This window comes from Altererythrobacter sp., from assembly GCF_050299635.1.
In the GTDB taxonomy this organism is placed as follows: Bacteria; Pseudomonadota; Alphaproteobacteria; order Sphingomonadales; family Sphingomonadaceae; genus Erythrobacter.
The window spans coordinates 1-41,662 of record NZ_JBNKWF010000026.1 but is presented as its reverse complement, the minus strand read 5'-3'; the positions used below and the strand labels follow the sequence as shown (position 1 = coordinate 41,662).

Below are 41,662 nucleotides of genomic sequence, written 5' to 3'. Positions count from 1 at the left end.
GTTGCAGCCCCCGATGCTGGCCATGCCCAGCACATGGTCAGCCATATTTTCTATGCTTTAGCCGATTGGAAAGCGACCGAGGCAGCAAATGTGCGTGCGGCCGGGGTCGTCAATAGCCAGCGAATTGCGAGCGGGCGCGAAGCCACATCATGCGGTCATTACAATGAATGGCTCGCCTATTCACTGTTGCAGCAAGGCAAGGATGCGAGCGATTTGATCAAGAGCTGCCATAGTCAGGCGGCGGCTTCCATTCGCAAGTTCGAAGAAGGAGGGCGTTCGGACACCTCAGTCTTACAAGGGACCTGGAGTGCGACGAGAGTTGCCAATTTCCTGGGAGTGGATGGTGCGGAATGGATTGAGCCGCTCGAGCTGCCTGCGGTGCCTGAAACATTTGCTGCTCGTTTCCAGCAGGAACATGGGCAATTGCTGAAGGACCGACACGATCCGGTGATAGTTCGTGAAAAGCTCAATATGTTGATGCAGCTACGCGATGAGAGGTTGCAGTATGCGAGAGAGCAAGATCCTGACCGCGAGCCCGAATTCCCTGTTTGGGCGCTGCGCGCGATAGAGCAAGGAAATGCGCTATTGCTTTTGGCTGAAGGGAAGCGCGAGCAAGGACTTGCAAAATTGGAAGAGGCGGCTGCCGCCGAACTTGATCTGCCTATTGAGTTCGGCCCTCCACCGATCTTCAAACCGAGCTATGAAATACTGGGTGAGGAACTGTTGGATTACGGCCGAAGGGAAGAGGCTGTCGAGGCATTTGGCAAGTCATTGCAGCTTGCACCTGGCCGGTGGCGCTCTCTTGCCGGGCAAGCGACGACCCTTCGCTAACGCGATGGAATTGGCCCAAATCGATTCGTAATGGTGGGGTCAGGTGTTCGCCTCACGTAAGCGGCACCACCTTCTTGGAGTTACAGAACCCAGGATAGCTTGAAGCTAGTTGGCGAAAGGTCGTTCAGCTGGACCGGAGTCTGGGTCCTGCTTGGGTCGCTTTGGTCAGGAAGGGTCTGCTTTTGAATGCAAAAGCGCGACCCCATCATAACTGATGATGGGTGGAATGCGGAGACAGCCCTCTCCCGCAAGGGGAGGGAGGACGACGGTTGGATATCTCCGCCATGCCTAGCTGGCGGGCACTAATCCCGCCTCACCCATTCCACTCGCGGCGCTCTTCGGCCTGGCGCAGCACTTCATAGGCCAGTTGCAGTGACTGGAACTGCCTGGCCGCCTCTTCGTCGCCCGGCTTCACATCGGGGTGCACTTCCTTGGCGCGAGCGCGATAGGCTTTCTTGATCGCATTGAATTCGGCATCGCTTTCGAGGCCCAGCAATTCGAGCGCGCGCATCTCGTCTGCGCTGCGCGACCCATCCCCCGACCCTGCCCAGCCGTAATGCGATGCTTCGGCATAGCCGGCGCTCTCGGCCCGCTCCGCCTTGGCACGCTCCTCCGCCTCGGCTTTCTCAAGCCCTTCGAAGTAGTCCCATTTGGCATTGTATTCGGCCGCGTGCTGCTGGCAGAAGAACCAGCGCTCCGGGCTGTTGGGTGCCTTGGGAGCGGGGCAATTGCCCGGTTCCTCGCAGCCATGGCGGTCGCACAGACGCACCGTGGTCGCCTCGCGCGAGGAGCCATAACCCCGCCAACGAGGGAAGCCCCAATCGTTGGATCGGCGTGCTCGGCTCATGCCCTGGGGCTCAGAATGCCCGAATATGTCGTTCGTCCGACAAACATGGCGTCCAGTCTAGGGATGCTTGCGCTTCAATGAAAGGGATGGGAACCCGTTGCGGCAATAAATGTTGCAATGCAACAGAGTGTTTACGAAAAGCAGCTAACGAACACCGCAAGTGATTGAATTATGAGCAGGCAACTCACCATCTCGAGCGCATTCGCCGTCCTTGCGATGGCAGCCATGGTGCTGACTTCCACGCCCGACCGTTCAGGTATGGGCGCAAGCGACGAATTTACGCCGTTGCAGGCCGAAATGCCGAGTTTCGACCTGCCCCGGCCTTCGTTCATTCGCTAATCCGAATTCGATCCCCGGGATCTGTAAGGGATTCAGATCAAGTGGAGCCGAGAATGGCGGATTTCGAGAACCGGCGCGCAGCGACCTTTCTGGTCGTGAGCACCGGAAGCGCAGAAAGCTGCCATTCGCAGGCCCGCATGGGCTGAATCCCCGCAGATCCTAATTGATCACCACGCTGACCGCCCGCCGGTTCTGCGCCCAGGCGCTCTCATTCGAGCCGAGCGCAACCGGGCGTTCCTTGCCATAGCTGACCACGCCGATGCGATTGGCCGCCACACCCAGGCCGACGAGATAGTTCTTCGCGGCATTGGCCCGGCGTTCACCCAGGGCGAGGTTGTAGTCGCGCGTACCGCGTTCGTCGCAATGCCCCTCCACCGTGATGGTGACTTGCGGATAGCGTGCGAGATACTGCGCCTGCGTCTGCAATGCGGCAGCATCGGCACTGTCGATATTGTAGCGATCGGTGTCAAAATAGATCACGTTCTGCCCGTTGACCGCATTTTCGAAATGCGCCTGCGAGCCGACGGCGGGCCCGCTCGGTCCCGTTTCGGTGGCAGGTGCAGGAGTCGTCACCGGTTCAGGCGGCGGAGGCAGTTCTTCGGGCGCTTTCTTGGCACAGGCAGCAAGCGCTGCGGTTCCAGCCAGAAGCACCACACTTGCAAAACGAATATTCATCAGGGTGTTCCTTTCCCTTGGGCCCGGATTTGGGGGCGGGCCTGCAATTCCAATAACACAAATCAGGGGAGAAGCGGTCCCCAGGCCGGATCCGACGCGTCAACGGGCGTCGGCAGTCTTCTTTCATTGCGGCCGGTCAGATCGACCTGCCACAGTGCCGACCGGCCCGAATTGCGCTCGGTCCGGAAGAACTGGATAATGCGGCCATTGGGCGCCCAGGTCGGCGCCTCGTCCTGCCAACCTTTGGTCAGGACGCGCATGTTCCGCCCTGCAGGGCTCATGACCGCAATGTTGAAATCGCCCGCTATGCGCGTGAAGGCAATCTGGTCGCCGCGCGGACTCCATTCGGGAGTTGCGCAACGCCCACCGAAGAAGCTCAACCGGCGCTGGCCGGTGCCATCGGCGTTCATCACATAGCATTGCTGGCTGCCCGAACGATCGCTTTCGAACACGATCTGGCTGCCATCGGGCGAATAGGATCCGCCCACGTCGATGCCGGGCGTATCGGTCAGCCGCACGCTGCGCCCGCCGCCCGCCGGAACACGATAGATGTCGGTATTGCCCGCTACTGCCATCGAATAGAGGATGTAGCGTCCGTCCGGGCTCCAGCGCGGCGCGAAGGTAGGATTGCTGCTCTGCGTCACCAGCACCTGCCGCCCGGTGCCGATGTCATAGACATAGATGCGCGGGTTGCCGTCAACATAGGAGAGATAGAGCAGCCGCTTGTAGTCGGGCGAATAGCGCGGCGTGAGCGCGGTGGCGCTGCCCAGCGTCAGGAAGCGATGATTGGCCCCGTCGCTATCCATGATCGCGAGCCGCTTTACTCGGCGATCCTTCGGCCCGGTCTCGGCGATATAGGCGATGCGGCTGTCGAAGAAGGGGCTTTCGCCGGTCAGCCGCGAATAGATAAGATCGGCACATTTATGCGCCGCGCGCCGCCAATCGGCCGGCGGAACAACCCAGCCTTCGCGCAGAAGCTCGTCCTGCAGGGCAACGTCGTAGAGATAGCAACCGACCACCAGCCGCCCGTCACTGCGCCCGCGGACATAGCCGTGCACCAGCATTTCCGCTCCGCGCCCACTCCAGCTACCCCAATTGGGCGAAGTGATCTGCGGGAAACTCGGCTGCGGCAGGCTGTCCGGGCCAACAGGCTTGAACAACCCGTTGTTCCTGAGGTCCGCGGTGATGACGCGCGCCAGCTCGCGCCCGAGCGCGGCGGTGCCTTGCGAATTGGCGGGCGTCGCCTGGTCGCGATCTGTGGCGAAGCCGGGAATGGCGATGCCGAGATCCTGCCAGTCGCTTTCGTCGGTGACGGTGAAGGTAAGTCCGCCCTCGTCCTGCCCATCAGCCTGTGCCTCATCCGAGGCGACAGTCCCGGTCGTTACGACCTCGCCGCCTTCGGGCACGGGTGCGCCCAGGTCCTGCGCAGCAAGCGGCGCCGCGAGGAATGCGAGAGCAAACAGGATAAATCTCATCGTGAAAGGTTCCTATCGAAACGTGCGCCCCGGATCGACTTCCAGGCGTTGTAATATTCGTCAGGCAGGTCGAAGGGAGCGGCGAGTTGAACCGCGCGGATCGCGCGTTCGGCGTGCAGGCTCGCTTGCGGGCGGTTGGAAGCGGTGATGCCCGATTGTCTCAACACGCGCGGACGCCCCTTGAGGCTGCCATCTTCATTGAGGTCGAAGGCCAGTTCGGTCACCAGCAATTCCGCATCGACACCCGAAGGCGCGTTCCAGTGCGGCCGGATCTGCCGCACGATCGCCTGAATGATCGACGCCTTGGCACTCGCGCCGATCTGCGAGGCCGGAATGCGCGTCTCGTCGGTCTGGGTGCTGCTGCCCGCGCCGGTCAGGAAATTGTCGCCTACCCGGCTGCCTCCGCTGGGCTTGGGCGTGGATGCGGCAGTCGGGCGTGGCTCCGGCTTGGGTTTGCGCGGAGCCGCAATCGGCTGTTCGGACTTGACCGGAGCCACCGCCGGTTTCGGCTCCGGCACGGGGAGTTCCGGTGCAGGTTGAGGTTCGTTTGCGAGAGTCGGCGCAATCGCCGCACGGCTTTCGGCGACCGGATCAGGCGCAGTCGCTTCCAGCCCCACATCTTCGGCCAGGCTCACCGTCATGCGTTCGGGAATGTCGAGCACTTCCTTGCGCGAAGGCTGGATCAGGAAAGCGGCAACCAGCAACAGATGCAGGAGGAGCGCGACCAGAAGGCCGACTCTCTCTTCCTGGCGAAACGTGCTCGCGTGCATGGTTTCCATCGCTATCGGGCTATTCCTCACCCGATGAACCGTCGCTGACGGGGGCGCTGCCCTCCGGGGCAGGCTTGGCCGCGCCTTGTGAACTGGTCACCAGCGAAATCGAATTGAAACCGGCGCGATTGAGTTCGCCCATTACCGCCATCACGCGCCCGTAATCGAGCGCCTTGTCGCCGCGCAGCACAATCACCGGGCCACCCTCATCCGCTCCGTGGTCGATCCGCTCGAGCGCATCGGGCAGTCCGCCCACCGGCACGCGCGTATCGTCGATAAAGACATAGCCTTCGCTGTCGATGCTGATCGTCACCTGGTCGGGCGTCTGGTCGATTGGATTGGCGCGGCTCTCGGGCAGTTCGATCGGCACACCCGAGGTGAGCAGCGGCGCGGTGACCATGAAGATGATGAGCAACACCAGCATCACGTCGACGAAGGGCGTGACGTTGATCTCCGCCATGGGCGCGCGGCGAGTTCGGCGTGTGCGCCCTCCGACCGAAGTGAGGCCCATAGCCATTATGAGTCTCCTCTTCCCCACGCCCATCCGGGCGCGCGATATCCTCGCTCACACGCCCACCGGGCGCATCGCTGCAGGCGGGCGGGCGCCCTTGCAGCGGCAAAGCCGCCGATCAGCACGGGCAAGACAGGCCCTTCGATCATACCTTATCCAGTTCGCGGCTGAGACCGGCATGGAAGCGGTCGGCAAAACGCTGCAGCCGCGCTTCATAGCGGTTCACGCGGTGGCTGAAGCGGTTGTAGGCGATCACCGCGGGAATAGCGGCGAACAGGCCGATGGCGGTGGCAAACAGCGCCTCCGAAATACCCGGCGCAACCACGGCGAGCGATGAGCTTTCCTGCGTTCCGATCTGGAAGAAGCTGTTCATGATGCCCCAGACCGTGCCGAACAGGCCGACAAAGGGCGCGACCGAACCCACGGTCGCCAGAAAATTGAGCCGCGTAGCCAGATCGTCAGCCTCCTGCGCGACCCGGCTTTCCATCGCGCCCGTCAGCCGCTGGCGAACCCCGTCGCGGTCGATCGGCTGCGACTTGGTCGAATGTTGCCATTCGTCCATTCCGGCTGCTGCAACCCGTGCGGTGGGCAGTTCCGCGCGCGCGCGCTTGCCCAGCATCCGTTCGCGATCCTCCGTGTCCCAGAAATCTTCCTCATATTTGCGCGATTTGCGTTCCAGAGAACCCATGCGCAGCGAGAAGGAGACGATGATCATCCACACCCAGATGCTGGCGAGGATCAGGCCCAGCATCACCGCCTGGACCACGATGTCCGCCTGCAGGAACAGCGCGAGCGGATTGAGCCGGGCAGAGCCGCCTACAGACAGGATTGAAAGCGTGGTTGTCATGCGGATTGGTCTTCCATGAATCGTGTGAAGGCAGCGCGCCATTCGTCCGGCTGGCGGCGGGGTCGCCCGTCAGGCGAGATAAAGCCGACGCGCAATGTCGCTTCGCTTAACAGCTCGTCTCCTCGCCAACTGCGCTGGTGCATCCGGCAACTCGCCGCGCGCAATTCGGTGCAGGTGGTTTCGATCACAATATCGTCGTCAAGCTTGGCCGGGCGCAGATATTTGATGTGGATCTCGGACACGGCATAGGCGCCTTCGCCCGCTTCGATCGCCTCGCGCTGATCGATCTCCAGCATCCGCAGCAAGTCGCTGCGCGCACGCTCGAACCAGCGCAGGTAATTGGCGTGATAGGTGATGCCCGAAAGATCGGTGTCTTCATAATAGACGCGCACGGCATAGAGATGCCGCGGGCCGTCGAAGCAGCCACCGGGAGGATTGGGTTTGGTCATCGGCAGTGGGGTCTAGCTGAGGGGCGAGTCGCCTAGCAAGCGCCTTCGTTGAAGCGAGTCCCCGACGCGACGAATTGCGCACAATTCATTCCGTCGCCCCTGCGTAGGCAGGGGCCTAGATGCGGCCACTGCGATCGAATCGGTGAAGACAGAAAACAAGATCCGTCAGCATCGACGAACTTCAGAGGAACAGATGTTGTATGGGCCCCTGCCTTCGCAGGGGCGACGATCGATTTCATCTCACGAGCATCGGGCCGAGCGGATGGCCGCCGAAGATATGCACGTGCAGATGCGGCACTTCCTGGTGGCCATGCCCGCCGATATTGGCGAGCAGGCGATAGCCAGGCTCGACCAGCCCCTTGGCCCGCGCCACTTCACCCACCGCACGCACGAAGCCGGCAATTTCCTCTGCCGAGGCCTTGGCGGAAAAGTCGTCCCAGCTGACATAGCGCCCCTTGGGGATCACCAACGTGTGGATTTCGGCCTGCGGATTGATATCCTCGAATGCGAAGGCCCATTCGTCCTCATAGACCTTGCTCGAGGGGATCTCGCCGCGCAGAATCTTGGCGAAGATATTCTCGTCGTCATAGGGCTGCGTCGCGTCGATCGCCATTATTGAGTCCTCGATGCTTTCTCTTCGATCCCCGACACGCCTTCGCGCCGGTCGAGTTCGGCCAGCACGTCGGCCAGCGGGATATCCTTCGCGCCGAGCAGCACCAGCAGGTGGAACAGCAGGTCCGCGCTCTCGCCGACCAATTCCTCGCGACTGCCAGCAAGCGCCGCGATCACCGCTTCGGTCGCTTCCTCGCCCAGTTTCTGCGCAATTTTTGCGATTCCTTTGGAATTGAGCTTGGCGACATAGCTCGTGTCCGGCGACGCACTGCGCCGCTCCGCAATCACATTCTCAAGACGTTTCAGCGTGTCCATGCGGCAACCTTGGTTCAAACGCTGCGCGCGGGCAAGCCCGCTGCCCTCAGCGCCTCATGCGCTTCGTGGATCGAATAGGTGCCGAAATGGAAGATCGAGGCCGCAAGAACAGCGCTGGCATGGCCTTCGGTCACCCCCTCGACCAGATGCTGGAGCGTGCCCACGCCGCCGCTGGCGACCACCGGAACGCTGACCGCATCTGCAATCGCCCGCGTCAGCTTGAGGTCATAGCCGCGCTGCGTGCCATCGCCGTCCATGCTGGTGACAAGCAATTCGCCTGCGCCCAGTTCAGCCAGCTTCACCGCATGTTCCAGCGCGTCGATCCCGGTTTCGCGCCGCCCGCCATGGGTGAAGATTTCCCAGTGATCGCCCACCCGGCGTGCATCGATCGAGGCAACGCAGCACTGGCTGCCCATCTTGTGCGCGATATCCGCCACCACTTCGGGCCGAGATACCGCGGCGGAGTTGACCGCCACCTTGTCCGCGCCTGCCAGCAGCAGAGCGCGCGCATCCTCCACCGTGCGCACGCCGCCGCCGACGGTTACGGGCATGAAGCAAACCTCTGCCGTGCGCCGCACGATGTCGAGCAGAGTGCCGCGCTCTTCATGGCTGGCGGAGATATCGAGGAAGCAGAGCTCGTCCGCCCCCGCAGCATCATAGGCCTGCGCCTGTTCGACCGGATCGCCCGCATCCTTGAGATCGACAAAGTTGACCCCCTTGACCACGCGGCCATCGGCGACGTCGAGACAGGGTATGACGCGGATACGGACGGTCATCCCCGCGCTCCCATCGCGATCGCAGCCGCGAGGTCCAGCCGCCCTTCGTAGAGCGCGCGGCCGGTAATGACGCCTTCGATGCCCTCATGCGCGTGAAGCGAGAGGACGTGGATATCGTCGAGCCCCTTGACCCCGCCGCTGGCGATCACAGGAATATCGACCCGGCGCGCCAGGTCGAGCGTCGCATCGATATTGCAACCCTTGAGCAGCCCGTCGCGCCCTATATCGGTGAACAGCAGGCTGGCGACGCCTGCATCCTCGAACCGGCGCGCGAGATCGACCACGGAAACGTCCGACACTTCAGCCCAGCCTTCGGTCGCGACCATGCCGTCGCGCGCGTCGACCGCGACCACGATCCCGCCTTCATATTCTCGCGCCATGTCCTTGACGAACTCAGGGTCTTTCAGCGCAGCCGAGCCGATCACGATCCGCGCCACGCCCAGATCGAACCAGAACTCGACCGCTTCAGGCGTGCGGATACCTCCGCCAAGCTGCACATAGCCGGGGAACTGCTCGACGATGGATTTCACCGCATCGGCATTGCGGCTTTCGCCCGCAAAGGCGCCGTCGAGGTCGACCACATGCAGGTGCTCTGCGCCCGCATCGGCAAACAGCATGGCCTGCGCGGCAGGGTTGTCGCCATAGACGGTCGCGCGGTCCATATCGCCTTCGGCCAGGCGCACCACTTCGCCATTCTTGAGGTCGATTGCGGGGAATACGATCATCTCGGTTTCCAATCGAGGAAGCGAGCCAGCAGCTCCAGCCCGTAGCGCTGGCTCTTTTCAGGGTGGAACTGGACGCCCAGCAAATTGTCGCGAGCGACCGCCGCGACCAACCCGCCGCCATGATCGGTCATCGCCGCGACATCATGTCCGCTATCCGGCGCGAAGTGGTACGAGTGGAGGAAATAGGCCTCGCCTTCCTCGATCAGTTCCGATCCGTCGCCGTGATGCGCATGCACCACGTCGTTCCAGCCCATATGCGGCACCTTGATCGCGGGATCGGTGCGTTCGATCAACTTCACCTCGCCGGGAATCCAGCCGAGCCCGCGCGTCGTGCCATGTTCGACCCCGCGGGTCGCCAGCAATTGCATACCCACGCAGATGCCCAGGAAGGGCACGCCATCGCCCATGACTCGCTGTTCCATCGCCTCGACCAGGCCCGGCTTGGCCTTGAGCCCGCGTGCGCAGGCGCGGAACGAACCGACGCCCGGCAGCACGATCCGCTTTGCGCCACGCACCAGATTGGGATCGGCGGTCACCGCGATGTGATGCGCGCCCGCCGCCTTCAGCGCGTTATAGACCGAGTGGAGGTTGCCCGCGCCATAATCGATGAGGGCCAAGGCTTCGGACATTCTAACTTTCCGCCCGCCCATCCGGGCGCGCGGCCTCCTCGCTCACGCGATCGAAGATCGCGTTGCTGCGGGCGGCCGGTCGGCCTTGCGGCTGATTTGCAGCCGATGAATGCTTCCTAGCCACCCAATTGCCCCTTCGTCGAAGGGATCGCCCCGCCCTTGCGCGGATCAAGCTCCACCGCCATGCGCATGGCGCGTGCAAAACCCTTGTAGATCGCCTCGCACACATGATGGTTATTGGTGCCATAGAGCAGTTCGACATGCAGCGTGATGCCTGCGGTCTGCGCCACGGAGTGGAACCAGTGCTCGATCAGCTCGGTGTCCCATTCACCCAGCCGCTCCTGCGTGAAACCGGCCTTCCACACCAGATAGGGCCGCCCGGATATATCCAGCGTGACGCGCGCCAGCGTCTCGTCCATCGGCGAATAGGCCGCGCCGTATCGCCCGATTCCCGCCTTGTCGCCCAGCGCTTCGACGATAGCCTGGCCCAGCGCCAGCGCGCTGTCTTCTGTCGTGTGATGCTGATCGACATGCAAATCGCCATCGACCTTCATCGTCACATCGATCAGCGAATGTTTGGAGAACTGCTCCACCATATGGTCGAGAAAGCCGATCCCTGTGGAAATCTCATAAGTACCGCTACCATCGAGATTCACCTCGACTTCGATCGCGGTTTCCGCGGTTTTCCGCTCTATCCGGCCCTTGCGCATGATGGCGCTATATATGCTGCGCCGCCGCGTGCAAGCATTGGTGCAATGCAATATTCTCCCCAACGGGCAAGCGAATGTTGCTTGACCAGCGCCTTACTCAGCGCCACCTATCACTAGCTATGAGTGACGAAACGCCCGATAGCCTGATCCCTTACGATGAAATCGTGCAGGAAGCGCTGCGCGCCGTCGTGGGCCGTGTGCTGGGTGAAATCGAGGTCGGCGGCGGCGAATTGCCGGGCAACCACCACTTCTACATCACCTTCAAGACGGGTGCCCCCGGGGTCGATATCCCGCAGCATCTGCACGAGCGCTTTCCCGACGAAATGACGATCGTGCTCCAGAACAAATTCTGGGAACTCGAAGTCCGCGATGACGGTTTTTCGGTAGGCCTGAGCTTCAATCAGGTGCCGACCAAGCTCTCGATTCCCTTCGCTGCGATCACCGCCTTCGTCGACCCGGCGGTCGATTTCGGCCTGCAATTTCAGGCGACTGTGCCCGATCTTGCCCCCGAAGCGCATGAAGATGCCGAAAACGATCTGCAGGATCGCGCCGGGACGGAAGGCGCCGAGGGCGGCGAAGACGGCTCAAACGTCGTAACGGTCGATTTCGGACGCAAGAAATAGGTTTCGCCTGCGTTCGGAACCGGGCCTGATGCCCCTGCGTTGGATCAAAGGGCTACCTATGACCGATAAAACCGCGCCAGAACCCGTAGCAGCGACCGCAAGCGACGCTGCGCCTCCACAGACCAGCGCCAAGCGCAAACGGGCGTTCCCCGCGCCCAGTACCAACCCTGTTACCAACGTCCTGATTGCTGACGTGGTACTGCGTAGCGTCGACCGCATTGCACGCGGCGCGGTCGAAAAAACCCTGTTGAAACAGGACAGCAGCACGCAGGCCGAAGGCGGCGTTCTGGAGCAACGCTCGATACTGAGCACGGCAGCGCTTTACGGCGCGGCGCGGATCGCTTCACGCTCGGTCCCCGGTGCCTTGCTGGTCGGCGGGGGACTGCTGGCCAAGACGCTCTACGATCGTGGCCGGGCGAGAAATGCGGCCAAGGCGAAGGCTCCGAAAAGCGAAGAGTAAGCGGAGAACTGCACCGCCCCCCTTGATTCGCGGGCCGGCTTTGCGCCAACAGCGCACATGGCCCATTCCGAGCAATCCACCGACACGCTTTCCCGCCGCGGACTGATGTTCATCCTTTCTTCGCCATCTGGCGCAGGAAAGACCACGATTTCGCACATGCTGCTGATGGCCGATGACGAGATCAAGCTCTCGGTTTCGGCCACTACGCGGCCACGCCGCTCTGGCGAGGTCGACGACGTCGACTACCACTTCGTCAGCGACGAACAGTTCGACGCAATGGTTGACGAGGACGATTTCTACGAGTGGGCGCATGTCTTCGGCCATCGCTACGGCACGCCCAAGGGCAGGATCCGCACCGGGCTGAAGGAAGGGCAGGATTTTCTGTTCGATATCGACTGGCAGGGCACGCAGCAGCTCTATCAGAAGGACCAGCAGGACGTGGTTTCGGTCTTCATCCTGCCGCCCAGCCTCACTGAACTGCGCCGCAGGCTCGAAGCGCGCGCACAGGATAGCGCCGAGGTGATCGACAGCCGGATGGAGCGTGCCCGCGGCGAGATCAGCCACTGGGCCGAGTATGACTATGTCGTGATCAACGACGATGTGGATAGATGCTTCGTCAAGGTGCGCGAGATCCTCCATGCAGAGCGCATGAAGCGTACCCGGCAAACCGGCTTGATCCCGTTCGTTCGCGAATTGATGGAATAGAAGGTTGAATGGGGCTGGTCAGCAAATGGCCGCCAGCCCCGGTCCAAATTCTGGTCAGCTAAGGGCTATCCGCGGTTCGCCCCTTGCGAACGCGGTCCCACAGCAGTCCCTTTTCATCTTCTGCATTCAGCTTCGGCTTCCGCTTTATGCGGAGAAGCTTGCTATTGGTCTTCGGTTTTGAATTTCGATCTGACGCCCGATCCAGTTCGAAATGAGTTTGGATGCGTCGTGACAACAGCACCTCCTTCATTCACTGGTCGTGTCGGGATAGCGCATATGCGCTTGCCGCAGCACTAAAATTAGTGCTTTCAACGAACTAAGCAGAAATGCTTACCTGCAAGCTAACTGCGTTTGCAGCGGCAAGGCAACGCAGGTCACTTGCCGCCGGGATCGACAAAATTGCCAGCGCCGGTGTTGGCATTGACCACGCCGCCATCGATCGGGATAGTCGTGCCGACGACATAATCGCCCGCGCGGCTGAGCAGGTAGATCGCACCGGCAGCCATGTCTTCGGTCACACCCACGCGGCGCGACGGGATGCCCTTCTTGACCAGATCCTCATTGTCGCGCGCGGCACGATTCATGGCACTGGGGAATGCACCCGGACCGATCCCGTTGACGACGATATTGTCGCGGATCAGTTCGGCCGCCATCCTGCGAGTCAGATGGATCAGTCCGGCCTTGGAGGCCTGGTAGGGGTAGGTCGGCCAGGGATTCGACTTCATCCCGTCGATCGAAGCGATCATCAGCACCTTGGCCGGGCGCTCCTCGCTCGCAGCCGCCTTGAGCAGTGGGTAGAGCTTCTGCGTCAGGAAGAACGGTGTCTTGACGTTGAGATCCATCGTGCGGTCCCAGCCCGCTTCAGTGAAGTCCTCGAACGGCTCGCCCCAGGCTGCGCCCGCATTGTTGACCAGAAGGTCGAGCTTGTCCTCGCGCGCGGAGAGCTCGTCGGCCAGCGCCTTGATACCGTCCATCTGCGAAAGGTCGCCGACCAGGCCGATCACCTTGTCACCCAGTTCGGCGCTGGTTTCGTCAACCTGCTCCTTCTTGCGGGCAACAATATAGACCCTGGCGCAGCCTGCTTCGAGCAGGCCCTCGACGATCATCTTGCCGATACCGCGGCTGCCGCCGGTAACCAGAGCGACGCGGCCTTCAAGGCCGAAAAGAGAATTGAGGTCCATCATAGCGAGTTCCTTTTTTCGTCATTGCGAGCAAAGCGAAGCAATCCAGCCTTGCGCCGTCTGGATTGCCGCGTCGCCTGCGGCTCCTTGCAATGTTGAGGAGCGAGAGATTCAATATCCAGAAAGCTCGGCCACACGCCCGGCATGGTAGTACTGGTCGCCCAGGAACTCCTGCAGTGCGCGGTCGCGCTTCATGTAGAGGCCGATGTCGTATTCGTCGGTCATGCCGATGCCGCCGTGCATCTGCACGCCTTCGCGCACTGCGAGCCCTGCTGTCTTGGCCACTTTCGCCTTGGCGACCGAAGCCATCAGATCGGATTTCTCGCTACCCGCATCGAGCAATTGCTGCGCCTTGATGACCGCAGCGCGAGCAATCTCGACTTCCGAGTAAAGATGCGCCGCGCGGTGCTGCAACGCCTGGAACTCACCGATCAGCTTGCCGAACTGCTTGCGTTGCTTGAGGTATTCGACGGTCATGTCCATCGCCCCGCGCGCAACGCCAACTCCTTCGGCGGCGGCGCCGACGCGGCCCGCCATCAGCAGCTTGTTGAGTACGGCACGCCCACCATCGACTTCGCCGATCACGGCATCGCCATCCAGCTCTACGCCGTCGAAGGTGGTGTGCGTCGCCATCGAGCTATCGACCAGCCGCACGGCATCATGGCTCATGCCCGCCGCGTCTTTGGGCACGGCAAACAAAGTGAGACCATCTTCATCCGCGTCGCTGCCCGAAGTGCGCGCGGCGACCACGATCATGTCCGCGCTGGCACCCTGGACCACGAAATCCTTCCTGCCGCTCAGCTTGAAGCCATTGCCCGACTTTTCTGCCTTGCAGGCCACACGCTCCGGCCGGTGCTTGGCGCCTTCATCGACCGCCACCGCAAAGACGCTCTCGCCAGAAAGTAGGCCCGGCAAATAGCGCCCGCGCAAATCCTCGCTGCCTTCGCTCAGCGCGGTCGCAGCCAGCACCGCACTGTTGAGGAAAGGCGAAGGCGTAAGATTGCGCCCGATTTCCTCCAGCACGATGCCCGCCTCGACATGGCCCATGCCCAACCCGCCATCATCCTCGCCCACCAGAATGCCGGTGAAGCCGAGCTCGGCGAATTGCTTCCATAGTTCGTGCCCGAATCCGTCCTTGCAATCGCGGTCGCGCCAATGGCGCAACTGCTTTGCGATGGCGCCTTCCTCGGCCATGAACTGGCTGGCGGTATCGGCCAGCATCGCCTGATCTTCGTCGTAGTAAAGTGGCATCGGTCAGGCTCCCGGAAGGTCTAGAATACGTTTGGCGATCACGTTGAGCATCACTTCGCTGGTGCCGCCCTCGATCGAATTGGCCTTGGTCCTGAGCCAGCTGCGTGCAGCCTGGCCTCCGTCGGTCTCTTCGCTGTCCCATTCGAGGCTGCGCGATCCCCCCGCAGCCATCATCAGCTCGTGGCGGCGCTTGTTCAGCTCGGTCCCGGCATATTTCATCGTATTGGGCTGTGCCGGATGCGCCTTGCCGACCTTGATCTCGTCAAGGAACTTCTCGCCCATGCAGGCATAGGCCAGCGCGTCGACATCGAACATTGCAAGCTCTGCGCGCAGCACGGGATCGAGTTCGCCCGCATTGCGCTTCATGGCCGCACCGATCGCCGCGGTGCGATCTCCACCGTCCGCGCCGGAAATCATCTCGCGCTCATGGCCGAGCAGGTATTTCGCAACGTCCCAGCCGCGATTGACGTCGCCCACCTGTGCGGGGATCGAATCGCCATAGGTCTTGGGCACCTTCACATCGTCAAAGAAGGTTTCGCAGAAGGGCGAATTGCCGCTGATGAGCAGGATCGGCTTGGTCGAGACGCCAGGCGTTTCCATGTCGAACAACATGAATGTGATGCCCTGGTACTTGTTCGACTTGTCGGTCCGCACGAGGCAGAAAATCCAGTCCGCCTTGTCCGCATAGGATGTCCAGATCTTCTGGCCATTGACGACCCAGTGGTCGCCCTTGTCCTCACCGAAGGTCTGAAGCGAAACGAGGTCCGATCCGCTGCCCGGCTCCGAATAGCCCTGGCACCAGCGGATTTCACCGCGCGCGATTTCATTGAGATATTTGAGCTTCTGTTCTTCGGTTCCGAACTTGAGCAGCGCCGGGCCGAGCATCCAGATACCGAAGCTGGAGAGCGGAGGCCGCGCACCGATGGCGGCCATTTCCTCGCGCAGCACCTTCGCCTGAGCCGGGTCGAGCCCCGCCCCGCCATATTCCTTGGGCCATGCAGGCACTGTGTAGCCCTTTGCAACGCATGCTTCGAACCACGCCTTTTGCGCGTCGTTCTTGAACGTGGCGTTGCGGCCACCCCAATAGATATCGCGCTCGTCGCGGACAGGTTCGCGCATCTCTGCCGGGCAGTTGGCTTCAAGCCAGGCCCGTGTGTCTTCGCGGAATGCTTCAAGATCGGACATCGCCGACTCTCCTCTCGATCCAAAACTTGACGCTTACGTTAGGGTGATTCGCCCCTTGGCCGCAAGCGTCTCGAACGCATCCCGCCATGCCGTAACGTCAGCGCACACGCCGTTGACGCAGGGCAGCTTGCGCCTAAGCTGGCGAGGTCAAAAACCGGGAGAGACAAGGCATGCGATTCCCCAATCAGGCTCCAGCCTTTGTCTATCTCGCGGCCCATTTCTGCTCCACCAGCTGCGCAGGAGATCGCATGGCGACTCAGTTCCAATGTCCGGTTCGCCGGCAAGCATACTGACGGATCGCCAGCCTGTGAACTACAGCCCCGTCCCGCTCAAGCTGAAGCTCTACAATGCGACCGGCTCGATTGCGTTCGGGATCAAGGATAACGGCTTCTCGGTCTTCTTGCTGACGTTCTACAATCAGGTGCTGGGAATGGAGGCATGGCTCGTCAGCCTGGCGCTGGTGATTGCCCTGGTGGCAGACGCGATGGTGGACCCGCTGCTGGGAAATCTGTCTGACCGGACCTATACGAAATGGGGCCGCCGCCTGCCCTGGCTCTATGCAGCACCGATCCCGTTGGCAGTGGTCTGGTACGTCCTCTGGTCGCCCCCGGTCGACGGTCCACCGAGTTTCTGGACCCTGCTGGGGCTTGCCATCACCGTGCGCCTGTTGCTTTCGGCCTGCGAAGTGCCCTCGATCTCGCTCGTGCCGGAAATCACCCGAGATTATGACGAACGCACGACCTTGTTCCGTTATCGTTTCCTGTTCGCATGGGGGAGCGGACTGGTAGCGCTATACCTCGCCTATCAGGTCTTCCTGCGCGAGGATCTCCTGTCGCTGGAGGGATATCGGAACTTCGGCCTGTTCGGAGCGATCACGATCGCTGCAGCCGTGCTGATATCGGCAGCGCTGCAGCACCGCTACGTCGCGCGCTACCCCGAACAGCGTCCCCCGCCGTTCAGGATCCGCGAGGTCTTCGGCGAGATCGTGGAAGCCTTTTCCGAACGCGCTTTCCTGATCTTCGCGGCCGGGGCGCTGGCGGCCTATGTCAGCCAGGGGATGACCTTCGCGCTCAGCAATTATCTCTACTATTTCGTCTGGCAGCTGAACGAAGGCCAGCTCGCGATCTATCCGCTGATCTTGTTCTTCAGTGTTGTCGCCGTGTTCTTTACGCTAAGCGCGCTCCATTTGCGCTATGGCAAAGCACGGACCGGCGCAGGCGCTACGATCGTATCGATGATCTCCTGGCTGGTTCCCTATGGCTTGTACGCGATCGGGCTGTGGCCTGAACTGGGTACTACGGCATCAGCCGTCGCGCTCTTTTTCTTCATTTTCGTCAGCAATGCCGCCGGTGTAACCGCCGTCATATCCGCCACATCGATGGTCGCGGAGGTGATCGAAGCCTATCAGGAGAAAAGTGGTCGCCGCGCGGAAGCGAGCTTTTATGCCGGCAACTGGCTGGTTCAGAAATGCGCCACGGGCATCGGCATTCTGCTGGCCGGTTCCATGCTCTCGCTGGCGGCTTTCCCGTCTGGAGCGAAGCCCGGCGCCGTTGCTGAGCCGGTCATTGTCAGCCTGATTGCCTATTACTGCGTGGCGGTGGCTCTGCTGGGACTGGTCTCGGCATATTGGCTGGCGCGCTTTCCGATCAGCCGCGAAGAACACGAAGAACGGCTTGCGGCGCTGGCTGCGCTGGATGTCACCGCGCGGGCCGATCCCGATGCGAGCGGCCTGGTGCCCTAGTGCCACGTTCTCGCCGAATGAACAGTTTAGATGAATAGATAGAAACCGGAGAATTTGACCATGGATTTCGAACCGACAGAACGGCAGCAATATTGGCGCAACCGCGTACGCGACTTCATCGAAGCGAACGTGCGCCCGAATATGGCAACCTATGATGCGCAGGACGAAGAAGGCGACCGCTGGAAAGTCATCCAGATTATCGAAGACCTGAAGGTCAAGGCCAAGGCGGAAGGCATCTGGAACCTGTTCATGCCGCCCCGCAATGACAGCCACCATCATGTCGACGACTCCTTCGAGTTCGAAGGGCCCGGCCTGACCAATCTCGAATATGCGCTGTGCGCGGAGGAAATGGGCCGCATCGGCTGGGCGAGCGAAGTCTTCAACTGCTCCGCGCCCGATACTGGCAACATGGAAGTGTTCCACCGCTACGGCACGCGCGAACAGAAGGAACAATGGCTCGGCCCGCTGATGAATGGCGAGATCCGCTCCGCCTTCCTGATGACCGAGCCATTCACCGCTTCGTCCGATGCGACCAATATCGAAACCCGCATCGACCGCGATGGCGACGAATATGTCATCAACGGCCGCAAGTGGTGGTCATCCGGCGCAGGCGATCCGCGCTGCAAGGTCACCATCGTCATGGGCAAGACCGATTTCGAAGCCAAGCGCCATGCGCAACAATCGATGGTGCTGATGCCGCTCGACGCGCCGGGCGTAAACATCGTCCGCCACCTCCCGGTGTTCGGATATGACGATGCTCCGCACGGTCACATGGAAATCGAGCTCAAGGATGTGCGCATTCCAGTTACCAATATGCTGCTGGGCGAAGGCCGCGGATTCGAGATCGCGCAGGGGCGCCTTGGCCCGGGCCGTATCCATCACTGCATGCGCACGATCGGCGCAGCCGAAGAAGCGCTGGCCAAGATGTGCCGCCGGTTGCAGGAGCGCGAAGTTTTCGGCAAACCGATCTACAAGCATTCCGTGTGGGAAGAGCGCGTGGCGCGTGCCCGCATCGATATCGACATGACGCGCCTGCTCTGCCTCAAGGCGGCCGACATGATGGACAAAGTAGGCAACAAGGCGGCGCAGCAGGAAATCGCCATGATCAAGGTCCAGGCACCAAGCATGGCGCTGAAGATCATCGACGATGCGATCCAGGCCCATGGCGGCGCGGGCGTGACCTCCGACTATGGCCTTGCCAAGGCCTATTCGGGTCAGCGCACACTGCGGCTGGCCGATGGTCCCGACGAAGTGCATGCCCGCTCGATTGCACGGATGGAGTTCGCCAAGCATCTGCCGCAGCCCGGCCCAACGGCCAACGCACTGCGCGATGGAAGCGCTCCGTCCATGGGCGGTAGCGATTTCAGTTCGGGCGACCTGGGCGTGACGCGGTAAGGAGAGAGAAAGGTGGCAAGAGCAGCCATACTCGAAACGCCCGGCGAAGGGCTGGTCATCGGCGACGTCGAAATCGCCGATCCCGCACCGCATGAAGTGCTGATTGATACCAAGGCCTGTGGGCTGTGCCATTCGGACCTGCACTTCATCGATGGCGCCTATCCGCATCCCCTGCCAGCCGTGCCGGGGCACGAAGCGGCAGGGGTTGTGCGGGCCGTCGGCAGCGAAGTGAAGACGGTGAAGCCGGGCGATCACGTCGTAACCTGCCTGTCCGCCTTCTGCGGCCATTGCGAGTTCTGCGTCACCGGCCGTATGGCGCTGTGCCTGGGCGGGGACACACGCCGGGGGGCCGATGCCGCGCCGCGCATCACCCGCGCCGATGGCTCGACCGTGAACCAGATGCTCAACCTCTCGGCCTTTGCCGAGCAGATGCTGATCCATGAACATGCCTGCGTCGCAATCGACAAGGACATGCCGCTCGATCGTGCTGCCGTGATCGGCTGCGCGGTAACCACCGGTGCAGGCACGATCTTCAACGCTGCCAATGTCACGCCAGGCGAAACGGTGGCGGTGATCGGTTGCGGCGGCGTGGGCCTGGCAGCGATCAACGCGGCGCGGATCGCAGGCGCGGGCAAGGTCATCGCCGCCGATCCGGTCCCGGAGAAGCGCGAACTGGCCAAGGTTCTGGGCGCGACGCATACCGTCGATGCCATGGCCGATGATGCTGCCAAGCAAATCATCGGGATCTCGGGCGGCGGTGTGCATTACGCCATCGAAGCGGTCGGCCGACAAGCCTCTGCCGACCTTGCGGTGGCGGTGCTGCGCCGCGGCGGCACGGCGATCATCCTCGGCATGATGCCGCTCGACTGCAAGGTTGGCCTTGGCGCGATGGATCTTCTCAGCGGCAAGAAGCTGCAAGGCGCGATCATGGGCATGAATCACTTCCCGGTCGATCTGCCGCGGCTGGTGGATTTCTACATGCGCGGACTGCTCGACCTCGACACGATCATCGCCGAGCGGATCCCGCTTGAAGAGATCAACCAGGGATTCGACAAGATGCGCGAGGGCCACAGCGCGCGCAGTGTGATAGTGTTCGACTGATGGCGGAGAGCGACAAGCCCATGATCGATTACGAAACCGAGATGGTCGGCACGATAGACGTGCCCGAACGCGACCAGCTCGATCTCGAAAGGCTGACCGATTGGTTTGCCACGAATGTCGAGGGTTTCGAGGGGCCAATCAGCTATAGCAAGTTCAAGGGCGGCCAGTCGAACCCGACCTATCGGATCGATACGCCGGGCGCATCCTATGTGCTGCGCCGCCAGCCATTCGGCAAATTGCTGCCCAGCGCCCATGCGGTCGATCGCGAATACAAGGCCATGGCCGCGCTTGGCCCAACGGGCTTTCCTGTGCCCAGGGCTTATGGCCTGTGCGAAAATCCCGAAGTGATCGGCTCGAAATTCTTCGTAATGAGCCTGGCCGACGGGCGCTCGCTGTGGAACGGCGCGCTGCCCGACTATTCGCCCGACGAAAGGCGCGAGATCTATCATGCCATGATCGACACCATGGCCGATCTGCATCTGAAAGATCCGCAAGCCATCGGCCTGGGCGATTATGGCAAGCCGACCGATTATTGTGCGCGGCAGATCGCCCGCTGGTCGAAGCAGTACAAGCTGTCGGAAACCGAACATATGCCGAAGATGGAACGGTTGATCGAATGGCTGCCCGAAACGATCCCGCCGCAACATGAAAGCTCGGTCGTGCATGGCGACTACCGGCTCGACAACATGATCTTCGACAAGACAGAAAACCGCGTACTGGCGGTGCTCGACTGGGAACTGTCGACGCTGGGCGATCCAATTGCCGATTTTTCCTATTTCATGCTCAACTGGGTGAATGAGCCCGATGGGCGCGCGGGGATCGGCGGGCTCGACCATGCTGCGTTGGGGATTCCCACGCGGGAAGAAGCAGTCGAGCGCTATGTCGCGCGAACCGGCTATCCCGTCCCGCCAATGGACTGGTACTTCGCCTATAATCTCTTCCGGCTTGCGGGAATTTTACAGGGCATCAAGAAGCGCGTGATCGATGGCACCGCTTCCTCCGCCCACGCAAAACAGATGAGCGAACGGGTCGGGCCGCTGGTCGATCGCGCATATATGTTTGCGCTGGACGCCGGGATGCCGGCCTAGGCTGGCCTAAAAGTCCGCACTGAAGGTCACCAATGCGCCCATATCGTCGGGGCTATTTGCAAAGTGGCCGGGATCGTGCCGGTAGAACAGGCTGGCGGCGGCGTTGCCCCACAGCGCCGGCCCGCGCCAGGCAATTTCGCCGGTCACTTCACGCCCCTTGGGTGACAGGTTGAGGCGGCGGATGCCGTAAGTCGGGCTCTCCGTCGCATAATCATAGGCGACAGGCAGTTCGAGGTTCAGCCCTCCGCCCGACACGCGCAGGGGCTGGCTGACCCGCAGGCCGAGCGTGTCGCCTGGTTCAAACGTGCCGCTGTGTGTCAGGTCGAGCGACCAGGCATTGCTGTCGATGCGGGAGCCGCTGGCGATCACCCCGCCACCTTGCGGCACGGTGAAACCCTGCCGCCATGATGCGCCCAATTGCCAGTTCGCACCGAAATTGCGGCGCAGGCCAAGGTCGATGAAGGCGCTGTCCGCGCCGCTGCCCGCCAGCGCCTGGTGGAAATATCCGCCGAGGATAGTGCTGTCTTCCTGCAGCCAGGTCAGCGACAAGGTGGAGGCGACACCAGCCAGATCCCGGTCGAGCGCAAGCCCCATGCTGCGTAGCGGGCGATGCTCGCGCATACCGGCCATTATGTCCCCGGCCCGGCGCGCGCTACCCAGCCACGCTTCGCCAGAATCGGCAAACAGCGTAATTCCAAGCGGGCCGAGCTCGCGCCGCAACGCCAGCGAGAGGTCGGTGCTGCGGAAGAAACCGCTGTCGCCCCGCGCCTCCTGCGCGATCAGGAAGGCAGGCCTGTCCCCGCCCTGCAACTGCGCAACCATCCCTTCCGCTCCCTGCGCGAAAGCGAAGCCGACCTGCATGTCAGGCGCGATCCGCGCCGCCACGCGCGCGGCCAATACCTTCGCTGCAAGCGCATCTTCGGGCGACATCTGCAGCGGCTCTGCCCAGCCAAGCCCGGCTGCACGCGGACCATCCGCCACCGTGAAAGCCAGCGACAGACCTTTCCGCCCGGCGGAAAGCGCATGACCCTGCCGCTCAACCGCATTGCGCAGCCGCTGCGTCACGGTCGCGCCACGTTGCCGTGTGGTGAGATCATAGCCATAGGCACGGTCATATTTGTCGAGGATCACGGTCGAGAGCGATTGTGTACCGGGCGCGTCTCCCATCGCGCTCGATCCTACCAGCACGTCGTCAGCCAATGCCAGCGAGTTACCGGTCCCGGCCAGCGTCGTCGTCCCGGCAGGAGCAATGGCGGCGGCAATGTCGAGAATGCCGCGACCGTAGGTCGAATCTGCCCCGACAGCACCTACGTCGAGCGCGGAATCGAGCAGAATTTGCACGATTTCCTGCCCGGTAAGATTGGGGAACGCCTGCGCCAGCAGTGCTACTGCGCCCGAAACCTGCGGTACGGAAAAGCTGGTGCCCGAAAACAGCGTTACGAATTGCTGCCCGTTGATCGTTTCCACGAATATCTGGCCATTGTCGTAAACGCAGCAGATCGCCTCGCCGCGTGCAGACAGATAGGAGGCGGACTGGCTTCCCGCGCGATTGCTGAAACTGGATATGATGCCATTCTCGTCCACCGATCCGGCGATGATGACATTGCCGCCGCCAGCCTGCAGCAGGCTGGTGGCGAAGGCTTCCGGCTCGTTCGGATCGACCGAAGGATCGGATCCGTCGCCTTCATTGCCCGCCGCTACAACCACCACCACACCGGCATTGGACGCGCGCGTCACCGCATCCAGCAGTACTTGCGTTGCGGCCCCTCCGCCCAGGCTGATATTGACCACTGCCGCACCTGAGCTGACCGCAAGATCGATACCCGCAGCGATATTGACATCGTCGAACTGGCAACCAAGCGACGGGTCCTGCGGTGTATCGGTGCCGCATGTGCCCGGATCGTCCGCCCTGATCGCCAGAATCTGCGCGTCAAAGGCGATGCCCAGTATGCCCGTGCCGTCACGCGCAGCAGCCGCGACCATCGCTACATTGGTGCCGTGATCGTCAGTCCCGTCAATCCCGCGATTGCCAACAATATCGGTGGACGCCGAGTGGATACGCCCGGCAAATTCGGGGCTGTCGGAATCGATCCCGCTGTCGATCACCGCGATGATGGAACCGTCACCCGTAATTCCGTCTTCCCAGGCAGTAATGGCGTTGTGGAATGCCGGCCCTTCAGACGTCCGATACTCCTCCGTATTGAAGCCGGTCGGAGTGGGAGTGGGAGTCGGTGTAGGCGTAGGCGTTGGTGTCGGCGTTGGGCTCGGCGTCGGGGCTGGAGCCGGTGTGCTCACAGCTCTGCTTCCGCCTCCGCCGCAAGCGGTCAGCAGGCCAAAGGCCGAAACGGCAGCAATCATCCTGACGCGAAGGGGGCAAAGAGCGTGATACGTCATAGTTCGACCTAGTAACCAGCCCCCGTTAACTATCTGGATAAGTGCAATGTTACCGGACGCGCAAGGATTTCCACGGCCGGTCAAAGCAATTCGCGCAAACTGTTGCCTTGCCGCCCCGGTCAGCCAAGGCTAGCAGCGCCAGCATTGTTCATTTTGCCGCCGTGGAGCCACAATGTCCGAAGAACTCGCAAACACCATCGAAGCAGCCTGGGAACGTCGAGACGAGGTTAATCCCGGCAGCATGGATGTGCGCGAAGCGGTCAATGCCGCGCTGGAAATGCTCGACAGCGGCAGTGCGCGCGTCGCCGAGCCTGACGGCAAAGGAGGCTGGCAGGTCAATCAATGGCTCAAGAAGGCCGTGTTGCTCTCGTTCCGCCTCAGCGAAAATCGCGTGATGGAAGGCGGTTCCGCCGGCGCGGCCGCGTTCGACAAGGTTCCCTCCAAATTCGCGGGATGGGGCGATAGCCGATTTTCCGAAGCCGGTTTCCGCGTCGTCCCCGGCGCGATTGCGCGGCGCGGCAGCTATATCGGCAAGGGCGTGGTGTTGATGCCCAGCTTCGTCAATATCGGCGCCTATGTCGATGAAGGAACCATGGTCGATACCTGGGCTTCGATCGGCAGCTGCGCCCAAATCGGCAAGAACTGCCACATCTCGGCCGGCACCGGAATCGGCGGCGTACTCGAACCGATGCAGGCCAACCCGACCATCATCGGTGACAATTGCTTTATCGGCGCGCGTTCGGAAATTGTTGAAGGCGTGATCGTGGGCGAAGGCTGCGTCGTTGCCATGGGCGTATTCATCACGCAGTCCACCAAGATCGTGAATCGCGACACGGGTGAGATCATCACCGGCCGCATTCCGCCCTACAGCGTGGTCGTGCCTGGCTCTCTCCCCGGCAAGCCGCTGCCCGATGGTAGCCCCGGCCCCTCGCTCGCCTGCGCCGTGATCGTGAAGACGGTGGACGCGCAAACGCGCTCCAAGACCGGCATCAACGATCTGCTGCGCGACTGATACCGGCCTGCACCTGGCGGAACATTCATCGCGGCTAACCGTATCCACTCTGGGACGAACACGTGCCAGGATGTTCGGGAGAGCGGCAATGGAACGCCACGGTGATGAAATTCATATCAATGAAGTCGAGGTAAGCGGCGGCTCCAAGGAAGGAGTTGGGCGCTGGGTCCTGGGCGTGGGCCTCTTGCTCGCAGTCATAGTCCTGTCGCTGATGTGGATCATCCCCGCGCTGTCGAATCAGAGCTAGGAACTCTGTCTATTCGGACTTAACCGGGGTTTCGATCGGCGGCACATCGCGCTGGCTGGCGGTATGGCGCTCCGCTTCGCGCAAGACGCGCAGGACATTGCGCGAAGCAATCATTTCAAGCTCCGCTTGCGAATAGCCGCGTCTTGCCAGTTCGATGAACAGCGCGGGATAGCCTGAGACATCTTCCATACCTTCCGGTCCGGCGGCCATCCCGTCGTAATCGCCACCGATTCCGATATGTTCGACCCCCACCACTTCGCGGATGTGATCGATATGATCGGCCATTTGCGAGACCGTCGCGACCGGCGTTTCATGGGCATCGTCCCAGGCGGCCAGCGCTTCTTTCACCTTGTCCGGCTGGCCCTGCCACAGCGCCTTGAGCCGGGCTTCCTCTGCCTGTCGCCGCGAATACCAGACGCGCTGATCTTCGCTGATATAGCCCGGCAGTGCGACCACCATCACCACGCCGCCATTCTGCTTGAGCCGCGCAAGCACGCTGTCAGGCACATTGCGTGCATGACCGTTGATCGCGCGCGCGCCGGAATGGCTGAAGATCACCGGCGCCCGCGCCACATCGAGCGCGTCGTGCATGGTCTCTTCACTGACATGGCTGAGATCGACCAGCATGCCGAGCCGGTTCATCTCACGCACCACATCCTTGCCGAAATCGGTCAACCCGCCATGCTGCGGCGTGTCGGTCGCGCTGTCGGCCCAGTCCATCTTCTTTGAGTGCGTCAGCGTCATATAGCGCACACCGAGGGCATGGAACTGGCGCAGCACGGCGAGGCTGTTGGAGATGGCGTAGCCGCCCTCCATGCCGAGCATGGACGCAATCCGCCCCTCCGAAACCGCAGCTTCCACCTCATCCGCCGTGCGCGCGAAGGCAAGGTCGTTGGGATAGCGGCCGATCAGGCGCTTCATCACGTCGATCTGCTCCAACACCGCAACGGTGGCTTCCGCATCGGGCAGGCCGGCCGAGACATAAACGGACCAGAACTGGGCCCCTACGTGCCCCTGCCGCAGGCGCGGGATATCGGTATGCATTCCGCCTTCGCTCCAGCCGTTGGGAGGCGCGTCAGCGGTATTGGTGAAGTCAAAATCCGCAATCATGTTGCGATAGCGGTCGCGCAACTGCTCGGGCACGTCATTATGTCCGTCGAACACGGGGGCGGCCTCCAGCGCAGCTTTTGCCACATCTTCAGGCGCTTGCTGTGCCATGGCGGGTGCGGCAACCAGACCCATTGCGAGCAGGCAGGCAAGATATTTCATCGGTGGTGTCTCCGCGAATTGCACCTATGCTGATCGCCACTCTAGTGGTGCAGTGCAAGGGGACAAGCGATTACGGCACAGGATTTCATCGATCGGCTTGGCCTCGCCCCGCATCCCGAGGGCGGGTGGTATCGCGAGACATGGCGCGGGCCGGATAATGGTAGCGGGCGGTCTGTCGGCACCGCGATCCTGTTCCTGCTGGAAAGCGGCCAGCGATCGCATTGGCACCGGGTCGATGCGCATGAGCTGTGGCTGTGGCAGGCAGGCGATCCGCTCGCGCTTCTCACTTCCGCCCGGGACGAGGGACCGCAAACGCACGTGGTGCTGGGGCCGGACCTCGAATCGGGTCAGCGCTTTCAATGTGTCGTCAATGCGGGCGAATGGCAGGCTGCCCAGCCGATTGAGGATGGCGGCTCGCGCACTGCCGGATACACGCTGGTGTCGTGCGTGGTGACGCCGGGCTTCGACTTCGCCGGCTTCGAGCTTGCCGTGCCCGGCTGGCAGCCAGGCTAGAAAGGGTTGGCCAGCGGCGCGCATCATCGACACGCGCCGCCAGAACCGTTCAGATCAGCTGAGGTGCTTGGAAACCGCAGCAGTCATCTTGAACATCGAAATCTGGGCATTGCCGATGACGGCGCCCAGCTTGGCATCGGGATTGATCTGCCGCTTGTCCTGCGAATCCTGCAGGCCGTTGGCCTTGATGTAATCCCACACCTTGGATGTGACTTGAGCGCGGGTCATCGGACCCTTGCCAATCACATTCTCCAAATCCGACGACAGAGTCACCGGTTTTTGCAGTGCGTTGTTGCCAGCCATGATCAGTTCCTTTCCTTGTTATGGCCGTTTCTATTAGAATTCGTCATCCACCCAGTCGTCTTCGCCATCTTCCGACGGGGTGTATTGGGCGACCAGCAATGCGCTGGCGATGACATGCCCATCCAGAGCTGCCAGCAACTCGTCCCGGCTCGCCCCAGGCATCAGGGTGAGCGGCAGATCGAGTGCAAACAGCTGGAATACGAAAGTGTGTGTTTCGCCAATGGGAAGATCGGGCAGCAACCATTCGGAGTTGCCGAGCGCATTCTTCCCTGTGCGCGGGGGAACCTCGCCTTCGAGCAGCTTTCCGCGCTGCCCGGACAGGCCCCAGACAAGCCAGTGACAGCGCGCATCGCTGGTGGCATCTTCCACGATCACGGCCAGTTCCTGCGTCCCGGGAGGCGGAGCGGTCCATTCAAGCGGCGGAGCGACCGCGTCTTCTTCGTTCGCGGTAAAGCAGGGATCGAGTTCTTCCCCCGCATTGAATGCCGGGCTCGTCAGCTTGAGGCCACCCTTGCCCAGACCGCGCTCGTCACCCAACCGCACCACAGCCAGCCCCGCATTGCGCGCGGCAGGTGGAAGGGCGGCGTTGAGCCAATCGGGCACGGTATTCACGGAAAATCTCCTCCTCTAGCTGGCGCACAGTGCTAGGCGTTCAAGGGAGGCGTGGCGAGGCAGGTGGGCGGTGTTTGCACCGGTTTTCCCCGTAAACTGTGCCAAATGCGCGCCAATCGGCCACAATTTCCCCTTCGAAGAGGCGATTGGCGATTGCCCATTGTCAGTTCAGGCTGCATTCTGACACGGTTAGTTACTGGAAACGCCGCTATTTTGGGCTGGAGAGAATCACGATGAGTATGGGTCGCGCTATGCTTTCTGGAACGCTTGCTGTTGCACTTGCCGCCTGTGGCGGGGGTGGAAGCGGTAGCGGCGGCGGCGGGCCGATTGCGGGCGGCGGCGGAACACCGACACCAACCCCAACCCCTGCGCAATGTTCGCTGGCCGATCGCCAGGACTGGACGCTTTCGGTGATGAACGAGTGGTACCTCTTCCCCGACCTGCTCGATACCGGCGTCAATCCGTCGGACCACGACACGGTGCAGGACTATATCGACGCTCTCGTCAAACCGGCACGCGATCAGAACAAGGATCGCTTTTTCACCTACATCACCTCGATCGAGGAAGAGAATGCACTGATCAATTCCGGCTCCAGCGCGGGATTCGGCATTCGCCTCGGCTATGACACGGTGAACAACCGCGTATTCGTGATCGAGGCATTCGAAGATGCGCCCGGCCTCGACGCCGGGCTCGATCGCGGAACCGAATTGCTGTCGATCGGTACTAGCAGCACGAATCTGCAGACCGTATCCTCGCTGATGGCGTCTGGCGGCCCGCAAGCGGTGATCGACGCGCTCGGCCCCTCCGATCCGGGCGTGACCCGCGTGATCCAGTTCCGGACTGCGGGCGGCGTCACGAGCGAACAGAGCATCGCCAAGGCGGACTACGCTCTCGATCCGATCTCCGACCGATATGGCGTCAAGATCTTCGATGATGGTGGCAAGAAGGTCGGCTATCTCAACCTGCGGACATTCATTGTCAGCGGTGCGTCGAGCCAGCTGCGCGATGCATTCCAGCAGTTCAAGGATCAGGGCGTCACCGAGCTGATCATCGATCTGCGCTACAATGGCGGCGGGCTCGTCAGCGTAGCCGAAACCCTTGGCGACCTTCTGGGCGCGGACAAGGTCGGCCAGGTATTCAGCCACACCGTCCTGCGCGACAGCAAGTCGAGCGAGAACTCGACAGAGCTTTTCGAGAGCGAGTCCAGCGCGATCGCGCCCACCAAGATTGCCTTCATCGGCCGCGGCGGTACAGCTTCGGCCAGCGAGCTGGTCGCCAATTCGATGATCCCTTACCTCGGCGCCAACACTGCGCTGATTGGCACCAATACCTATGGCAAGCCGGTCGGCCAGTACGGGTTCGATCGCGACGCATGCGACGACCGGCTGCGTGTAATCGCCTTCAAGACCACCAATCGCGACGACCAGGGCGAATATTTTGACGGGCTCGCCAGCGTATTCCCGAATACCTGCAGCGCGGGGGACGACATTTTCACCCAGTTCGGTGACGTGAACGAAAGCTCGATCAAGGTTGCGCTCGATTTCCTTGCCGGGCGAAGCTGTACCTCAATTACAGACGCCGGGGGGCTGCGGACCACCGCCAGCGCCGGCGCACGGCAGGAACTGCTCCAGCCCGAACGGCCCAATGCCGCGCAACACCGGATACCGGGCCTGTTCTGACCGCCGCCCGTTAGGCCGGGCCCGGCGGTACGGGCGCTATTCGCGGCCGCTGTCGCCCGTGCGGAACAGGAATGCCAGGAACGCGATCGCAAGCAGGGCATCGGCTGTCAGCACGGCCTGGATTACCCAATTGCCGCCTTCGCCAAACTCGCCCGGCGCGAGAAGTGCGACCACGCCCAGCTTGCCGAGCACCCCGGCCCAGAGCACGGGGCCATAGCGCAAGGGATCTGTCGAGACCTGAAAATAGATCACGCCGAACGCAAAGATGAGCAGGCCGATGATCCGCCCATCCACAGTCGCTTCAGGCACCAGCATTCCCGCCAGCCCGACCAGGGCATTGAACAGCGCCGCAACCACGAACAGCCGCTTCCAGCCTGCCGAAACCTCACCATATCTACCCGTCATGTTCATTCATCCCCCGAATCTGGTCCCATATCCGGCTCTGAATATGGATTGCTGTCGCTATAGCCGCACCCGAACAATATCGCCTCGCCCAAAGTGAGCGTTGCGGTAAAGGGATAGGTCCTGTCACTCATCCCGTCATTGCAGGTTCCCGGTGTCACCGCCACCTGCAGCGGTTTGCCACCTAGCTCGCCGGAGAAGCCTAGCCCTCCATTGCCTGCGAACCGCGTAACCGCCACCGCATCGCCATCGATATTCTCAGGCGTGGAATAGGTCAGCACATCGCCCTGGATCGTCGCGCTCCAGAAGGGTTCTGTTCCGCTGAGACGAACCACTTCCTCCTCGCCGATTCCGTCGAACACCGGCACATCGCCGGGCTTGGGTTGCGGGCTGGAATTACAGCCGCCCAACGCCAGTGCGAGCACCAGGGCTGCCATATTCGTGAAGCGCATCGAAATCCCTCCTGCAGGAAAGTTACACATGAAACCCAGGCAATTACAAGAAGAGCGCGACGATCTTGCGACTTCGGACCGCTGACCTACTTGCCTGCCGCAATCTTCATGGCGCTGGCCACACGGCCAGCCAGGCGCTAGGGGCCATCGGACAATGAAACGATAGGACCGACATGAGTTCCGACGAAGAATACGTTTATGACGAGGAAAGCGGCGAATGGATGCCGCAATCCGAATATGACGCGAAGCAGGCCGCTGCCAGCCAGGTCGAAGTGCGCGATGCGGTCGGCAATCTCCTTTCCGACGGCGACCAGGTGACGCTGATCAAGGATCTGGAAGTCAAGGGCGCTGGCCAAACGCTGAAGCAGGGCACGCTGATCAAGTCGATCCGGCTGACCGGCGATCCGCAGGAAATCGACTGCAAATATCCCGGCATCAAGGGCCTGGTCCTGCGCGCGGAGTTTGTGAAGAAGCGCTGAGCGCGCCGGGATCACCCCTCGCCAGAATCCTGCCCCGGTGCCCTGAGTTCCCGCATCGCTTCGATGAAATTGGCATAATCGCCATAGTCGCGGTGCGACACGACCTTGCCGTCCTCGACCCGGATCATCGCGACAAAGGGCATGCTGGTGGAAACAACATTGCCGTCTGCAAAGTTCAACGTCCACGAAAGCGTGCCTTCATAGAGCGCCATGTTGCCCGAATGGATCGCACGGTCCTGGGCAAAGCTCATCTGGCTGATCGAGGCGTAACCCTTGCGGAACTTCTCCATGATTGCCGCACGCCCTTCTGTCGGCGGGTTGCCGAACAAGAGCTCGGCGGTCGGATCGGCGAAGCTCGCATCCTCTGCCAGCAGCGGCTCGAGGCCATCCCAGTCGAGCGCGATGTAATCCGCGAAATAGGCATCCGCGACGGAAGCGGTCGCCTTGCCCGCGTCGAGATAGGTCTCGCCCGGCCGGCCTTCCGCAGCCTGGGCCAGCGCGGGAATGGCAAGCGCAACTGCAGCAAGAGCGAAGCGCGCATTTCTGAAAATCGTCATGACAGGCAATCCCCCGGTCCCATGCAAAGATCTGCAACGGCACGGGTTCAAACCGCATGCAGGCGGCGCGGCAAGGCGAGTTCTGCGGACGCGCGAACCGGACCGATGAACGGCGAGAGCCCGCCCGGCCCCCGATCCGCCGCCGCGCCTATAACCGCATCGTGCCTTTCTGCGGTTCGGGCAAGCCATAGGTCGTTTCGGTCAGCCGCGCGCCCACCGCTTCCAGCGCCGCGCGCCGCTCGGCCGGTTTGACTCCGAACTGCGCCCGTTCGAACTCGGCCAACCGCTCGAACACGGGGTGCGACAGCATGCGCGAAACAAAGCCCGCCGCGCGCGGCCAGCGCTGCGCATCCACCTCATATCCGGCATATTGCGCATTGCGGAAGAAGCTCGCGATCGCAACATCCGCCAGCCCGACCTCGCCGAAGATAAACCCGTCCTGCGGCAGCTCGCCCTCGAGATAGTCGAGCACAGAGGGAATACCGACATTCAGCGCATCCTCGATCCGCGCGGCATCGCCCGGCTCGTGCCACACGATGGGGTGGACCACCTTCTGGTAGAACAGGTCCCAGATGAACACGTCGCCCATGCGCGTATCGGCGAATTCCTCCAGCCAGCGCGCCCGCGCGCGATCGGCTGGAGTGGCGGGCAGCAGCGGATGCCGATCGGGATAGGCCTCCTCGATCCAGGCGCAGATCACCGAACTGTCGGACAGCGCCAGATCGCCCTGGATCAGCACCGGGATGCGCCGCAGCGGTGAGAGCCGCGTGAACTCCTCATTGCCATAGAAGGGCGTGATCGGATCGATTTCGAACTCGATCCCCTTCAGCATCAGGCAGGCCAGCACCTTGCGGACATAGGGGCTGACATAGCTGCCCACGATCGTAACTTCGGCCGTCTCGCTCATGCCAATGGCTCCCTCTTTCCTGCGCAGCGCCTCTGGAATGTGCATATGGTGCGCGGCGAGGGATTAGGGAAGAGGAGGAGACGAGCAGAAAGGGGTGTGTAGAAAAGGCTCGCGCCAATCCTTCGTCACCCCGGACCTGATCGGGAGTCCTGCCGCCCTTCACTCGCACGATCACGAAACCAGTTCGCTAGCAGCATGGGCGAGAAGGGTTTCGACAGCGCTTCCCGGTGTAAACGAGAGGGCCTCCAGTTTCTGGCTGAGGAACAGCGACTTCGCGCCGTCAACCTCAATCGGCTTGCGCCGAATCTCAATTTTCACTAGTGCAGCCCCAAATTAACTCAGACAAGATTCGGGTTGAGGTTGCTGATGGTATTGAGTGCACGTGCGTGTGGACAGGCGATGTTTGTCGCCATTGCGGCTTTGAGCCTGAGTGCTTGCGGAGGCGGCGATAGCGGGGGGTCTCCAACCCCTACAGCCACCGCGACGCCAACGCCCACACCGACCCCGACGCCGACGCCGACGCCTTCTCCCGCAAGCCTGGAGTCGCTTGGGACGCCGCAAGAGGTCGTCCAGTTGCTGGCGCCGGGGATCAACCTTGGCAATACGCTCGATGCCGTGAATACCTGGGGCAGCCCTCCCTATTCAGAATCTCAGGAGACGGTCTGGGGCAATCCCGTGGCGAACCAGGCGATCTTCGATGGCTATGCCGCCGCCGGGTTCAAAAGCGTGCGCATCCCGGTCAGCTGGGACCAATATTCGCAGGCTGATGCCACCATCGCGCCGTTCTGGTTGGCCCGCGTCAAGGAAGTCGTCGATTATGCGCGGAACGCCGGCCTCTACGTAATCATCAACGTGCACCACGATGCGCTGACGCCCGACAATGCCAACAAGGACGCTCATACCGCCAAGCTGAAGTCATACTGGACGCAGATCGGCGACTATTTCAAGGATTACGACAACCATCTGCTGTTCGCGGGCACCAATGAAGTGCACATGCCCGATGTCTGGACAGCGCCCACGGCAGAGAACTGCGCGGTGCAGAATGGTTTCAACCAGGCTTTCGTAGACGCGGTGCGGGATACCGGCGGCAACAACGGCTCGCGCAGTTTGGTCGTGCAGCTTTACGTAACCAATATCGATTGGGGTCCGGAGCTGTGCAACCAGGACGTGTTGCCGACCGACACGATCTCCGACCGGTTGATGGTGGAAATGCACTGGTATGACCCGTTTGACTTCACCATTAACGGCGACAATTTGAACATCTGGCAGTGGGGCGCCCTCGCAACGGACCCATCAGCTGTCGAGACCTGGGCCCACGAGGCCCATTCACGCGCTGAATTTGACAAGGCGAAGACCACTTTCACCGACAAGGGTGTGCCGGTGATCATGGGCGAGTTCGGTGCTTACCCCAAAGCCTCCGGCGCGGGGAAAGGCGTGGAAACCTACACCAATTACTGGGCGCAGTATAACACCTTTGCATCGGTCGCGCGGAACATCGTTCCTATGTGGTGGGATACGGGCGCAATCATCGATCGCAATACTGGAGCGGTAAAGCAGCCCGACCTGCTCGATGCGCTCAAGAACGGCATGACGACGGATCCGCAGCCTCCGTCAACAAAAGGCGTAAACGGCAGCTAGGCCCTAAAGCGCCATTTCCGTTGCGATCAAGCGGCCGGCGCAAATGCCGGCTGCTTACGCCGGGCCATCACCCGCGGGCATATAGAGATCGCCGCCCTCGCGGTATTTCTCGGCCATCTCCTCCATGCCCTTGAGCGCGGCTTCGCGGCTCGCGGCAGCGGCTTCAGCCCCGCTCTGCATGCTGGCGATGAAGCCGTCTGCGCCCTGGTTCTGCTTCGCGGCAAAGTCTCGCACGTCTTGGCTGATCTTCATCGAGCAGAACTTGGGCCCACACATACTGCAGAAATGGGCCGTCTTGGCACCTTCAGCCGGCAAGGTCTGGTCATGATATTGCTCGGCCGTATCGGGATCGAGGCTTAGGTTGAACTGGTCGCGCCAGCGGAACTCGAAGCGCGCCTTGCTCAGCGCGTCGTCGCGCAGCTTGGCCGCCGGATGCCCCTTGGCAAGGTCCGCCGCATGGGCGGCGAGCTTGTAGGTAACCACGCCCACTTTCACATCGTCCCGATCGGGCAGGCCAAGGTGCTCCTTGGGCGTGACGTAGCAAAGCATCGCGGTGCCGTACCAGCCGATCTGCGCCGCGCCGATGCCGCTGGTGATGTGGTCGTAACCGGGCGCGATATCGGTGACGAGCGGGCCAAGCGTGTAGAAGGGCGCTTCGCCGCACACCTCCAGCTGCTTGTCCATATTCTCCTTGATCTTGTGCATGGGCACATGGCCCGGCCCCTCGATCATCACCTGCACATCCTGCTTCCAGGCGCGGTGGGTGAGCTCGCCAAGGGTGTAGAGCTCGGCGAATTGGGCCTCGTCATTGGCGTCCGCGATGGAGCCGGGGCGCAGTCCGTCGCCCAGCGAATAGGCGATGTCATAGGCCTTCATGATCTCGCTGATCTCGTCGAAGTGCTCGTAAAGGAAGCTCTCCTTGTGATGCGCGAGGCACCATTTCGCCATGATGCTGCCACCGCGGCTGACGATGCCCGTCACACGCTTGGCAGCGAGTGGGACATAGGGCAGGCGCACGCCAGCGTGGATGGTGAAATAGTCGACGCCCTGTTCGGCCTGCTCGATCAGCGTGTCGCGGAAGATCTCCCACGTCAGCTCCTCGGCAATGCCGCCAACCTTCTCCAGCGCCTGATAGATCGGCACAGTGCCGATCGGGACGGGCGAGTTGCGGATGATCCATTCGCGCGTGTCGTGGATGTTGCGGCCCGTGCTGAGGTCCATGACGGTGTCCGCGCCCCAGCGGATCGACCAGACCATCTTGTCGACTTCGGATGCGACGTCGCTCGCCACCGCGCTATTGCCGATATTGGCGTTGATCTTGACCAGGAAATTGCGCCCGATCGCCATCGGCTCGGTTTCCGGGTGGTTGATGTTGCTGGGGATGATCGCCCGGCCGCGCGCGACCTCGCTCCGCACGAATTCGGGCGTGATCTCGAGCGGGATTTCCGCGCCCCAGCTCTGCCCTTCGGGCATTTGCGCCAGCGCCGCACGGCCCAGGTTCTCGCGCTCTGCGACATATTCCATCTCGGGCGTGATGATCCCGCGTCGGGCATAGTGCATTTGGCTGACATTCGCGCCTGCTTTGGCGCGCAGCGGGCGCTTCACCACATGCGGGAACGGGGGAACGCCGCCTGAGCGATCGGGGCCGAGCTGGCCGTTATCTTCGGGCTTCACCTGCCGCGCCTCATATTCCTCGACATCGCCGCGCGCCATGATCCATTCGCGGCGCAGGGCGGGCAGGCCCGCCTGGATGTCGATGTTCGCATCCGGATCGGTATAGGGGCCGGAAGTGTCATAGACCCGCACGCTAGGCTCGTCGCCCTCGAGGTCGATCTCGCGCATGGCGACGCGGATGCCCGAACCGGTACGCGCGCCGACATGGACCTTGCGGCTGCCGCGGATCGGCCCGGTCGTCACGCCAATTTCGAACTGGGAATTGATGTCTGCCATGCGAAGTCTCTCTCTTTCAATCATGCTCGAGAGGGAACTTCCGGCTGTCCTGAGATAAACACAGGACAAACCACCCGCTCCCTCCGCCGGTTTTCTAATGGTTTGCATGTCGAAGAGCCGAAAACCGGTTCCCACTTTTCGGCGCCATGCAAACGGCCGGATCAGGTTCGACGGGTCGGACGCAGCCACGCGCCCCTCTCAGCCACAAGCTGGCTCCCCGGGGATGGCGAAGATGTAGGCGGTTGGCGAAGCGAGGGCAAGCGTAGCGGAGAGGTGATCGCCTTCAGCCCATGCCGAGTGGATCGCGTTGAGGGCCGATGCGCGTCTCATGCGACGCTTGACGAATCGATAACTCAATGGTTATTGATCGAATCAATAGCCAGAGAGTTATGGATTATGGAACTTCAATCTCATGAGATTCTCTTCAGGGCGCTCTCCGATCCGACGCGGCGCGCCCTGTTCGAACGGCTTTGCCGGGACGGCGCGCAGACCGTTCGGGCGCTCACCGATCAGGCGGGCGTTTCACAACCGGCCGTTTCCAAGCACCTCGCAGCCCTGAAGCGGGCAGGCCTGGTCAACAACCGGCATGAGGGCCGCCTGACACACTACAGCGCCCAACCCGCTGCGCTGGCGCCGCTTGCGGACTGGACGGCTCGGATGACGGAATTCTGGGAAACCCGGCTCGATGGCCTCGAAGATCTGCTGAACAGGATGGACCAGTGAAACCAGATGACAATGAAACACGCCATGTCGTTGTGGAGCGGGAGTTCTCGCATCCACCGGAGAAGGTCTGGCGCGCGCTTACCCAGCCACATCTAATCGAGGAGTGGCTGATGAAGAACGATTTCCAGCTGGCAATCGGCCATAGTTTCCATCTTCATGGCGATTGGGGCGGCGTGCTGGATTGCGAAGTCCTGGCCATCGAGCAGGGGAAAATGCTCAGCTACAGCTGGAACCTGACCCACGACGACCCCGCTTTCGATTTGAGAAGCGTCGTGACCTTTACACTCGCTCCGGTCCCGACCGGCACTCGCCTGCGGGTGGAGCAGGCGGGCTTTCGGCCCGATCAGCCCCAGGCCTATGGCGGGGCGAAGTCCGGATGGCCGCGCCTGCTGTCCAGCCTCGAACAGCTTCTCGACCGGACAGAATGACCTTGGTCATCCCGGCAGTGGTTCACCCCCGATAGCTGCACACCCACCATGGAGGATTCATTGCGCATGAACAGGTTCATACGATCGGCCCACCGCTGGCTTTCGATCGCCTTCACCGCGGCGGTCATCGCCAATTTCGTTGCCATGGCGCTGGGCGAGCCGCCGGCATGGATCGTCTATTCGCCATTGCCTCCGCTTTTCCTGCTGATGTTCAGCGGCCTCTACATGTTCGCCTTGCCGTATCTGGCGGGGACGAGAAAGCACACCGCCCAATGACGCGACGATGACCGACATGACTGACGAAGTGACACCGCCCGCCTTGATCGATGCCAGAATTGCAGCCGTCAGCGGCTGGAAAGGCGAGACTTTGGCTAGAGTGCGCACACTCATCAGGGAGGCTGACCCCGAAGTTGTGGAAGCGATCAAATGGCGCAAGCCGTCAAACCCGGCAGGCGTTCCGGTATGGGAGCACGACGGCATCATTTGCACCGCCGATGCGTTCAAGGCCTATGTGAAGGTCACCTTCGCCAAAGGCGCGATGCTCGATGATCCATGCGGTGTCTTCAATGCCGGCCTCGAGGGGAAGGCGATGCGCGCCATAAATCTTACAGAAGGTGCATCGCTGAATGAGGACGCGTTCAAGGCGATCATTCGCAGCGCGGTCGCTTTCAATTCGCGGCGCCGGGGCAACTGACTCCAGGCCGGGTGCAGGAGTTTCCGCGATCCCCTGCGCATGGGCCCAGATGTTGTTTTCGATCTTCGCTTAAAGCCCCAACTCCGTCAGGCCCGGATGATCTTGGGGGCGGATGCCCTGTTCCCAGTGAAACAGTCGCTCTCCCTCCGCGATCGGCACATCGTTGATGCTGGCGATGCGGCGCGCCATCAGCCCGTTTTCGGCAAACTCCCAATTCTCATTGCCATAGGCGCGCCACCACGATCCGGTCTCGTCGCGGAACTCATAGGCAAAGCGCACCGCAATGCGGCTGCCGGTAAAGGCCCACAATTCCTTGATCAGGCGATAGTCCCGCTCAGCCTTCCATTTGCGGGTCAGGAAGGCCTCGATCTCCGCGCGCCCCCGGAGAAAGTCGCTCCGGTTCCGCCAGCGGCTGTCGGGCGTATAGGCGAGCGCAACGCGGGCCGGATCGCGTGTGTTCCAGGCGTCCTCCGCCGCGCGGACCTTGGCGATTGCCGTCTCGCGGGTGAAGGGCGGCAGGGGCGGTCTCGTTTCGGACATGGCTGTGTTCCGTTTTGGCGGGATCAGGACAGGGGTGTAGCGAACTCGACCCGGATGCCGCCGGGAATGGAGCAGAGGAAATGGCGCGCCGACGAACCTTCGAGAATTGAGGAAGGATCGCATTCGATCTCGACATCCGGTCTGGTCGACAGGGCACCAAAAAGGTCATCGAGTGCGGCATGATCCTCAATCCTGAACGCAATGTGGTGCAGCCCGGCATTGCGATGGCGGTCGAACGGCACGAAGCCATCCATGTCCTTCACCTGCCACAAGGTGATCAGCGTAGTGCCGTCAGACACGAATTTGGCCGGATAATCGGGAACTCCTCCAATCTCGGTGAAGCCTAGCACTCCAGTGAAGAATCCGTATGTGGCATCGAGATCGGGGGTGGTCAGGCCCACGTGGTGGACACCCATTGTCTTGGCATTGGTCATGGTCGTAACTCCTGTGGTTTGGTTTCTCGGTGCAGTCTTTCCCGCCGGTCAGTCTCCACGCAGCGCTGCCAGTTCGGCGCGCAACCCGTCGCGTTCGGCGATGATCGGTTGAAGCAGAGCCTCGATCTCGGGCTCGGTGAAGCGGCGCGTGATGTGCTGCGGACAGTTCCAGTCCCAGCCGACGAGGTCAAAAATATAGGCGCGCTCGGGCAGCGCCTTGTAGCCATCGGGCATCAGCGTTGTGACAAGTCGGGCGTCCTCATCGCGCGTTACCACTCGCGCATGGGCGAGTAGCTTCAGGCGCCTGCGCCCAGCATAGTCCATCAGGAAGATCGAAACGCGCGGCTCCACCATGATGTTTGCGGTGGAGACATGCTGCCGGTTGCCGCGAAAATCGGCCATGCCGAGTTGCGTCTCGCCAATAACCTTCAGGAACCCGCGCGGACCGCCACGATGCTGGACATAGGGCCAGCCGCCCTCGGTCACGCTCGCAATGTAGAATGAATCGCGCGCAGCAATGAACTCGCGCTCTTTCTCGGTGAGTTCATCGGGCTTGCCATCGGCCCCCGCCTCCATCCGCGCATAGGCTTCGCGCGAACCATCGGCCTCCTGCAACGCGCGCATGGAGGGCGTGAACAGGGTATGGATGTAGTTGCGCGCCATAGGCTTGCCTCACCTGTCGAGCGGCTGCGGATCATCCGCGGGCCGACGAGAACTTGGACTATTTCATTTCAACTATTGTGATAATATGGCATCTTTGAACTAGATAATTTCAGATTGTGAAAGATATGGATCGCCTGCAGTGCCTTGAGATCTTCGTCAATGTTGCGCGGTCGGGTGGCTTTGCGCCTGCGGCACGCCGGCTCGGCATTTCGCCGCCCAGCGCCACGCGCGGCGTGGCCGAACTGGAAGAGCGGCTGGGCACACAATTGTTCCATCGCACCACGCGATCGGTCCGCCTGACGGATTCGGGCCGGGACTTCCTGCCGCAGGCGGAGCGAATCCTTGCCGATCTCGACCAGGCTGAACGATCGCTGGCAGGGCGCACAGGCGAACCGCGCGGCACTCTGTTCGTGACTGCGCCGGTCATGTTTGGACGCCTGCATGTGCTGCCGGTGATCGGAGAGATGATCGAGGCGCATGAGGATCTGGATGCGCGGCTGCTGCTGGTCGATCGCAACATACGCATTGTCGAAGAAGGCATCGACGTCGCAGTGCGGATCGGCCCATTGAAAGATTCGAGTTTGCACGCCGCGCATATTGCCGATGTGCGTCCGGTGCTGGTTGCCAGCCCATCCTATCTCGCGCGCTTCGGGACACCCAGATCGGCAGCAGATCTGGAATCACATCACCGCATTGCGACAACGGGTGCGCGGGCACAGACGCAATGGCGCGCCTTGGGGAAAGCGGCGGGTACCCCCGCACGAATGCAGCTCAACACGGTGGATTCAATTATTGCGGCTGCCGAAGCGGGGCTCGGCATTGCCAGCCTGCTATCCTATCAGGTCGACGCGGCCTTGCGGCTGGGCCGACTTGTCGAACTGGGCGGCATTGAACAAGTCGATTGGCTGCCGGTCAGCCTGCTGTTTGGTGAAGGACGCGCGCGAACGCCTGCAGTGCGGCTGTTTATCGACCTTATGCGTGAGGCCGCCCGCCGCGAAGTGGGCATGGCGCAATAGACTTGGCTCCGCACCTATAATCGCACCAATGCAACGGCAATCAGCGCCGCGCCCATCAGAGCGGAAAATGCGGCCCATCCGCGCCCTGAAGCGGTGGTAAGCATAGCCCTTGCCATTCTTGCGAAGGGCCCGGGAAAGGCGAGCATCACACACCCTTCGATAGCCATGCCGCCACCCATCACGGTTACGAGGATCGAAAGCCAGTCAGCCGGATTCCAAGGCGATGCAAGATAGATCAGCCCGCCTGTCGCGATACAGACGATCCCGGTCAGGAATCCCAGCGCGGTGTTGGTTTCCAGCCCCTCGATCAGCCTGGCCCAATAGCCCGGATTGAAGAACTCGCCGATCGAGGCTGATAGCGCGTAGAGCCCCATGAACAGGGCGATCCAGGCGGGAATGTCGTGATATTCTGCCATCAGCCGAAGCGCATCATTCCCGCGCCGGCCAGCACGACACCGGCGACAAGCGTTACTGCCGGCCACAAGCGCTGAAGCGCGGCGAGGTTCTTGAGCCAGGTCTGGAAGTAGAGGTCCGATATCGCCATGACGACCAGCGCTTCGATCATCATCAGCCCGCCCAGCACCTTCATCACGGTCGAAAGCAGGTCGTTCGCGTCCCACGGATTGAGCAGATAGATCACCGCGCCAATGAACAGTTCGACAAAGCCGCACAGCAGCTTGAGCGCAGGGGATTGGTCGATTTCCTCAACCATGGTTCGCCATGTACCGGGCTGGCGCAGCGCACCGATCGCAATGGCGATGCAGAACAGGCCCAACAGGGTCGCGCTCCATGCGACCGGATCGATTGCAGCATTCATATTCCCGGCTCTCCTCTCCAATAGTCCGGCGATCAGCCCGCTTCGGCCATCGCCTGTTTGCCCGCCCCGCTGGGACACCTGCCCGCATAATGGAACTCGGCCCCGTCTAGATCGATGTTCGGGATCTGGTCCCGCTCGGCCCAATAATCCTGATTATGCCGCCATTCGGGCTTGTCGCCGCTGCGCGGCATCTTGTCGAGCCCGCGCATCAAATAGCCGGGATTGAAATTGTCCGCTTCGATCCATGGCTGGATCTCCATCCCCTCGTCCTCGGGACGGGGCTTCACTTCAACCCGCGCGACGCCCTTGGCGTCCATATGGTTGAGCAGGCCGCAGACGAAATCACCCAGCATGTCGACGCGCAAGGTCCAGCTTGCACGGAAATAGCCCATCACCCAGGCCATATTGGGCACGCCGGTGAACATCATGCCGCGGTAGGTCACGGTATCATGCCAGTCGACCGGCTCACCATCGACAACGAATGGGATGTCGCCCATCACCGAAAGGCGAAAGCCGGTGGCGGCCACGATCAGGTCGGCCTCGATCTCTTCGCCCGAAGCGGTTCGCACGCCGTTTTCGGTGAAGCGGTCGAGAGCGTCGGTCACGACAGTGAGCTTGCCCGCTACCGCCGCGCGGAACACGTCGCCTTCGGGGCAGAAAGCCAGCCGCTGCTGCCATGGCCGGTATTTCGG

At 61.9% G+C, this 41,662-nt stretch carries 52 protein-coding genes and 1 pseudogene; 20 read left to right on the top strand and 33 right to left on the bottom strand.

The window, feature by feature from the left end; genetic code table 11:
• On the top strand, positions 1-831 hold an 831-nt coding region (locus tag ACQY6C_RS12780; RefSeq protein ID WP_427969321.1), incomplete at its 5' end, for a hypothetical protein.
• Between the two features lie 313 nt (positions 832-1,144).
• On the opposite strand, the gene ACQY6C_RS12775 is transcribed toward ACQY6C_RS12780, so the two are convergent.
• On the bottom strand, positions 1,145-1,678 hold the full coding sequence (locus ACQY6C_RS12775) for a J domain-containing protein (RefSeq protein ID WP_427969319.1): 534 nt from the start codon (positions 1,676-1,678) through the stop codon (positions 1,145-1,147).
• A gap of 171 nt (positions 1,679-1,849) precedes the next feature.
• Here ACQY6C_RS12775 and ACQY6C_RS12770 point away from each other — a divergent pair, with 171 nt between their 5' ends.
• Positions 1,850-2,017 carry a hypothetical protein gene (locus ACQY6C_RS12770; RefSeq protein WP_427969317.1) on the top strand — a complete coding sequence of 56 codons (168 nt, stop codon included), beginning with the start codon at positions 1,850-1,852 and terminating at the stop codon, positions 2,015-2,017.
• Positions 2,018-2,176: 159 nt separating this feature from the next.
• Here the strand turns inward: ACQY6C_RS12770 and pal are convergent, their stop codons facing one another.
• The 12 genes from pal to hisB form a co-directional block, all read right to left on the bottom strand.
• Positions 2,177-2,692: a peptidoglycan-associated lipoprotein Pal gene (gene pal / locus ACQY6C_RS12765; RefSeq protein WP_427969316.1), complete on the bottom strand. Its 516-nt coding sequence runs from the start codon at positions 2,690-2,692 to the stop codon at positions 2,177-2,179.
• 62 nt (positions 2,693-2,754) lie between these two features.
• Positions 2,755-4,167, bottom strand: coding sequence for a Tol-Pal system beta propeller repeat protein TolB (gene tolB, locus ACQY6C_RS12760; RefSeq protein WP_427969314.1), 1,413 nt, complete (start codon positions 4,165-4,167; stop codon positions 2,755-2,757).
• Positions 4,164-4,946 carry an energy transducer TonB gene (locus ACQY6C_RS12755; protein WP_427969312.1) on the bottom strand — a complete coding sequence of 261 codons (783 nt, stop codon included), beginning with the start codon at positions 4,944-4,946 and terminating at the stop codon, positions 4,164-4,166. The genes tolB and ACQY6C_RS12755 overlap by 4 nt, the downstream gene beginning before the upstream one ends.
• Positions 4,947-4,956: 10 nt before the next feature.
• Entirely contained in the window at positions 4,957-5,454 is a 498-nt protein-coding gene (locus ACQY6C_RS12750) for an ExbD/TolR family protein (RefSeq protein WP_427969310.1), read from the bottom strand.
• Between the two features lie 139 nt (positions 5,455-5,593).
• Positions 5,594-6,295 carry a protein TolQ gene (gene tolQ, locus ACQY6C_RS12745; protein WP_427969308.1) on the bottom strand — a complete coding sequence of 234 codons (702 nt, stop codon included), beginning with the start codon at positions 6,293-6,295 and terminating at the stop codon, positions 5,594-5,596.
• Positions 6,292-6,744: a YbgC/FadM family acyl-CoA thioesterase gene (locus tag ACQY6C_RS12740; RefSeq protein ID WP_427969306.1), complete on the bottom strand. Its 453-nt coding sequence runs from the start codon at positions 6,742-6,744 to the stop codon at positions 6,292-6,294. The genes tolQ and ACQY6C_RS12740 overlap by 4 nt, the downstream gene beginning before the upstream one ends.
• A 235-nt stretch (positions 6,745-6,979) precedes the next feature.
• Complete coding sequence (locus tag ACQY6C_RS12735) at positions 6,980-7,357, bottom strand: histidine triad nucleotide-binding protein (protein ID WP_427969304.1); 378 nt, start codon at positions 7,355-7,357, stop codon at positions 6,980-6,982.
• Positions 7,357-7,671, bottom strand: coding sequence for a phosphoribosyl-ATP diphosphatase (locus ACQY6C_RS12730; protein ID WP_427969302.1), 315 nt, complete (start codon positions 7,669-7,671; stop codon positions 7,357-7,359). The genes ACQY6C_RS12735 and ACQY6C_RS12730 overlap by 1 nt, the downstream gene beginning before the upstream one ends.
• A gap of 14 nt (positions 7,672-7,685) precedes the next feature.
• The gene (hisF, locus tag ACQY6C_RS12725; RefSeq protein WP_427969300.1) at positions 7,686-8,447 is read right to left on the bottom strand and encodes an imidazole glycerol phosphate synthase subunit HisF; all 762 of its coding nucleotides are present in this window, start codon (positions 8,445-8,447) and stop codon (positions 7,686-7,688) included.
• The gene (gene hisA, locus ACQY6C_RS12720) at positions 8,444-9,172 is read right to left on the bottom strand and encodes a 1-(5-phosphoribosyl)-5-[(5-phosphoribosylamino)methylideneamino]imidazole-4-carboxamide isomerase (RefSeq protein WP_427969298.1); all 729 of its coding nucleotides are present in this window, start codon (positions 9,170-9,172) and stop codon (positions 8,444-8,446) included. The genes hisF and hisA overlap by 4 nt, the downstream gene beginning before the upstream one ends.
• On the bottom strand, positions 9,169-9,801 hold the full coding sequence (gene hisH / locus ACQY6C_RS12715; RefSeq protein ID WP_427969296.1) for an imidazole glycerol phosphate synthase subunit HisH: 633 nt from the start codon (positions 9,799-9,801) through the stop codon (positions 9,169-9,171). Before hisH ends, hisA begins: the two co-directional genes overlap by 4 nt.
• Positions 9,802-9,917: 116 nt before the next feature.
• Entirely contained in the window at positions 9,918-10,511 is a 594-nt protein-coding gene (gene hisB, locus ACQY6C_RS12710; RefSeq protein WP_427969294.1) for an imidazoleglycerol-phosphate dehydratase HisB, read from the bottom strand.
• Positions 10,512-10,630: 119 nt separating this feature from the next.
• On the opposite strand from hisB, the gene ACQY6C_RS12705 reads away from it, so the two are divergent.
• From ACQY6C_RS12705 to gmk, 3 genes are read left to right on the top strand one after another with little or no spacing between them, the layout of a single operon-like run.
• Positions 10,631-11,134: an SspB family protein gene (locus tag ACQY6C_RS12705; RefSeq protein ID WP_427969292.1), complete on the top strand. Its 504-nt coding sequence runs from the start codon at positions 10,631-10,633 to the stop codon at positions 11,132-11,134.
• Between the two features lie 58 nt (positions 11,135-11,192).
• Positions 11,193-11,594, top strand: coding sequence for a hypothetical protein (locus tag ACQY6C_RS12700; protein ID WP_427969290.1), 402 nt, complete (start codon positions 11,193-11,195; stop codon positions 11,592-11,594).
• 57 nt (positions 11,595-11,651) lie between these two features.
• The gene (gmk, locus tag ACQY6C_RS12695) at positions 11,652-12,299 is read left to right on the top strand and encodes a guanylate kinase (RefSeq protein ID WP_427969288.1); all 648 of its coding nucleotides are present in this window, start codon (positions 11,652-11,654) and stop codon (positions 12,297-12,299) included.
• Between the two features lie 374 nt (positions 12,300-12,673).
• Here the strand turns inward: gmk and ACQY6C_RS12690 are convergent, their stop codons facing one another.
• From ACQY6C_RS12690 to ACQY6C_RS12680, 3 genes are all read right to left on the bottom strand, one after another.
• Positions 12,674-13,480 carry an SDR family NAD(P)-dependent oxidoreductase gene (locus ACQY6C_RS12690; protein WP_427969327.1) on the bottom strand — a complete coding sequence of 269 codons (807 nt, stop codon included), beginning with the start codon at positions 13,478-13,480 and terminating at the stop codon, positions 12,674-12,676.
• A 111-nt stretch (positions 13,481-13,591) separates the two neighbouring features.
• Positions 13,592-14,731, bottom strand: a complete 1,140-nt coding sequence (locus ACQY6C_RS12685; RefSeq protein WP_427969287.1) for an acyl-CoA dehydrogenase family protein — start codon at positions 14,729-14,731, stop codon at positions 13,592-13,594.
• Between the two features lie 3 nt (positions 14,732-14,734).
• Positions 14,735-15,916, bottom strand: coding sequence for an acyl-CoA dehydrogenase family protein (locus tag ACQY6C_RS12680; protein ID WP_427969285.1), 1,182 nt, complete (start codon positions 15,914-15,916; stop codon positions 14,735-14,737).
• 265 nt (positions 15,917-16,181) lie between these two features.
• Here ACQY6C_RS12680 and ACQY6C_RS12675 point away from each other — a divergent pair, with 265 nt between their 5' ends.
• From ACQY6C_RS12675 to ACQY6C_RS12660, 4 genes are read left to right on the top strand one after another with little or no spacing between them, the layout of a single operon-like run.
• Positions 16,182-17,657, top strand: coding sequence for an MFS transporter (locus ACQY6C_RS12675; protein ID WP_427969283.1), 1,476 nt, complete (start codon positions 16,182-16,184; stop codon positions 17,655-17,657).
• Between the two features lie 60 nt (positions 17,658-17,717).
• Positions 17,718-19,052: an acyl-CoA dehydrogenase family protein gene (locus tag ACQY6C_RS12670; protein WP_427969281.1), complete on the top strand. Its 1,335-nt coding sequence runs from the start codon at positions 17,718-17,720 to the stop codon at positions 19,050-19,052.
• Between the two features lie 12 nt (positions 19,053-19,064).
• Positions 19,065-20,153, top strand: coding sequence for a Zn-dependent alcohol dehydrogenase (locus tag ACQY6C_RS12665; protein WP_427969279.1), 1,089 nt, complete (start codon positions 19,065-19,067; stop codon positions 20,151-20,153).
• Positions 20,153-21,241: a phosphotransferase family protein gene (locus ACQY6C_RS12660; protein WP_427969277.1), complete on the top strand. Its 1,089-nt coding sequence runs from the start codon at positions 20,153-20,155 to the stop codon at positions 21,239-21,241. The genes ACQY6C_RS12665 and ACQY6C_RS12660 overlap by 1 nt, the downstream gene beginning before the upstream one ends.
• 6 nt (positions 21,242-21,247) lie before the next feature.
• Here the strand turns inward: ACQY6C_RS12660 and ACQY6C_RS12655 are convergent, their stop codons facing one another.
• Positions 21,248-23,599 carry a S8 family peptidase gene (locus ACQY6C_RS12655; RefSeq protein WP_427969275.1) on the bottom strand — a complete coding sequence of 784 codons (2,352 nt, stop codon included), beginning with the start codon at positions 23,597-23,599 and terminating at the stop codon, positions 21,248-21,250.
• Between the two features lie 208 nt (positions 23,600-23,807).
• On the opposite strand from ACQY6C_RS12655, the gene dapD reads away from it, so the two are divergent.
• Entirely contained in the window at positions 23,808-24,647 is an 840-nt protein-coding gene (gene dapD / locus ACQY6C_RS12650) for a 2,3,4,5-tetrahydropyridine-2,6-dicarboxylate N-succinyltransferase (RefSeq protein WP_427969273.1), read from the top strand.
• 88 nt (positions 24,648-24,735) lie between these two features.
• Complete coding sequence (locus ACQY6C_RS12645; protein ID WP_427969271.1) at positions 24,736-24,894, top strand: hypothetical protein; 159 nt, start codon at positions 24,736-24,738, stop codon at positions 24,892-24,894.
• 9 nt (positions 24,895-24,903) lie between these two features.
• On the opposite strand, the gene ACQY6C_RS12640 is transcribed toward ACQY6C_RS12645, so the two are convergent.
• Complete coding sequence (locus ACQY6C_RS12640; protein ID WP_427969269.1) at positions 24,904-26,163, bottom strand: dipeptidase; 1,260 nt, start codon at positions 26,161-26,163, stop codon at positions 24,904-24,906.
• Between the two features lie 69 nt (positions 26,164-26,232).
• On the opposite strand from ACQY6C_RS12640, the gene ACQY6C_RS12635 reads away from it, so the two are divergent.
• A complete protein-coding gene (locus ACQY6C_RS12635) occupies positions 26,233-26,676 on the top strand; it encodes a cupin domain-containing protein (RefSeq protein WP_427969325.1) in 444 nt (147 codons plus the stop codon).
• Between the two features lie 54 nt (positions 26,677-26,730).
• Here ACQY6C_RS12635 and ACQY6C_RS12630 read toward each other — a convergent pair whose 3' ends face one another.
• Both ACQY6C_RS12630 and ACQY6C_RS12625 read right to left on the bottom strand, forming a co-directional pair.
• The gene (locus ACQY6C_RS12630) at positions 26,731-26,979 is read right to left on the bottom strand and encodes an SWIB/MDM2 domain-containing protein (protein WP_427969267.1); all 249 of its coding nucleotides are present in this window, start codon (positions 26,977-26,979) and stop codon (positions 26,731-26,733) included.
• A 33-nt stretch (positions 26,980-27,012) separates the two neighbouring features.
• Positions 27,013-27,591: a YbhB/YbcL family Raf kinase inhibitor-like protein gene (locus tag ACQY6C_RS12625; protein WP_427969265.1), complete on the bottom strand. Its 579-nt coding sequence runs from the start codon at positions 27,589-27,591 to the stop codon at positions 27,013-27,015.
• Between the two features lie 233 nt (positions 27,592-27,824).
• Between ACQY6C_RS12625 and ACQY6C_RS12620 the strand changes: the two genes are divergently transcribed.
• Complete coding sequence (locus ACQY6C_RS12620; protein WP_427969263.1) at positions 27,825-29,270, top strand: S41 family peptidase; 1,446 nt, start codon at positions 27,825-27,827, stop codon at positions 29,268-29,270.
• Positions 29,271-29,306: 36 nt separating this feature from the next.
• Here ACQY6C_RS12620 and ACQY6C_RS12615 read toward each other — a convergent pair whose 3' ends face one another.
• A complete protein-coding gene (locus ACQY6C_RS12615) occupies positions 29,307-29,675 on the bottom strand; it encodes a hypothetical protein (RefSeq protein WP_427969262.1) in 369 nt (122 codons plus the stop codon).
• Positions 29,676-29,677: 2 nt separating this feature from the next.
• Positions 29,678-30,124 carry a COG3650 family protein gene (locus ACQY6C_RS12610; RefSeq protein ID WP_427969260.1) on the bottom strand — a complete coding sequence of 149 codons (447 nt, stop codon included), beginning with the start codon at positions 30,122-30,124 and terminating at the stop codon, positions 29,678-29,680.
• A 173-nt stretch (positions 30,125-30,297) separates the two neighbouring features.
• Here ACQY6C_RS12610 and ACQY6C_RS12605 point away from each other — a divergent pair, with 173 nt between their 5' ends.
• Positions 30,298-30,603, top strand: coding sequence for an alkylphosphonate utilization protein (locus ACQY6C_RS12605; RefSeq protein WP_427969258.1), 306 nt, complete (start codon positions 30,298-30,300; stop codon positions 30,601-30,603).
• An 11-nt stretch (positions 30,604-30,614) separates the two neighbouring features.
• Here ACQY6C_RS12605 and ACQY6C_RS12600 read toward each other — a convergent pair whose 3' ends face one another.
• The 3 genes from ACQY6C_RS12600 to ACQY6C_RS12590 form a co-directional block, all read right to left on the bottom strand.
• Entirely contained in the window at positions 30,615-31,160 is a 546-nt protein-coding gene (locus tag ACQY6C_RS12600) for a nuclear transport factor 2 family protein (protein WP_427969256.1), read from the bottom strand.
• A gap of 148 nt (positions 31,161-31,308) precedes the next feature.
• Positions 31,309-32,067, bottom strand: coding sequence for a glutathione S-transferase family protein (locus ACQY6C_RS12595; RefSeq protein WP_427969254.1), 759 nt, complete (start codon positions 32,065-32,067; stop codon positions 31,309-31,311).
• Positions 32,068-32,238: 171 nt separating this feature from the next.
• Positions 32,239-32,385, bottom strand: coding sequence for a hypothetical protein (locus ACQY6C_RS12590; RefSeq protein ID WP_427969252.1), 147 nt, complete (start codon positions 32,383-32,385; stop codon positions 32,239-32,241).
• Positions 32,386-32,466: 81 nt separating this feature from the next.
• On the opposite strand from ACQY6C_RS12590, the gene ACQY6C_RS12585 reads away from it, so the two are divergent.
• Positions 32,467-33,705: a glycoside hydrolase family 5 protein gene (locus tag ACQY6C_RS12585; RefSeq protein ID WP_427969250.1), complete on the top strand. Its 1,239-nt coding sequence runs from the start codon at positions 32,467-32,469 to the stop codon at positions 33,703-33,705.
• A 54-nt stretch (positions 33,706-33,759) separates the two neighbouring features.
• Here ACQY6C_RS12585 and thiC read toward each other — a convergent pair whose 3' ends face one another.
• Both thiC and ACQY6C_RS12575 read right to left on the bottom strand, forming a co-directional pair.
• Positions 33,760-35,655 carry a phosphomethylpyrimidine synthase ThiC gene (gene thiC, locus ACQY6C_RS12580; protein WP_427969248.1) on the bottom strand — a complete coding sequence of 632 codons (1,896 nt, stop codon included), beginning with the start codon at positions 35,653-35,655 and terminating at the stop codon, positions 33,760-33,762.
• 198 nt (positions 35,656-35,853) lie between these two features.
• Positions 35,854-35,985, bottom strand: coding sequence for a hypothetical protein (locus tag ACQY6C_RS12575; RefSeq protein ID WP_427969246.1), 132 nt, complete (start codon positions 35,983-35,985; stop codon positions 35,854-35,856).
• A gap of 66 nt (positions 35,986-36,051) precedes the next feature.
• Here ACQY6C_RS12575 and ACQY6C_RS12570 point away from each other — a divergent pair, with 66 nt between their 5' ends.
• The 4 genes from ACQY6C_RS12570 to ACQY6C_RS12555 all read left to right on the top strand — a co-directional run bounded on the left by ACQY6C_RS12570 (position 36,052) and on the right by ACQY6C_RS12555 (position 37,500).
• Positions 36,052-36,378 (top strand): ArsR/SmtB family transcription factor, encoded by a 327-nt coding sequence (locus ACQY6C_RS12570; protein ID WP_427969244.1) that lies wholly within the window; start codon positions 36,052-36,054, stop codon positions 36,376-36,378.
• Positions 36,375-36,806, top strand: a complete 432-nt coding sequence (locus tag ACQY6C_RS12565) for an SRPBCC family protein (RefSeq protein WP_427969242.1) — start codon at positions 36,375-36,377, stop codon at positions 36,804-36,806. The genes ACQY6C_RS12570 and ACQY6C_RS12565 overlap by 4 nt, the downstream gene beginning before the upstream one ends.
• A 66-nt stretch (positions 36,807-36,872) precedes the next feature.
• Positions 36,873-37,082, top strand: coding sequence for a hypothetical protein (locus ACQY6C_RS12560; RefSeq protein ID WP_427969240.1), 210 nt, complete (start codon positions 36,873-36,875; stop codon positions 37,080-37,082).
• 7 nt (positions 37,083-37,089) lie between these two features.
• Positions 37,090-37,500 carry a DUF1801 domain-containing protein gene (locus ACQY6C_RS12555; protein ID WP_427969238.1) on the top strand — a complete coding sequence of 137 codons (411 nt, stop codon included), beginning with the start codon at positions 37,090-37,092 and terminating at the stop codon, positions 37,498-37,500.
• A gap of 69 nt (positions 37,501-37,569) precedes the next feature.
• Here the strand turns inward: ACQY6C_RS12555 and ACQY6C_RS12550 are convergent, their stop codons facing one another.
• Genes ACQY6C_RS12550 through ACQY6C_RS12540 form a run of 3 tightly spaced genes read right to left on the bottom strand, consistent with a single transcriptional unit; the run spans position 37,570 to position 39,137 of the window.
• Positions 37,570-38,040: a DUF1348 family protein gene (locus tag ACQY6C_RS12550; protein WP_427969236.1), complete on the bottom strand. Its 471-nt coding sequence runs from the start codon at positions 38,038-38,040 to the stop codon at positions 37,570-37,572.
• 23 nt (positions 38,041-38,063) lie between these two features.
• Complete coding sequence (locus ACQY6C_RS12545; protein ID WP_427969235.1) at positions 38,064-38,474, bottom strand: VOC family protein; 411 nt, start codon at positions 38,472-38,474, stop codon at positions 38,064-38,066.
• A gap of 48 nt (positions 38,475-38,522) precedes the next feature.
• Positions 38,523-39,137: a pyridoxamine 5'-phosphate oxidase family protein gene (locus tag ACQY6C_RS12540; RefSeq protein WP_427969234.1), complete on the bottom strand. Its 615-nt coding sequence runs from the start codon at positions 39,135-39,137 to the stop codon at positions 38,523-38,525.
• A 125-nt stretch (positions 39,138-39,262) separates the two neighbouring features.
• Between ACQY6C_RS12540 and ACQY6C_RS12535 the strand changes: the two genes are divergently transcribed.
• Entirely contained in the window at positions 39,263-40,153 is an 891-nt protein-coding gene (locus ACQY6C_RS12535) for a LysR family transcriptional regulator (protein WP_427969232.1), read from the top strand.
• 14 nt (positions 40,154-40,167) lie between these two features.
• Here the strand turns inward: ACQY6C_RS12535 and ACQY6C_RS12530 are convergent, their stop codons facing one another.
• The 3 genes and pseudogenes from ACQY6C_RS12530 to ACQY6C_RS12520 form a co-directional block, all read right to left on the bottom strand.
• Positions 40,168-40,569 (bottom strand): hypothetical protein, encoded by a 402-nt coding sequence (locus ACQY6C_RS12530; RefSeq protein WP_427969230.1) that lies wholly within the window; start codon positions 40,567-40,569, stop codon positions 40,168-40,170.
• On the bottom strand, positions 40,569-40,970 hold the full coding sequence (locus ACQY6C_RS12525; RefSeq protein WP_427969228.1) for a hypothetical protein: 402 nt from the start codon (positions 40,968-40,970) through the stop codon (positions 40,569-40,571). Before ACQY6C_RS12525 ends, ACQY6C_RS12530 begins: the two co-directional genes overlap by 1 nt.
• Positions 40,971-41,002: 32 nt before the next feature.
• Positions 41,003-41,662 (bottom strand): annotated as a pseudogene (locus ACQY6C_RS12520) (FAD-containing monooxygenase EthA); the annotation flags it as partial.

Excerpts from the sequence above, each read along its gene's own strand:
- ACQY6C_RS12775 (WP_427969319.1), bottom strand. The coding sequence starts at position 1,678 with ATGAGCCGAGCACGCCGATCCAACGATTGGGGCTTCCCTCGTTGGCGG.
- ACQY6C_RS12770 (WP_427969317.1), top strand. The coding sequence starts at position 1,850 with ATGAGCAGGCAACTCACCATCTCGAGCGCATTCGCCGTCCTTGCGATG.
- pal (WP_427969316.1), bottom strand. The coding sequence starts at position 2,692 with ATGAATATTCGTTTTGCAAGTGTGGTGCTTCTGGCTGGAACCGCAGCG.
- tolB (WP_427969314.1), bottom strand. The coding sequence starts at position 4,167 with ATGAGATTTATCCTGTTTGCTCTCGCATTCCTCGCGGCGCCGCTTGCT.
- ACQY6C_RS12755 (WP_427969312.1), bottom strand. The coding sequence starts at position 4,946 with ATGGAAACCATGCACGCGAGCACGTTTCGCCAGGAAGAGAGAGTCGGC.
- ACQY6C_RS12750 (WP_427969310.1), bottom strand. The coding sequence starts at position 5,454 with ATGGCTATGGGCCTCACTTCGGTCGGAGGGCGCACACGCCGAACTCGC.
- tolQ (WP_427969308.1), bottom strand. The coding sequence starts at position 6,295 with ATGACAACCACGCTTTCAATCCTGTCTGTAGGCGGCTCTGCCCGGCTC.
- ACQY6C_RS12740 (WP_427969306.1), bottom strand. The coding sequence starts at position 6,744 with ATGACCAAACCCAATCCTCCCGGTGGCTGCTTCGACGGCCCGCGGCAT.
- ACQY6C_RS12735 (WP_427969304.1), bottom strand. The coding sequence starts at position 7,357 with ATGGCGATCGACGCGACGCAGCCCTATGACGACGAGAATATCTTCGCC.
- ACQY6C_RS12730 (WP_427969302.1), bottom strand. The coding sequence starts at position 7,671 with ATGGACACGCTGAAACGTCTTGAGAATGTGATTGCGGAGCGGCGCAGT.
- hisF (WP_427969300.1), bottom strand. The coding sequence starts at position 8,447 with ATGACCGTCCGTATCCGCGTCATACCCTGTCTCGACGTCGCCGATGGC.
- hisA (WP_427969298.1), bottom strand. The coding sequence starts at position 9,172 with ATGATCGTATTCCCCGCAATCGACCTCAAGAATGGCGAAGTGGTGCGC.
- hisH (WP_427969296.1), bottom strand. The coding sequence starts at position 9,801 with ATGTCCGAAGCCTTGGCCCTCATCGATTATGGCGCGGGCAACCTCCAC.
- hisB (WP_427969294.1), bottom strand. The coding sequence starts at position 10,511 with ATGCGCAAGGGCCGGATAGAGCGGAAAACCGCGGAAACCGCGATCGAA.
- ACQY6C_RS12705 (WP_427969292.1), top strand. The coding sequence starts at position 10,631 with ATGAGTGACGAAACGCCCGATAGCCTGATCCCTTACGATGAAATCGTG.
- ACQY6C_RS12700 (WP_427969290.1), top strand. The coding sequence starts at position 11,193 with ATGACCGATAAAACCGCGCCAGAACCCGTAGCAGCGACCGCAAGCGAC.
- gmk (WP_427969288.1), top strand. The coding sequence starts at position 11,652 with ATGGCCCATTCCGAGCAATCCACCGACACGCTTTCCCGCCGCGGACTG.
- ACQY6C_RS12690 (WP_427969327.1), bottom strand. The coding sequence starts at position 13,480 with ATGGACCTCAATTCTCTTTTCGGCCTTGAAGGCCGCGTCGCTCTGGTT.
- ACQY6C_RS12685 (WP_427969287.1), bottom strand. The coding sequence starts at position 14,731 with ATGCCACTTTACTACGACGAAGATCAGGCGATGCTGGCCGATACCGCC.
- ACQY6C_RS12680 (WP_427969285.1), bottom strand. The coding sequence starts at position 15,916 with ATGTCCGATCTTGAAGCATTCCGCGAAGACACACGGGCCTGGCTTGAA.
- ACQY6C_RS12675 (WP_427969283.1), top strand. The coding sequence starts at position 16,182 with ATGTCCGGTTCGCCGGCAAGCATACTGACGGATCGCCAGCCTGTGAAC.
- ACQY6C_RS12670 (WP_427969281.1), top strand. The coding sequence starts at position 17,718 with ATGGATTTCGAACCGACAGAACGGCAGCAATATTGGCGCAACCGCGTA.
- ACQY6C_RS12660 (WP_427969277.1), top strand. The coding sequence starts at position 20,153 with ATGGCGGAGAGCGACAAGCCCATGATCGATTACGAAACCGAGATGGTC.
- ACQY6C_RS12655 (WP_427969275.1), bottom strand. The coding sequence starts at position 23,599 with ATGATTGCTGCCGTTTCGGCCTTTGGCCTGCTGACCGCTTGCGGCGGA.
- dapD (WP_427969273.1), top strand. The coding sequence starts at position 23,808 with ATGTCCGAAGAACTCGCAAACACCATCGAAGCAGCCTGGGAACGTCGA.
- ACQY6C_RS12645 (WP_427969271.1), top strand. The coding sequence starts at position 24,736 with ATGGAACGCCACGGTGATGAAATTCATATCAATGAAGTCGAGGTAAGC.
- ACQY6C_RS12640 (WP_427969269.1), bottom strand. The coding sequence starts at position 26,163 with ATGAAATATCTTGCCTGCCTGCTCGCAATGGGTCTGGTTGCCGCACCC.
- ACQY6C_RS12630 (WP_427969267.1), bottom strand. The coding sequence starts at position 26,979 with ATGGCTGGCAACAACGCACTGCAAAAACCGGTGACTCTGTCGTCGGAT.
- ACQY6C_RS12620 (WP_427969263.1), top strand. The coding sequence starts at position 27,825 with ATGAGTATGGGTCGCGCTATGCTTTCTGGAACGCTTGCTGTTGCACTT.
- ACQY6C_RS12615 (WP_427969262.1), bottom strand. The coding sequence starts at position 29,675 with ATGACGGGTAGATATGGTGAGGTTTCGGCAGGCTGGAAGCGGCTGTTC.
- ACQY6C_RS12610 (WP_427969260.1), bottom strand. The coding sequence starts at position 30,124 with ATGCGCTTCACGAATATGGCAGCCCTGGTGCTCGCACTGGCGTTGGGC.
- ACQY6C_RS12605 (WP_427969258.1), top strand. The coding sequence starts at position 30,298 with ATGAGTTCCGACGAAGAATACGTTTATGACGAGGAAAGCGGCGAATGG.
- ACQY6C_RS12600 (WP_427969256.1), bottom strand. The coding sequence starts at position 31,160 with ATGACGATTTTCAGAAATGCGCGCTTCGCTCTTGCTGCAGTTGCGCTT.
- ACQY6C_RS12595 (WP_427969254.1), bottom strand. The coding sequence starts at position 32,067 with ATGAGCGAGACGGCCGAAGTTACGATCGTGGGCAGCTATGTCAGCCCC.
- ACQY6C_RS12585 (WP_427969250.1), top strand. The coding sequence starts at position 32,467 with ATGTTTGTCGCCATTGCGGCTTTGAGCCTGAGTGCTTGCGGAGGCGGC.
- thiC (WP_427969248.1), bottom strand. The coding sequence starts at position 35,655 with ATGGCAGACATCAATTCCCAGTTCGAAATTGGCGTGACGACCGGGCCG.
- ACQY6C_RS12575 (WP_427969246.1), bottom strand. The coding sequence starts at position 35,985 with ATGAGACGCGCATCGGCCCTCAACGCGATCCACTCGGCATGGGCTGAA.
- ACQY6C_RS12570 (WP_427969244.1), top strand. The coding sequence starts at position 36,052 with ATGGAACTTCAATCTCATGAGATTCTCTTCAGGGCGCTCTCCGATCCG.
- ACQY6C_RS12560 (WP_427969240.1), top strand. The coding sequence starts at position 36,873 with ATGAACAGGTTCATACGATCGGCCCACCGCTGGCTTTCGATCGCCTTC.
- ACQY6C_RS12555 (WP_427969238.1), top strand. The coding sequence starts at position 37,090 with ATGACCGACATGACTGACGAAGTGACACCGCCCGCCTTGATCGATGCC.
- ACQY6C_RS12550 (WP_427969236.1), bottom strand. The coding sequence starts at position 38,040 with ATGTCCGAAACGAGACCGCCCCTGCCGCCCTTCACCCGCGAGACGGCA.
- ACQY6C_RS12545 (WP_427969235.1), bottom strand. The coding sequence starts at position 38,474 with ATGACCAATGCCAAGACAATGGGTGTCCACCACGTGGGCCTGACCACC.
- ACQY6C_RS12540 (WP_427969234.1), bottom strand. The coding sequence starts at position 39,137 with ATGGCGCGCAACTACATCCATACCCTGTTCACGCCCTCCATGCGCGCG.
- ACQY6C_RS12535 (WP_427969232.1), top strand. The coding sequence starts at position 39,263 with ATGGATCGCCTGCAGTGCCTTGAGATCTTCGTCAATGTTGCGCGGTCG.
- ACQY6C_RS12530 (WP_427969230.1), bottom strand. The coding sequence starts at position 40,569 with ATGGCAGAATATCACGACATTCCCGCCTGGATCGCCCTGTTCATGGGG.
- ACQY6C_RS12525 (WP_427969228.1), bottom strand. The coding sequence starts at position 40,970 with ATGAATGCTGCAATCGATCCGGTCGCATGGAGCGCGACCCTGTTGGGC.